Genomic DNA, 54,493 nt, shown 5'->3' on the forward strand with positions numbered 1-54,493 from the left:
ATTAAAAGTACGGAAATTAAGCGATTTTTTTTAGTCAGAGTTAACATATATTGCTCTCAAAGGATTTAATTTTGTAGCATCTTCAAGGTGGTTTGGTGAAAAATGGGCATAGCGCATTGTCATCTTTATGTCGGTATGTCCAAGAATGCGCTGGAGGACAAGAATGTTTCCACCGTTCATCATAAAATGTGATGCGAAAGTGTGACGTAATACATGGGAAAGTTGACCAATCGGCAAATCCAAATTAGCCCGCTCTACGGCCTTCCTGAATGCTGAGTAACATGGCTTAAAGAAACGTCCAGCTTTTTCAGGTTTGGGAAGAGATTCAAAGAATACTTTGCTGATGGGGACAGTTCTATTACGATTCCCCTTAGTTTTGAAAAAACTTATTTTCAAATTTCGAATTTGCTTCGTGGTTAGAGATTCTGCTTCATCCCATCGAGCACCTGTTGCTAGGCATGTGCAGGCCACCCAGTACACACTTTCATTTCTGCTTTTTTTGCACTCATCTAATAAACGAGAAATTTCGTCTTCTTCAAGATAAGCCAGCTCTGCTTCTTCAGATTTAAACGGTCTGAGTTCGGATAGTGGGTTATCAAGTTTCCAATGACCAAGTCGTTTCAATTCATTAAATACCGCCCTGAAATAAGCTAACTCTAGATTCATAGTTCGTGGTGAAACTTTTTTTACTCGCGCTGTACGTACTATCTCACCTGAAAGACGCTTTTTTCGATAAATGGAAAACATCGTTGCGTTAAATTCATGAGCGAGAGGTTCGCCCATGCTTTCACAGGCAAATTCCATTGCTGCTTTCCTTTTTTCGCCGTCATCTAAGGTTACACCATGTTCATCGAACCAATGGTTTACTAGGTCACGTAACTTACGGCGATCTTCTTTTCCATCCAGCCAAGGTTTTACATGGACGTTTTCCATAATATGGCTTTGGTAAGCTAAAGCCTCACCTTTAGTGGAGAATGTCTTACGAATACGTTTATTAGCTTTACCTTGGGGTTTTCCCTCCGGGTAAAAGTCCAGAAGCCATTTTCCATTCGTTTGTTTGCGAATTGACATAGTTATTAGGCTATAAAAATATTTTCCCAGCTTAAGTCAATATTAGGGTAAGTGAATTGTTTGTCACCGTTTTTGAATACCATATCGCCTGATTCATTTGTACCTAGATATCTGCCAATAACGCCATCCCAATTTCTATAAACATGATTGTGGATGTTTTTTGCATCATGTTTCATTACGTCTTGTAGTGTTATTTTGTTTTCCCCAAATGAGCTAAGAGCTCGATACATTGATGATACGCCATTCTTTTTGTTGAGATGATTAACTGAATTGGAGAGAATGTTTAGTTTATTATCTACAGATTTAAACATCTCAAAAAAGACGGATTCTTGCTGGCTTAGTTGCAGTTTTTCTACATGTGCTGGTTGGATTTTCAATAATTTAACAATTGAGTTTACATCATCTTCTGGCGCATTTTCTGTTTCCTCCAGCATCTCAATAATGGCGCTTGTGTCATTAATAACGGTATCAATTCTTAGAGACGCCGAGTATCTGACGTAACGGAATGCTGCAATATCAAATGGGGCATTTTCTCTACCATCAGTAATTAAAATGGTTTTCTTGTTGAAGGCTTGCCTTAAGCCAAGCTCGTAAAAGACATTTGCATTTTTTGAGCTGAGGTCACATATAGCCATATCGCATTCCATTATTTTCTTAAGAATGTCAAACATGATCATATTTGAGGCTTTGTTGTCATCAGCGCGGCGAGGCTCATAACCAGCTTTTATGCAAGCCGGTTTAATAAGATATTCATAAACCCTGTCAAAATGTCCTGTTTCATAATCAGGATGATCTGCAATGGGCATAATGACAAAACATGTTTTGGGTTTTGTAACTGAGGTATCATTATCATTTGAGACGGTTCTTTTTGTGGTGCTCATTGTTAGTTTCCTTCTGTGATAACTAGCACAACACGCGCGATAATTTGTATATCATCTAATCCGCAATCAAAAGCCATACCGATACCGCTTACACGTACTTTCTTTACAGGTATGCGTGTAAGCGTTCTGATACTGATTTTTCCTTCAATACTAACAAGCCACTCACCATCAAAAACCTCAGCGAATGTTTGGTCAAGAATGTACTGCGCTTTCTCATCCTGAACACAAACTGGATCTGCGGGCAGCGGTAATCCTGCGCGGAAAAATACCTTATCGAACATCACTTGCCCGGCACCATAAAGCTGACCATCGACTAGTTTTTGTCTAGGCATTTTCATAATATCTATTTCATCGTTTTCGAATTTCTTCCCTTGTCCAGTTGCTAGCCATTCTAGACTGACGCCTGTTTCAGCCATACATTTCACCATAATGTCAGCAGGAAGACCGCCGCGTTTGTAGCGGTTAGACATTGAACTTGAAGCTATCCCTAGGTGCTCTGCTAATTGGAGTTTTTGAGTAAACCCATAGGCCTCAAGAATCCTGTCTAGAACTGGAGCACTGTCTGAGTCTGGATTGATTCGGAATCTTGCCATCGTAAAAGGCTGCCTAGCAAAAAGCTAAGTGAGCATTGACACTTCACATAAAGCTAGATAGCATTCTCCTAAATTTAGTTTTGATGAAATTTGTTGAGCTTTGCCGAGCCAACATGAACTAAGGAGTTTGCCTTATGCGTCCTAATATTACAATCACCATACCTACCCCTTATCTCCCGATCGATGAGTATTGCCGCATCACTGGAACGCCTATGGGCACTGCCCGCGATATGGTGCGTGATGGCCGTCTGCCTATCCGTGGCAAAGGTGACAAGCCTCGTGCTCGTGTTGAAATCAACATGGCTGCGCTAACGGTGCAAGCATTAAGCGAATGCAATATCTCGCTTAACGCGTAATCCATCCTACGGATTAGGGAGAGGCAAACAATGTTTGATTACCAGACCTCTAAACATGCTCACTTTGATGCGGCTTGCCGAGCATTTGCAATCGAACACAATCTGGAAGATGTAGCCGCTGCCGTTGGTATGAGGCCGCAGATCCTGCGCAACAAGTTGAATCCAGCACAGCCGCACCGTTTAACCTGTGACGAGCTTTTAGCAATTACGGATTACACCGAAGATGCGCGTTTACTGGATGGGATGCTGGGGCAGATTAACTGCCTTCCATCTGTACCGGTGAACAATGCCACAGAAGGCAACATGCAGTTGTGCGCACTGAGTGCCACAGCCAGTGTGGGAGCAATTGCTGGGGAAGCCGTATCTTCTGGTCATATGACCGCGGCCCGCCGTACACAAATTCTGGATCGCGCTCGCGATGCAATCCGTAGTTTATCCGTGCTGGCTTATACCGTTGAAAGCCGTATCCAGTCTGCGCCTGTCCTGGCCGCAGCGGTGGATCTGGTGACGGCTAACGCCACCGGTCTGATGTGAACAAGGCGCTATAACAGCGCCGTGACCATAGAAGAAATTGTTATGCAATTACTTAGGAATACCACCCGCCAGCAAAGCCATGAGTTTTTCAAACTTCGTCAGCGGTTCAATGTCGCGGCGAAGTTCGATAGAAGCTCTGTTTCTTGCGGGGTTGTAGAGGGAGGTCGGAGCGTTACTGTCGAATTCTTCGAGTTCATCCAGACGTCTGGCGATTTCAGCCTCACTTGCTGCATGGATATCACTAAGCAATCGGGAGTATCGCTTTTTTTGGGCATCAGCACAGGCTGCTTTATCGGCAGGTTTATATGCCACCCGGTAGGCAGAAAAAATGACAGCGAGAATACCGCACAGCCAGCCGAACTGAACGCCGACGCTAGTAAGTCCTCCAGTAAGGATAAGCAAAAAATTCATGAGGTTATCAGTGCGCCGGTTGAATGTTTCGGTCATCACTTCAAGGTAATAGCAGTAGGTGGCCTGAAATTTCAGGTCAGAGGCTGGCTGGTCACTCATAGTCGTTTATTCCTGTTTTTTCTCACCTTTATCGCTTTGATCTTTCATTGGCGCAGGTGCGGGTTTGTGAAGTCGATGAAATTTGTTGTCGTCATCGTCGGCCATTTTTGTAGCTCCTATGTGCGGTTGAATATTGAACCGGGTTGTCTTGCCAGATCCTCCGGTAATCGATCGCATGCCCATGCGCCGGGCATGGCTAAATATCCCGGCAATCATACTGTTACGTTGAGGGGGAAACAATGAAAGCGTTTGTCTCTTATCTGAAAAATGAATCACCGGCCATGCAACGGCCAAGTGGTTCAACAGGATGGATAGAACTGCCTAATGGTCAGCGCTGGAATCCTGGCCACATGTACAAATTTAATGGTCAGCTACCGCGCCGTCCGTGGTGGCGTCGCCTGATGGGGCTATAGGGGGTTGTTATGGCAATTAATCAGGAACAGCAACAGCGCGGACTGGATCAGCTTAAAAAGATTCGCCGCAAATACTTCAATACCAGCAGCGAGGCCGCTGACTGGTGGGACAAATTAACACCGGAGTGGCGCGGGGTGGTTCTCCATGCTGCTGCTGTTAACTCTGGCATGACTGTATTCAAAGCCCATTTAAGCAAATGCTGCTGGCGGGAACTGTTTGAACGTCTGGATTACCGGGCAATGATTCAGCTGCGTTGCGGCATTTCCCGCGCGCGTTTGACGATGAACGGATTCGGGTCGTTACGTGACAGTGATTTTTCTAAAAGTACCGCTAACCGTCCGATAAAGCAGGTTTATCCAATCAATAACAATCAGGGGCCGCAGATGATTATCGCGCCTCACATCGTCCATAAGTTGCAGCAGCAGGGGAATCACTAATGACCATTATTTCCGTCGAGGGTAAATCGTTGGGGGCAGAGTTGGCTGCGTGGGGAGTCCCGCATAACTACGCTTTAGCATTTGCAGAGAAAAGCACCAGTAAAAATGGTCGCATTGCGTTGCATCCATTCTTCTTTAATGACACTGAGCACATGACTAATCCGCGTCACTGGCTGGCAGTCAATGCCGCTTTCTGGTGCTGCGTGTACCGCGAGGCTGAAAGCAAAGAAGCACAGATTGAAGCGCTGGCCGGAATCCGCGCAATTTTCTACACGGCCGGCGCGTTGGGTGTTGGCGAAATTAAAGCACTGATCCAGGAGTGGTGGCGGACAACTTACGAGCTGCACCTTATTCCAGCACCGAACCATTCCGCCGTCACTGTACAACCCGCTTTTCACTAATTAACAACCTGAATTTTTTGGCCACAACTTAGGTGGTCGGGGATTCTTTTGCCTTACGGAAACCAAAATGCACATGACACGTCAGGAACTACCCGCAACAAAATCAGGCACCGACCTGCTGGCCATGCTCACCAAAGCTACTCAGGAAGGTAAAGCCGCCGCTGCTGATCTGTGTTCCACCCGTCTGGATAAGCTGGCCACCCATGCAGCCAATGAAGGATTAAGCGCAACGGAAATCGTTGAGTTAATCCGCGAAGAAGCCGCAGCTATTTGCAGTAAAGGCGGTGCCGTATGGCAGTGATAACTCGGTTAAAGTGGGTTAACCGTGATTGATATGCTGGAACCTAGCCAACACCACGCCGTCAATGCCTGGCGGCGTGAAACCTTTGCGCCTGGTACCCCGTCAGATGCGACGATCACAGAACGTCGCCTGTGGGCTGTGAACCCACAGGATTATGAATGGCGTTCCCAGTACCTGCATGAGATACCCGACTGGTTAGCCGGGTATTTCGGCAACCGTTACGAAAAGCTGCTGGCTGGTCGTGACGGGCGTCGCCGAGCCAATACATTCCTGCGCAAAACTATCGGCGGGAATGTATTGCCACGTCTGCGCAAAGTGGCTGCACGTTACAAACTGGCCGCTGATGCACTTGATCTTCCTTTCGGTAAGTCGCTGGAGCGACTGCCGTCACTTGACCGCCCGGAACTCAAAAAACTGGCTGGCCAGATATCTGGCTGGATCTCCCAGTCACTGTATGACTTTACCGATCAGTTTGTGGGCAGCACTGACGATGCCGCAGAGCTGCGCCGCCGTACGCTGGAGTCTTACCGCCATTTATGCACGTGTTCCCTGATGCTGAACAATCAACCGCCGTACTGGGCTGAACATGAAGCTAATGGCGGGCAACTGGAAACGCGTAAGGCTGAATCCGGGATCCTCCGCATGATGGCACCAGAATGGTGGTATCTGCGTCTTAAGCGGGCGCGGGATATGCAGCGTGAGCATATGGCCATTGCAGTGGGGCAAGTACAGAAAGCGGCCAGCGCTTATGTGTCCCGTAAAACCCTGGGCGAATGGATGGACCAGAAAAAGCGGAACCTTGAGTTCTTCAAAAAGTTTGACCTGCTGAATGATGAAGGGCTGCGTATTGCACTGGACAGCATGGTGCACCGCAGCGTTGCAAATCCGGCGATCCGTCGCTGTGAGCTAATGGTAAGAATGAGAGGATTTGAAGATATGGCCAATGAAGAAGGGCTGGCCGGTGAGTTTTACACCATCACCGCGCCATCGCGATTCCATGCGGTACACAGCAAGGGGGGCTTTGTTTCACAGTGGGATGGCTGCACCCCGCAGGACACCCAGCGCTACTTATGTGGTGTATGGGCGAAAGCCCGCGCAGCCATTTCCCGTGCAGGAATCCATGTTTTTGGTTTTCGTGTGGTAGAGCCTCACCACGATGGGACACCGCACTGGCATATGCTGCTTTTTATGCGTCCTAGTGACGTGGATACCGTGCGCGATATTCTTTGCTATCACGCCAGAATTACCGACTCCGAAGAACTGCAAACGCCAAACGCGCTAAAAGCACGTTTCCATGTTGAAGCCATCGATCCCGCTAAAGGTTCGGCTACGGGTTATATCGCCAAATACATATCCAAAAACATTGATGGATTTGCGCTGGATGGTGAGCAGGACGATGAAACAGGGGAAAGTCTGCGGGATATGGCCAAATCCGTTTCTGCATGGGCTTCACGCTGGCGCATTCGCCAGTTTCAGCAGATTGGTGGTGCGCCGGTGACAGTCTGGCGCGAGCTGCGCCGTTTACGTGATAAGTTACTGACTGACTGCAGAATGGATGCGGTTCTGGCTGCTGCGGATGTTGGGGACTGGGCGGCATATACCCAGGCGCAGGGTGGCGCACTGGTTGCCCGCCGTGATCTGGTTGTTCGTCTGGCTTATGAAATCACTGAGCAGGGTAATGAATACGCAGAGGACGTGCAGCGCGTTCAGGGTGTCTATTCTCCATTGGTTCCAGATTCAGCGGTATGTACGCGCCTGGTGAAGTGGCAGAAGGTAGCAAAGTTGGCCGAAGCGCCAGCGGAGGCGGGTTTTTCTGGCGGCAACGCCGCCCCTTGGAGTTCTGTCAATAACTGTACGGAGGGTGGAACCCGCAGACGGTTAAAACTGGAATTGCGCAGCCGGGGTTTTGATGGTTCTGACGATGAAATAGCCATTCTCATGCGGGGTAGTGGTTTGAGATTTGGCCAGGTGGCATTGATTTACCGTAATGGCCGGTTGCAAGAGACACGAAGCGAGCCAATGCACGAGCTGTGGCCGGGGTGGTTGTAGCGGTATAAATCTGTGTAACACGTTCATTTGTCAGTAGATGGCAGGAAAATACATTTCACAATTTGTGCTTTACGGTGTACTGTATGTATATACAGTAATATATTGTTTGTGGGGGCTAAATGGATCTTTTGGAAGCGTCGGCACAGCTGGAGCGCATTGAGTTATTGGCCAAAATTGCCCATGTGTACGAAAGTAACCAGAGAGAAAAAACAATCGCTTTGGCCTGGATTGGTGAGATTGCTGGAGAAATGCGGGAGATGGTCAGAACAGAAGCTAAAAACCCCCTGGAAGGGGGCTTATCAGGCGGCGGGAGTCGCTTTCAGTAGGTCTAATGCCATTTGACGCTGATCGGGTGAAAGTGCATTCAGTATTTTCTGCACCATCGCATCACCCGTTTTCGCGCTGGGGCTGAGAGTGTGGGAGAACGTCAGATTCATCACAAACGTATGGCCACACTCAACATCTGAACAGGCGCAGTAAATATCCGCAATCTGCCGGTGCTTCCGGTTTGTTTTACGAATAACAGCCTTTGAGCCGCATTCCGGGCATTCGATTTTCAGAACTCGCATATTCCATGCTCCAGCTGTTAAATGATGCCTGGATTTTAGCCTTTTTCGCCTCATGCCGCATCCTTATCCGTTGATTCTGTGTAACTTAAATCAAAGTTAAGGTGCAGGCGTTCTGGTATTTCGGGATCGTTGTTCACGGCAGTCATAAACCGGCGCTGAATAGGCGCTATCTCGCTTTTCTTGTAAATCCTTTCCGCCTTTTCAACATCCCCCAGACCAGCGGTGTTCTGCGGGACAATTCCGGCCAGCCCTGCCGGAAAGCGGTGCGCGTTGAGAATGTCCTGCGCACTGATGTTTTTGATGTTGGCAAATTCATCTTTTGCAGAGATATCACCCATTTCAATGAACTTGATCGCGTCCCCATCTCCGCCAGGAATGTTCACCAGAATAGTGGAGAAGTTGCCAATACCTTTGCTGTCACGCAGCTGCTGTTCAATTTCTTCTTCCATTTCATCCGTCATGCTGGGATCGCGTGTATAGAGAATGCCGCCAGTATGAGCGCCGTTGTGGTAGTAGCGGCGGCGGAAAATCACGGCTTCACTGTTAAGCAATGCCGAGTGTACGCCACCGATATAGTCTGGCAGCCCGTAGATATGCTGCTGCGGGTCGTACATCTTGATAAAAATGATATCTTCCTGCGGCCATACCTGCGGTTCACCATCCTGCAACACCACATAATCGCCGGGCTGATCTGTTGCGTTATCCCTGACTTTACGGCGGCGAATATACAGGCCGGGTAAAGGTTCCAGGGCAATCACATCCCCCCATCCGTTGCGGATTTTGCCAATCGCAATATCCCCGAAGGTTGTATAGTCAAACGCTGCGGCTTCCAGCTGGTCGTAAGTCAGGCCACCGCCCAGATAATCAGACACAATCATATTTTTCCGGGCGTGGATGATGCCACCGTGCTGACCGTTCAGGTTGATGAGCTGTGCCAGTGCCAGCCGGTCAATCGGCTGGGTAAAGTGATCGGCGGCATTGTCGTACCAGATGTCGCGGTAATCCGTGCCGGTGGTCAGCACGGGTTCTGGTTTGCCGAATGTGATGATGCTCATTTTTTTGGACTTATCGCCGCGCAGGTTGCGCTTAACGAAGCGGTTTTTTTTACTCATGCAGCCTCTTTCCTTACACCCCAGCGGGATTTCGGTTTGTTTTCGTAGTTGAGTGGTTCGTTATGCAGGGCGTGGGTGATGGCCCAGAACGCCTCCGCGTGGCCAGTGTCCTGGCTGCGGTCAGCGACAAATGTCATAGCGTTACCGCTTTGCGTGGTGGTGCGGCGTACAGCCATAAAGCTGGCAGGGATCTCTTTCAGGTTCTTGTCCCATTCAATACGCTGACTTTCCACCACGTCCGCCGCTTTCAGTACCAGCTGATTTTTCGTGTTCATGTCGTAACGAATGGCGACGGCCACGCGCATGGCAAAATGCTGGATGTTGTCAAAAACACCCTGGCCAATACCGGTAACGTCCACTCCCAGATAGGTGAAATTGTATTTTTTAAACAGGAGTTCGATCTGCCTGGCCTGATAGCGGAAGTTCATGCCCTTCCAGTTAATGACCTTCAGAACGCGGAATTTCTCTGCGGCGTACATCGGCGGGGCAATAATCACAAAACACGACAAATCGCCGCTACGTGCCGGGTCAAAGCCTCCCCATACTGGCCTGTCACCAAATGGCCGCGCAGCGTCCGGGTTGTGATCCTGCCAGGTGTCCACCTCCACACCGCAGGCTTCCAGGTCAGAAAAGCTGAATACGGAATCCTTGCTGTCCACGAACACGCACATATAGAGCATGTTGAAGGTGGCGGTGTTATAGCGGTTGCGCAGCTTCTCGATGTTGGCCAGGTTGAAGCCGCCCGCAATGGCATCCTCCATCGTGATGACATAGCGCCACTGACCATCCGGGCAAAGCCGTCCGCCGTTGCGCATTTCATCAAAGGACGGGAACTGGGCGGCCGCGCGTTTTTTGCTGCCCTGTTTCCATTCCTCACCCGTCCAGAACGGGTAAGCCTGGTGTGTTTTGGCCGATGGCGTTGAAAAGTAGGTGGTGCGCCATTTGTCATGGGTGGCCATTGCGCTGGCCACTTCGTTAAGTCTGGCGAAGTTAGGCACCCAGAAATATTCGTCACAGTACAGGTGGCCACTGTAGGACTGTGCTGTGTTTTTGTTGGTTGAGAGAAAACGCAGTTCAGCGCCATTGCTGAGGCGGATCGGGTTGCCGGTCAGCGTGATGCCAAAATACTGCTCTGCAATGTTGACGATGTAAGACCGGAAGTATTCTGCCTGGACTTTGGAGGCTGACAGGAAGATTTGCGGATCGCCTGTCATGACCGCGTTTTCAAAGGCTTCAAATGCAAAGTACCAGGTGGCACCGATCTGGCGGCTTTTCAGGATATTCCTGACCTGCTGGCCAATATTCCTGCGCAAGTGTTTCTGGTATTCAAAAAGATGTTCTTCCGCCCAGGTGTCAAAATCCGCCTGGGTCAGAGATGAAATATCGTTTTTTCTGTTTTTGCGCTTGGGGCGCGGTTCATCGCTGTTGCTGTCCCGCGCAGCTGCCTGACCATTACTCTGGCCGCTGGCCATTTTTTCTTTATGCTTATTGCTTTGAGCACGCAGCTTTGTGGCATGGGCAATCAGCATGTCCATTTCTTTCAGGTCGAGATCGGTTTTATTATCGCGGCTGGCCAGCAGCTGGTAGCGGCGTTCGATTGCCTCCTCTGTACTTTCAAAGCTGAGTAAATCCGCCCAGCTGTATTTCTCAGCCCAGTAGTAAACGATCCGCGCATTCGGCAGATTTAATTCTGATGCAATTTCTTTTGGCGTATAGCGGCGCAAATAAAGTGCGCGGACAACGCCTTTTAGTTCTTCTGAGTATTTAGCCATGCGGATAATTATGCCGTGGCTGTTATGAAAAAACGGTGGTGTTAATTCGCGTCTGTTCGGTAATACGTGATAACCGAACTGTTCAGAATAAAGCGTGATGCGGTGGTGGTTTTATTTGGCAATAATTGATTTGCAGCGTCGGTGAATAAATCAGGGGGGATATGTCGCATTTAAAAACTGACTGGCTGTGTGTTGCTACCGAAGGGGATACCGTTGACGGCAGGGATATTAAACGCCAGTGGATTATCGATATGGGGGAAACCTATGACTATAACCACTATGTCGCTTTAATCTGGCCAGAACACGAGGATGATTGCGGTAATTTTGGGGAGGTACTGGAAGCCACCTGGCATGATGGTGAGGACGGACTGGCGCGGCTTTACGTCAGCCTTTGCCCGAATATGCGATTAATATTCGCCAACCATGAAGATCAGCTCCTGTTCTTCTCGATTGAACCGGAAGAAAACTGGCGCGGTAGTGGGCGTACATACCTCAAGGGGCTGGCGGTTACAGATACTCCCGCCAGTGTTGGCACCACACGGCTGCGCTTTAGTAGTCGGCGCAAAAAATTATCTAAGCAGGGATATTACAGTTGTGTGATTTCCCGTGATGGAAAAATTAAACAGGAAATACGAATGAAGAACTGGCAAAAATTGTTTGGTATTAAACCGAAGTTTGAAGATGAAACGCCGCCTGATGATACCGCGCAGGGTGATGATAAGTTACAGGCGCTGGCCAACGCGGTAAACGAACTGGAAGGCCGTGTAGCCAAAATTGAAAATCAGCTCAATGATGTTCAGGGTGATGTGGATACCATTGCGGAAGTGGTCGATACCGAAGAATTTGCGGCTATTCGTGATAATGCAAAGGATATCGTTAAACGTTTTAACGATCTGGGTAATAAATCCACCCGTACACCGGGGCGTAAGATTTCAGAAAAAGCGGGTAAATTTAATTTCCTGTAATACGTTCTGACGTTAATTAGTACAAAACATTTTTATTATCGCTTAATCGCGAGGGAGTTTTATGCACCTTAATAACCGTGCACGGGATTTACTGGATAAATATTCGAGTGGTATGGCGCAGCAGTTTGGCGCACGTGATACCAGTCGTTATTTTTCCCTGAATGACCCGCAGGAAAATGCGCTGCGTCTGGCGCTGCTGGAGTCCGTGGAGTTCCTGAACATGATTACCTGTCTGGACGTTGACCAACTGAGTGGCCAGGTGATTTCTGTCGGTTCCTCAGTGCTGCATACCGGCCGCAGTGAAAATGGCCGCTTTGTTCGTCAGGTTGGCGTGGACGGCAATGACTACTCACTGGTTGAAACGGACAGCTGCGCCGCACTGCGCTGGGATCTGCTTTCGGTCTGGGCAAATGCCGGTAAGGACGAAAACGAGTTTTACAACCTGGTTCAGGCGTTTACCACACAGGCTTTTGCGCTGGATATGCTGCGTATTGGTTTTAACGGTAAGAGTCGCGCAAAAACGACGAATCCAACGGATAACCCGAACGGCGAAGATGTCAACATCGGCTGGCATGAGCGTATGAAAACGCTGCTGGGTGGTAATCAGATTATGACCGATCCGGTCGTGCTGGATGAAGCCGGGGATTACAAATCACTGGATGCAATGGCTTCAGACCTGATTAACGCCAAGATCCCGGCACAGTTCCGCAATGACCCGCGTCTGGTGGTTCTGGTCGGTGCTGATCTGGTTGCTGCTGAACAATACCGACTGTATCAGGCCGCAGATCGCCCGACTGAAAAAATCGCGGCGCAGATGCTGGGCAGCACCATTGCTGGCCGTCCTGCTGTTATCCCGCCGTTTATGCCGGGTAAACGTATGGTCGTCACGCCGCTTTCTAATCTGCATATCTACACCCAGCGCAACACCCGCATGCGTAAGGCGGAATTTGTTGAAGACCGTAAGCAGTTCGAAAACAAATACCTGCGTAATGAAGGCTATGCGGTTGAAGTGCCGGAGCTGTATGCGGCCATTGATGAATCCGCCGTGACCATCGGCAAGGTTTCCGAACCAGCAGAGGGCTGATAAATGGCACTTTCTCCCGCGCAGCGTCACAGCCAGCGCATTGCGATGGAACAAAAGCTGAAACGCAGCCAGGCACTGGAAACCACGGAAAGCATGCATCTGCTGATTAAGGCGCTGGAAGCGGATGTGGAACATTGCCGTAACCTGCCGACAATCGCGGATCGTGTTGAGTTTAAGCGGGATGTGTTGCTGCCGCGCTGGACACCGACTGTGGAAGCGTATCTGGAAAGCGGGCAGGTGTACGCCAACCCGGTATTTGCCTGGTGTGTTATCTGGCTGTTTGACGTGGGCGATCTGGATAAGGCGCTGGACTGGGCTGACATTGCAATCAGCCAGCAGCAGGCAACCCCGGATCGGTTGCGCAGTAATTTTCCCACGTTCGTGGCCGATACGATGCTGGCCTGGGCGCAGGAAACATCAGGGCGCGGGGAAAGTGTTGAACCGTATTTCTCCCGCACATTTGAGCGTGTCGCCAGTACCTGGCGGCTGCATGAACAGGTCACGGCCAAGTGGTTCAAGTTTGCCGGGCTGGAGCTGCTGCGCGGCGAAGATGGCCAGACAACGGCAGCGAGTGTGGATGATATCGAAACGCTGGAGAAAGCCGATCGGTTGCTGGCCACCGCAGAAAAATACTATTTAAAAATCAGCGTCAAAACGGCACGGCAGACGATTGCCGCCCGTATCCGAAAACTGACGCAGGGGTAAAGACTACCGCAAGCCAGGCGGACGCGGTGGAGGGCAGAACACTCCGTGTGTCACTGTGCCGTGGAAACCGGTCAGTCCGCCTTTTTCGGGGGAATTATGTTTAGCGGAAAACCGCTGGATTATCAGGATGAACCGCTGACGAATAACGGGTTCTGGCCGGATCTGAATCTGAAGGACTTTCAGGCGCAGCGGTCACTGCCAGCCGATATCGACGCGGACACCATCAGTCAGGCGCTGCTGGCCGCAGTCGCGGAGGTGAATGCCGAGCTGGAAAACGTGGAGGCCAGCTGGAAAGCAAAAGGCCACACGCTGGCGGCAGATGTTCCGGGTGTCAGCATGGGAGGGATTAACAGCCTGTGTGCCCAGTACATGAAAGCGGTATTTGCCAGGGCGAAAGCGGATTTACTGGGGGAGTTCGCCACTGTCGGGCGACGTGAAACCCATCCGGGGCAGGAGAGTATGGAAACCCGCGCCGGGTTACTGGCTGAGGCTTCAGTAGTTATCCGTCGCATGAAGGGGCTTAAACGGGCAACGGTGAAAAAAGTATGAGCCAGACACAGCTTGAGAGCCTGACCGCATTTTTTCAGCAAAACGTGCCGCCGCGCGCCATGCAGTCATTTGACAGTGTGCTGGATGAAATGAAGTTCATCCCCGCCGCGAAGGATTACGGGCTGGGACAGTACCGCCAGGCGGTGATTCGCTATGACGCGGTAATCAGCTGGCAGCGTTTCCCGTACCGCCTGTGTCCGCCACAGTTGCTTATGTCGCTGCTGGCCGCGTGGCTGGATGAGGCTGACAGGGAATTACTGGATGAAGTCGGCCTGACTGAAGCTGAACCGGACTGGGATGTGTCAGTGGAGGATGAGGAAACCGCCACCATTGTGCTGACGGTACCAATGGCGGAAGAACTTGTGATCAGGGAGGACGAAAACGGGGCGATCCCGTGGCAGGGGAAACGTTGGTCGCTGGTTAACCCTGAAGTTTGGATAGCGATCACCGCCAATATTTATGGCGTGGATGAAACCGGTGCGCCGGTAGGTGGTAACGAATGATTGCCGGTGGCGAGCTGAATCAAAAACAGCTGGCAGAGTTGCGTAAATCACTGGCCAGCATGGAGCTGCCACCCAAAAAGCGCCAGCGTCTTATCTGGAGGCTGGCCAAATATGGCGTGATTGCCGCCGCAAAACGGCATGTCCGCAATCAGGAAGCACCGGATGGCCAGAAGTGGCCGGGGCGTAAAACGAAGCGCAAAGGGAAGATGCTGCGGAACCTGCCAAAACTGCTGCATATCCGCGAAATGCCAGAGATTCAGGCGGTGCGGATTTATTTGCAGGGGGGAGGCTACCGGAACGGGGAAACGCCGGTACCGGCCGGGACAGTCGGGTATGCGCAACAAAACGGGATGCGTGTCAGTGTCAGCCGTCGCAGCCAGCCACGGAAGGCGGAGACCGGAAAAATGGCCACGCCGGCCCAGGCCAAAAAACTGCGGGCGCTGGGGTACCGGGTGCGCACCGGTAAACGCTGGAAAAAGCCCACGCTGGGCGAGTTAACCCAAACGATGCCATACAGCCGGGCGGGGCTACTGATTCGAAAACTCAGCGGTAAGGCGGTCAAAACCAGCTGGACAGTGGATCTTCCTGCCCGTGTTTTTCTGGGCATGAGTGACGATGAATTTGATAACGCGCTGGCGCGTCAGCTTCAGGCCATCGGCTTTGGCTGGGATGTTAAGGCGCAGGATATTAAGGGGAAAGCATGACCTGGCCAAACGTGACCGTAAACCAGGTAAACCAGCTGCTGGGTGAAACCAATGAAGTGGAACGCACGCTGCTGTTTATCGGTACGGGTACCAAAAATGTGGGGAAAACGCTGGCGGTGAATGCCCAGAGTGATTTTGATGCACTGCTGGGCGAAGGGGAAAGCCCGCTGAAAAGCGATGTTCTGGCGGCACTGGCAAATGCCGGTCAGAACTGGTGGGCATTTATTCATGTGCTGCCCGCAGATGCTGAGGACGATGCCTGGGTGAAAGCGGTTCTGGCCGCGCAGGTGGTGTGTTCGGTGGAAGGGGTGGTGCTGTCCAGTGATGTGACGGCCAAAACCCAGGTAAATCAGGCGGCGACGTTACGATCCACGCTGATTTCCAAATATGGGCGCTGGGTGTGGTTCATCCTGGCTGTGCAGGGAATGCAGGACGAAGAAGCCCAGGCGGATTACCTGACCCGTGTGTCTGCCATTCAGGACGGTATTGCAGAGAAGGCGGTGCAGCTGGTCCCGCGTTTGTGGGGAGATGAGCCGGGTGTGCTGGCTGGCCGTCTGTGCAGTCGTGCCGTGACTATCGCAGACAGTCCTGCCCGAGTGAAAACCGGGGCACTGCTGAATCTGGGTAGTGATGAAATGCCGGTTGATGGTACCGGGGCGGTACTGGAGCTGGCCACGCTTAAGGCACTGGAAGCACAGCGCTTTAGTGTGCCGATGTGGTACCCGGATTATGACGGTTTTTACTGGGCTGACGGGCGAACGCTGGATGTGGAAGGCGGCGATTACCAGTCGATTGAAACCCTGCGTGTTGCCGATAAAGCAGCGCGTCGTGTACGTCTGCTGGCTATCAGTAAAATTGCGGATCGTTCACTGAACAGCACACCGGGCAGTATTGCTGCACACCAGACTCTGTTTGCACGTCCACTGCGTGAAATGTCCACGGCGGCCAGTATCAATGGCGTGTCATTTCCGGGGGAAGTGAAGCCGCCGCAGGAGGGTGATGTAACCATTGTCTGGAAGAACAAAAAGACGGTGGATATTTATCTGGTGGTACGCACCTGGGAAGTTCCGCTGCAAATCACCATCAGTCTGTTACTGGATGCCAGTCTGGAGGGCGCTGCATGAGTAAACGTATTTCGGGTATGTCGTTTGATACCTATCTTGACGGCGATCTGATCCACATCGAGAAAATCACACTCGATATCACGGATAACAGCGCCGCCGCCCAGACCCGTGGTGTGCCGGATGGCCATGTTGATGGCGATGTGGCCGCAGAGGGAGAAATTGAAGTCAGTTCCAAAGTGCTGGGTGTACTGACGGCCAAAGCCCGTGCCGCAGGTTCGTGGCGTGGTATTCCGCCGCTGGATTTTCTTTTTTATGCCAAAGCGGGCAACGAAGAAATGAAAGTGGAATCGTTCGGCAACAAACTCCAGTTAAGTAATCTGCTGGATATCGATCCAAAGGGTGGCGGTGTGGCAACGCACAAAATCAAATACTTCGTGACCAGTCCGAAGTTCGTCAACATCAACGGCGTACCGTATCTGGAATCGGAAGCCACGGAAAACCTGATCGGATAAGGAAGCCGGAATGCAGGAACATGAAAAGAGCCTTTATTCACTGCTGATTATGGGGGCGCTAATTGCTGTTGCGAAGGTGCTGGCCAGTGATGATCCCATTACACCGCGCCTGTTTATCAGCCGTGTGATTCTGGGCAGTTTTGTTTCAGTCATCGCTGGTGCGGCGCTGATTCAAATCCCGGAGGCCAGCCCGCTGGCTATTCAGGGGCTGGGGGCTGCGCTGGGTATTGCCGGTTATCAGGCTGTTGAAATGTGGCTGCGCAGACGTGCAGCGGGAAAGAAGAACGGGAGCGTGACAAATGACCCTGAGTGAAAAGCAGCAACTGTTTACCGTCATGGTGGCCAACCTGATCCACTGGGCGGAAGAACATGGCTACCGGCTGACGTTTGGTGAAGCGTACCGCACCCCGGAACAGGCGGCGCTGAACGCGAAGAAGGGCAGCGGTATTTCGAACAGTCTGCACACCCAGCGTCTGGCCGTGGATTTTAATCTGTTTGTGAATGGTCAGTACCAGACCCGTACAGAAGACTATCTGCCGCTGGGTGAATACTGGGAATCGTTGGGCGGAAGCTGGGGCGGGCGCTTCAAATCCAGACCGGATGGTAATCATTTCAGCCTGGAACATAACGGGGTGCGCTGATGAGTCACGCGCAGTGGCTGGTTGTGGTGGCGCTGGCGTTTGTCTGGGGCTGGCTGACTGCTGACTGGCGGCGCGACAGCCTGGAGCTGGCAATCAACACGGCGGCGCAGGTGGCTGGTAATGAATCGCGAAAGGTTATGCAGGGCATTGCCAGTGATTCTGCCAGGGCGCTGGAAGATAAACTGGAGGCGCTAAGAAATGCGCAACCGCGAGAGATCCGCACGGAAGTGCTTAAGCCGGTTTTTACTAACAGGTGCCTGTCTGATGAGTTTGTCAGCATGTACAACAGCGCCGTCGCCGGTACCGAACGTGCGTTATCAGGAAAACCTGAAAACACGATGCGCCACGCAGCTGCCGCGCCTGAACGGGGCAACAGGTAAAGATGCAGCGGAACTGCTGACTGTTTACCTTGAAATATATGGCCAGTGTGCGGCGCGTCATAATCAGTTAGTTGATGAAATTAATTTAAGAGAGCGTGTTATTTATGGAACAAATTAAAATGAGTGTTTGTGGTGCAGATATTGTTTTTGAACCTAATCAGACTGCTTACAATAAACTGATTAATGAAATGGCAATGGATAATAAAGTTGCACCTGCAAATAATTATCTGATGCGTATTGTTACCCCGGAAACGAAAGAAGCACTGATTGACGTATTAAAACGTCCGGGTGCAGCGTTGCAACTGGTCAGTAAAGTTAATGATATTTACGCGCCGGAACTGGAGATTGAAGTAAAAAACTGACAAAGCGAGTCCATGATATTGAACGAAATGGACTCGAACAGTATTTAATTCTCCGTCGTCATTATTTGCCACATGGTCAGGATTCCGTTGACGATATTGCCGCCGCTATATGGCTGGATAACCGTCACTGGGAATATACGGGAATAGCCGTGGCTAATGGCGTGGCTAAAGCATTTAAAGGCACTGAATGAAACAGTTAGATTTTACATTAAGCCTGATTGATAAATTGTCCCGCCCGTTAAAACAGGCGCAGGGCAATGTCACGGGCTTTGCTGAGAAATCAAAAGAAGCCTTTATGCAGATTGGTGGCGGCGTTCTGGGGCTGGCGGGTACAGGTATGGCCATTAAAGGTGCGCTGATGCCCGCCATTGAAATGTATGACGCGCTGAATGATGCGGCTGCAAAAGGGGTTGATGACTCTGCGCTTAAAGCCGTCCAGCGTGATGCGCTGCGCTTCAGTACCACCTATGGTGCCAGCGCGGTGGAGTTCGTCCAGTCCACGGAAAGTATAAATGCTTCCATTGCCGGGCTGACCGGGAATGAGTTGCCGAAAGTGACGAAAGTCGCCAATACCCTGGCGTTTGCGCTCAAATCCACCGCCGCGGAAACCGCTGAGTTTATGGGGCAGATGTTCGGTAACTTTTCCGCTGATGCCAACCGGCTGGGTAAGGTTGAGTTTGCTGAACAGCTGGCCGGAAAAATGGTGTACATGCGAAAAACCTTTGGCACGGAAATGGCCGTTATCAAGGATTTGATGGAAGGGGCGCGTGGCGTGGGTACCAACTACGGAGTGGGGCTGGATGAACAACTGGCCGTGCTGGGACAGCTTCAGCGGACACTGGGCACGGAAGCCAGCAGCGCTTATGAAGGCTTCATGACCGGAGCCATTGAGGGCGGTAAAAAGCTGGGGCTGTCCTTCACGGATTCCACTGGCAAAATGCTGTCCATGCCCGAAATGCTGATCAAGTTACAGGGCAAGTATGGCAAAAGCCTGGAAGGGAATCTGAAAGCCCAGGCTGAACTGGATGCGGCATTTGGTGACAGTTCGGCGGTGGTAAAACACCTGTACGGTAATGTGGCGTTGCTTCAGCGCAATATCACGGAACTGGGCGGTGCGGATGGCCTGAAGCGCACACAGGAAATGGCGCAGAAAATGGTGAAGCCGTGGGATCGTTTTGTCGCAATCCTGAAGGCTATCCAGACCGTAATCGGCCTGACGCTGATCCCGGTGTTGTATCCGGTGCTGAACCGCCTGGCCGATATGGGGCAGACCTTTGCCCGCTGGATGCAGCTGTTTCCCAACATTGCGCGTGTTGTCGGGTATGCGGCAATGGCCTTGCTCAGCTTTGCGGCTGTGGGTGCTGTCGCCAATATTGTGATGGGTGCCTCTAAATTCATCATGATGGGGTTGCGCGGGATCTGGGGGGCGCTGACGGCCGTCACGAAAATTTACACCGCCACTGTCTGGCTGGGAAACATTGCCGTTGTTGCCTGGAATGCCACGCTGAAATTTCTGCGCGGTACGTTGCTGGCGGTTCGTATGGCGGCAATGATGGCCGGGATAGGTATCAATCTGATGAGTTGGCCGATCCTGCTGGTGATTGGTGCCGTTGCCTTGCTTGCTGCCGGTTGCTGGCTGTTGATTAAACACTGGGACACAGTTAAGAACGCGGTCATGGATACCGCAGCATTTCAGGCATGCGCCAGGGTAGTGGAATGGCTGGCTGGAGTGTTTGCTTCAGCCTGGCAGTTTATCAGCGAAGGATGGAACAGTTTTATTTCCATGCTGACTGGGTTTTCTCCTTCACAGGCATTAAGCGGTCTGGCCACGGGTATTGTCTCGTTGTTTGATAATGTCTGGCTGTCCGTTAAAAACGGTTTTCTGAAGTCGTGGAACTGGATTGTTGAGAAACTGAATAAAATCCCAGGTGTGGATATATCAATGGCCAGTACAACTTCACCCCCATTAACTGGAAATACGTTATCAACGGGTGGGGAGCTAAAAGGAATTGATAAGGGCGGGATAAATAAAACAATCAGTAGCAATTCTAAATCAGTCACTGATAACAGTAAAAAAATAGGGGAGGTTCATTTTCATACCAAAGAAGCGATGTCCCCTGGTCAGTTAATGGAATGGCAGGAGCTAAATGCGTGAATGAACCACTTTATATAGATTTGCTGATCCTGAAGGGTGATTTTGTTCTGAATACCGGATATGAACCTGAACTGTGTAATAACCGTAAAAGTATCGGGCAGGACATTATTCACGCCATTATTGAGAGCGGACTGGCAACGGAACTGATTGCTGAACGCAGCCCAACAATGCGGGCGGATATTTTTACCCGTATGGAATTATTGATTGAAGATGATGAACGGATTATTCCGGGAACAGTAGAAATCAGTGAGGAAAGCCAGAAACGTTTATGGATAACTGCCAGCACCTATGACTTTGGCGGCATTTCTGCGCAGGTGGATTTATGACAGAAAAACCGCAGGTTGATTTTGAGGACGTCGTGAAGGCCAGCGGGATGCCGGTGACAGAATCTGAAGTGCGGGATCGCTTTAATGCGATTGCGGCTGAGGAAGGCATGATCACTAACACATCCCGCATGTCACCGTTCTGGCGGTTAATTACGGCCATTGTGACTGCACCGGTGATGTGGCTGAAAGAGGTTCTGGTGTCCACGGTACTGGCCAATATGTTTGTGGCCACGGCCAGTGGGAGCATGTTGCGTCTGCTGGCCTGGGCGGTAAACGTCACGGCAAAGCCCGCCAGTGCTGCACAGGGGGTGATCAGGTTCTTTAAAGAAGATGCCAGAGCGGTGGTGACGGTGAAGGCCGGAACGGTTATCCAGACTGAACGCATAAACGGCCGGGTGTATGAGCTGTCGACCACTGAAGATGTGGTGATCCCCTCAGGTACAACCAGCGCGTTGCTGCCGGTAAAAGCAACTGGCACAGGCGGCGCATACAACCTTGCGCCGGGTTATTACCGCATTCTGCCGGTGGCCGTTGATGGCATCAGCCATGTGGTCAGTGAGGAAAACTGGCTGACGGTACCAGGGGCTGATGAGGAAAGTGATGATGAACTGCGGGAACGCTGCCGGAATCAGTTCAATCTGGTAGGCAATTACCACACGGATGCGGTTTACCGTTCAATGATTGCCGGTGTTGTCGGGCTGAGTATTGACCGGATTTTCTTTGAGCACGACGCGCCGAGGGGACCCGGTACCGCAAACGCGTATTTGTTGCTGGACAGTGGGGTAGCCTCCGCGCCGTTTGTGAATGCGGTGAATGATTACATCAACACGCAGGGGCATCACGGCCACGGCGACGATATGCAGTGTTACGCCATGCCGGAAACCCTTCACGATCTGGCCGTGACGGTATACGTCAGAAATCTGGCCAACCTGACAGGCGATGAACAGCACAGCCTGAAAAACGGGATTGAAAACCTGATCCGTTGTGCTTTTCGTGAGAATGCGGATTTTGACGTCAGAAAGACGTGGCCATATTCGCGTTTCTCATTTTCCCAGCTGGGGCGCGAGATCCATAAAACCTTTTCACAGGCGGATTCGCTGGCTTTTTCACTGGGTGACATTACCAGTGAGCTGAATGTGCCGCGTCTGAAATCACTGGTGGTGAGTCTTGAAAATGAATGAGTTCATGAAAAAGCTGGCCGGAATGGTGCTTCCCTCCTGGATGAACCAGGGGGAGTCGAAGAAGCTGCGGAATACAGCGCGGCGATTCTGGGCGGAGGTTTACGGCTGGATAACCTGGCCGATGAATCAGTTTGATCCGCTGACCTGCACACCGGCATTACTGAACCTGCTGGCTTATGACCGCGATATTACCCGTTTTGACGGGGAGTCGTTGAGCCTGTTCCGCAGGCGCGTGGCATTCGCCTTTATCAATGCGCGTGATGCCGGTTCGGTAGAGGGGTTTATCAATATCTTTGAACGGCTGGGTATTGGGTATGTGGAACTGCGGGAACGTCAGCCAGACATTGACTGGGATGTGATTCTGGTTCGTGTCACGGACAGCCAGATCGCGGACAACACGCAGTTACTTATCCAGATTATCCGCCAGTACGGGCGAACATGCCGCCGTTATCAGTTTGAAGTGATTACATCTGAAAAGGTAACCATCCGGGCGGGATGGGATCAGGGGGAATACGTGGTTTATCCGGCAACGTTAAGCGGTATGGAAACCCACAGCGCGACATTTAGCGCGGGTTTGTAAGGAGTTTTATATGTCACAGACAGCTATCACGCTGGCATTTGAGCAGTGGAAAGCGCAGCAGGGTGCCACTGGCGAACCGGTGGTGCTGGATGAATTTGTGTTTGCGGATGTACCGGGGCTGAATCCGGATGTACCCATTGACCGGAATGAAGCACTGCCAGCTGTCGCGCAGATTGTGCACCGACAACCTGTTACCCGTACTGGTGTGGTGAATGAAAATGGCGTGGTGTATTCCGCCGTTCTGGGTGCTGACGTGGGCGACTTCAGCTTTAACTGGATCGGTCTGCTGAATAAGGCCAGCGGTACGCTGGCGATGATTGTTCATGCGCCGGTACAGCAGAAACTGAAAACAGCGGAAGGCCAGCAGGGGAACGTTCTGACCCGTTCGTTTCTGATGGAGTACAACGGCGCACAGGCTGAAACCGGGATTAATACACCGGCTGAAACCTGGCAGATTGATTTCACGGCGCGTATGGCCGGGATGGATGAACGCCAGCGCCTGGAGAATGTGGATATTTATGGTGCTGCCGCATTCTTTGGGGATGGTTATCTGGTCGGAAAAACCGGCAATCAGTATTTTGTCACCAAAGGCACCGGCTATGTGGCGGGACTGCGTACGTCACTGGCAGAAAATCAAAATATTACCGTGACAACAAAACCGGTAAAAGTCTGGCTGGATGTGTGCTGGGCGGGTGCGCTGACCAGTGTCTGGAATGTTCAGCGCAAAATTACCGTAGCGGAAAACCTGGCTGATTATGTGCAGAACGGTGAACAGCATTACGTGTTTGCAGTGGCCAGCATTGATGTGAATGGGAACATTACCGATTTACGGCCAAAGGGGAGTCTGAATGAACAACAGGCCAGCAGTGATTTCCTGCGAAAAGATACAAATTTAGCCGATGTTCAGGATAAAGCTGAAGCCCGTAAAAACCTGAATCTTGGGGAACTGGCGCTGTTAAGCCGAAGTGACGTTCTGCCGGTAGGTGTCCCCCTGCCGTGGCCGATGGATACGCCACCGGACGGTTGGGGGATTCTTCAGGGGCAGGCTTTTGATAAGGCCGCTTACCCGCTGCTGGCGAAGGCTTACCCTTCCGGCGTTCTGCCTGATATGCGCCGGATGACAATTAAAGGGAAAACAGACGACCGCGCCGTGCTTTCTTATGAAGAAGACGGCATCAAATCACATGCCCACGGTGCAACTGTTTCTGCGACCGATCTGGGGACAAAAACAGTGTCCACGTTTGATTACGGTTCAAAGCAAACAACAGGATTTGATTACGGTAACAAAACCACGGATGTGCAGGGGCATCACGACCATGGATATCCGGTGGGTGGTGTCGGGGGATCTAACTACCCTGTTTTGTCTAACGGTAATGGCAGCTGGAGCAGGACTACCGCAGAGGGAAACCATGCTCATAACGTTTATATCGGGGCGCATGATCACTGGGTGGGCATTGGTGCACACAATCACACCGTAACACTGGGCGCACACGGACATAACGTGACGATTAATGCGACGGGTAACGCAGAGAACACGGTAAAAAACATTGCTTATAACTACATTGTGAGGCTGGCCTGATGACTTTCAAAATGACCGATGAAAACCGGACGATTACTGTTTATAACCTGCGTGCGGATACGCATGAATATATTGGTAAAGGTGATGCGCTAATCCCGGCACATACGGGACTCCCTGCGAACTGCACCACGACAGAGCCGCCAGAAACAAAGGCGGGTTTTATTCCCGTTTTTAATATGGAAAAACAGCAATGGCTTGTCATGGAAGACCACCGGGGAGAGGTTGTTTTCGACACGCAGACAGGCAATGCGCGTTTTATTTCTGAGCTGGGAGCATACCCGGCAGGGACAACGACAATTCCAAAGGATTCTGCCTGGCAAAAATGGGATGGCAGTAAATGGGTATCTGATCCCGATGCTGAACGCGTGGCGCTGGTCAGTGAAGCTGAGACGACGAAAACCAGTCTGATGAAACAGGCCAGTGAGGTAATTTCAACCTTACAGGATGCGGTTGATTTTGATATGGCAACAGATAAGGAGCAAACGCTGCTGGTTGCCTGGAAAAAATACCGTGTGCTGTTAAGTCGGGTTAACCCTGATGATGCCGGGAATATAGTCTGGCCGGAGGTGCCTGATAATGTGGCGTGAAGCACGTCTGGCCTTCGCTGATTCGCTGGCCGCGCTGAATTGCTCAATTGTTCCGGCGCATCCGTGGATAAACGGGCTGGGACAGCAGACGGATAACGGTGCATATCTTAGCCCGGTGAATGCTGTCCGCTATCTTGCCGGGAGGCTGGCCGGAACGGGCGGAAATGCCGATGTGATGATCATGATGGTGACAGGCCAGACGCATGAAAATTTCATGAACAGCCTTAACAGCCTGGTGGATGTTTTCCCCGCGCCGGCATTCACCCAGGTAAAGCGTCTGGCGCAATCCGCTGCGGCGCTGGCCATCGAAAAAATGCAGATCCCCGCGAAAGCCGGGGCGGGGTTGCCGGTTGCTGTTCCGTTGTCTGTGCCAACCAGCAGGGCGGCATTGTCAGCGGCGGCGGTAAGCCAGGCACAAAAAGCGGCCAGTGCGGGCTTCAGTCTGGATGGCATGAAGCAGCAACTGGGGGAGTTTGCGCAGCTGCGTGACAAACTTATCAGTGATGTGGCCAGCGGACTGGGCGATTTACAGGGAAAAAGTGCCAGAGCCTGGGTTTTTACGGGCAACGGCGATACAGCCACCACGCTGCTGGAACTGGTAAAAGATATTCCGCAGCCATCAGCCGTTTATACGGCGGCGATGATGCTGGTTGGTGACAATCTGGATGGAATAAAGGGAATGATTCATGACTTCGATCCCAACACTGGCGCTTAACGGCGAGGCCATACCGCTGAAAAACATGCGTTTAACCGTATCGCAGCAGTTCCAGGATAAAGACCAGTCCGGCCAGACCAGCGCCACCACAAAATCAGAGCAGGGTGCAAAGGGCAAGGAACTGCGTATCAGCGGTGAAATTCCGTTTAAAAGCCCGGAGATCCTGAAACGTATTTTCGAGCTGGCCAGCGCCACGGATGCCGGAGGAAACCGCCAGAAATACCGTGTGGCGCATGAAGTGGCCAGAGCGGTGAATTTTCGCGAGGCGACATTCAGCGGGACGATCGATGCGCCGCAGCAGGACGGAAAAATGGCCTGGCTGGTCACGTTTACGCTGGCAGAACATATCAGCGTGCAGGAAAAGCGGGAGGCCAGAGCCACAGGGAAATCCAGCGCGAAAAAACAGACGGCCGGAGGAACCGGACAGGCCGGTGGCCAGAGTGCCGGGGAAGATGAAGAAAAACTGACGTGGTTTGAGAAACGTGTGCTTAAACCCGTCAATGATGCTTTGGGTTAACGATGAAACCAGTTAAACGCCTGTACCTTTCAACGGATGAAGTTCACCTGGCGGATGCCAGTCTGGTGCTGGAGCTGAACAGTTGCGGCCGGGGATTTATTACTGCACAGACAACCACGGACTATACCGGGAAACTGGTGCGGCTGGATGTGGGGTATTCTGACCTGCTTTTGCGCTGGTTTACCGGCTACGTGGAACGCTCGCAACCTGCTGAAAATGGCTTTCAGCGCCTGTTTGTACGTGAGCTGGTCGGTGTGTTTGAAAAAGCGTGGCCATGTTCATTTCAGCATCCCACGTTGCGTAAAATCGCCGGCTGGCTGACGGAAAACAGCGGGATAACGGTCAGTGTGCCGGATACATCATACAGCGATAAGCCGATCCCCCATTTTACCCATAACGGCACGGGTTATCAGTTGCTGAATAACCTGGGCAGGGCATTCAGTATCCCGGATTACATCTGGTATCAGTTGCCTGATGGTTCCCTGTATGTGGGCGGTGCAGAAAAGGCGCTGTTTGCCGGTCGTCCGGTAGATATCCCCGCAGAGTTCAGCCAGGGGGCGGCGGGCGGTAACTCCATGACGCTGCCGGTGATCCAGAGTCTGCGACCGGGAGTTGAGCTGAACGGGGAGCGCGTGACCAGAGTTCATCTGACCAATGACACAATGGCCGTCACCTGGACACCCAGAAACCGCGCTACAGGTCAGCCATTACAGAAAACACCGGCGCAGCGCCAGATTGAAAGCCATTACCCGGAACTGGCTTCCGGGCTGCACCTGCCGAAGCTGGCCAGAGTGGTGGCACCCAGCGAAGCGGTGAAAAGCGGTGATTTTTCCGATCCGTTCCGGCCACGTTATGCCGTTGATGTGCAGCTGCTTGACGCAGACGGCAATCCCGACAACCAGACGCCGGTTTATTCGGCAGTGCCGCTGCCGGTACCGATGGCTGGTAATGACTCCGGCATGTTCCAGTTCCCGCCAGAAGGGACGCTGGTTGAAGTTGCTTTTACCGGGGGGAGACCTGATAAACCGTTTATCAGGCAGACACTGCCGGATGGTACCAGTCTGCCGGATGTTAAGCCCGGGGAGCAGTTGCAACAGCAGCGGGCGGAGGTATCGCAACGCGTTACCCAGGCTGGCGACTGGGTGCGGCAGACCGATCAGACCATCAGCGAGACATCGATGGCGAGGACGGTCAAAGCCGACACGGAACAACGTGATCTGGTCAGTCGGGAAACCACGGTTAAAGCCACCGATAAGACAACGGTACTGGGTACCGCCACCCTGATGGCCGGAGCCATTCAGCAGGTCAGCGCCGGTGATTTTAGCCAGGCCGTGAAGGGCAACAGGCTGGCCAGCATTGAAGGGAATGACGAAGCCGATATAACCGGGAAGCAGTCCACGAAAGTGGCCGGTGCTGTGGATGTTGATGTGGGGGGAACCCTGACTGAAAAGATTGCCGCGCTGCGTAAATCGGTGGCGGCGGGCGGTCAGCAGATTATGGGACCAACCGTCCATATTGGCAGTGAGAGTGTTAACACGCTGACCATGATGCTGGATACCATTGATTTACTGGCAGAGCTGGCGCAGCAGTGTGCGAACCATTCACACCCCAGCGTGGGTACGCCAACCAATGCCAGCGCATTTACCCAGACGGCAGAGAAGGCCGGGCAGACCCGCAATAAGTACCAGAGCATAATCGCCTGACCATCCCATCAGCCCGCATCTAAGCGGGCTTTTTTGTACCCATTCCCAGGCCTCACCAGACGCATTCTAAGCGTTTATTTTCCCTGACCACTACCACGCAACACCATAAAAGGATCTGTGCTGCCACGTTATGCTGGCGGCGCTAAATGCTGACAAAATAAATCTTTCGCAGACAAAAACGGCACTACACCGCACCCGCCTGCGGTTTCTGGATCGATAAAATTTTTCAGTTTTCTTTTTCTACAAACCAGACCGCCAGACAGCGCCAGTACTGGCAGTTTCGCGGAAAACCAGAACTGAAAAGAATGAAAGGAATTTCAGTAATTTTCAGTTTGAAGGATCTGCGAAGGATCTAAGAAAAATATCAAGTTAATGAAATTTAAGAGAAAAATGTATTTTACGTGCGTTTGAGAAGATCAAAAGGCGGTAGGTGGCTGGAGAAAGAAAAACCCGCGAACTCAGTGAGGGCGCGGGTTGTGGAGGTGCTTGGCAAAAAATGAAAACTGAAATTCTTACTGTGTAGTTTCTGTGTAGTTCAGGTAACACCAACTACACACGAGTTACACGTTAAGATAGAACCTGTAGATTCGTTGTTGTCATTGATTTGGCGTTGAGGTATAACTTGATGCGTATCTTTAATCAACTGGAGAATTTTTAGATGAATAGCGGTTTCTTTATTTCCCGCTCTGACTTTCAAAAAATGTCGGAACGAACTCAGGCTGAGATTTTAAGTGCGGTGACTGGGGAGGATAACTCACAACACTCAGAACCAGACTATAGCGGCTTGGCAGCGGATTTATCCTCTTTGCAGGCAACACAATTTGTTAAAGGGTTAAGTGGTAAGTCTCGGAACGTTTTGAAAGCGATTCTTGAAATTAAAGATGTGGAGTCGGGCTTCTGGATGAAAACTCTTGCTGTAACTTTATCGGTGGAGGCTGATTCGTTGACAGGGGTATGGTCGGGGCTAACACGCCGCAGCAGAACGGTTACTGGTGATGCGAATGCCTACTTGATCGATTGGGTATGGCGTGAGCAGGAAGAGGATTATTTCGGAACGTTGAATGCAATCACAATTAAAAATCTAAAGAAGGCAATGAATATTCGATGAATGTAAATAGTGAAGCCCCAGCTGCGCTAACAGCCAGGGCTTCGGTTTTGTCCAATCCCAGCAAGGAATTTAGACATGAAGACTGTAGCAAAAACGGAACTCGTATTCCACGAAACAAAATTCACTACTGCTAAAAGAAACGGCCAGATTTGGTTCACCGCTGCTGATTTGGCTCATGCGCTTCAGTACGCGAACATGAAATCGATTACTAATCTTTTTCACCAAAATTCTGATGAATTTTCGCCAGGAATGTCTCAGGTCATTGAATCAGTGACCTCAGGGAATTATCGGAAGCGGGTGCGCATTTTTTCACTTCGTGGTGCTCACCTTCTGGCTATGTTTGCCAGAACCCCCATTGCTAAAGAGTTTCGCCAGTGGGTGCTAGATATCCTTGAACGTGAAAGTTCTCCACGAGGGTTGCCAACTGAAGCAAAGCTGAATTCTATTTGCCCATGTTGCGGTAAACCATCAGTCATTATTGAAAGCAGGTATATCACACGGTATCGAACAGAAATTATCTCTAAGTGTGAGCGGCGAGAGTGTCCTGATCAGCTTTTCAGCTCAGAGATTTCGTTCTCCTATTACATAGATAAAGCGGATAGCTTGGGTATGGATGGGGTCATTTGGTCTTTATCATCTGGCCAAAGGGAAAGGCTGATCCGGCTGCTATCGACCTCTATGTGATCTTTGAGGGGACGAAAAGGGGACAGTAACTATTGTGTCAATAAAAAAGCCACTCGTTAGAGTGGCTTAATTATATGATTTTAAAGATAAAATTTGGTGGCCCCTGCTGGACTTGAACCAGCGACCAAGCGATTATGAGTCGCCTGCTCTAACCACTGAGCTAAGGGGCCGTGGCGGTGGATTATAAAGTAACTCCGCGTTGCAATCCAGACATAAGCGTACGGATGCTGTTTTTATAAACAATGTATTTTCAGTCCGTTATACTTGTTCCCTGATGTATTGTGTGGAGTGAATATGGTTAAGGACATACTGGCGCCGGGGCTGCGGGTGGTTTTTTGCGGCATCAATCCGGGGCTGTCTTCTGCGGGGACCGGCTTCCCATTCGCGCATCCGGCTAACCGCTTCTGGAAGGTTATCCATCAGGCGGGATTTACCGAACGCCAGCTAAAGCCGGAAGAGGCGCAACACCTACTGGATTTCCGCTGTGGCGTCACCAAATTCGTCGACAGGCCAACGGTGCAAGCCAATGAGGTAAAGCTACAGGAGATGCGTAGCGGTGGCCGTAAGCTCATCGAGAAGATGGAAGAGTTCCAACCCGCAGCGCTCGCAATCCTCGGGAAACAGGCATTTGAGCAGGGGTTCAGTCAACGTGGCGCGCAGTGGGGGAAACAGACACTGACGATTGGTACGACGCAGATTTGGGTATTGCCGAACCCCAGTGGGTTAAGCCGTATTACGCTGGATAAGTTAGTGGAGGCGTATCGGGAAGTGGATGTGGCGTTGAAGGCGCGCGGCTTGTAAGGTGGATAAGTGAATCTGCCATCCGGAAGAACCCGCGCAAATTGCCGGATGGCGGCGTAAACGCCTTATCCGGCCTACGGGTAGCCCGGCCAAGCGTAGCGCCGCCGGGAATGCTTCGATTGACAGGCGAAAAAAAAGCTCCCATGAGGGAGCTTTTTCACGTTTTAAACCTTGAGATTAATCGTCGAGGAAGCTGCGCAGTACTTCAGAACGGCTCGGGTGACGCAGTTTACGCAACGCCTTCGCTTCGATCTGACGGATACGTTCGCGGGTAACGTCGAACTGTTTACCGACTTCTTCCAGCGTGTGGTCGGTGTTCATATCGATACCGAAACGCATACGCAGAACTTTCGCTTCACGCGCTGTAAGTCCAGCCAGAACGTCGTGCGTTGCAGCACGCAGGCTCTCGGTGGTGGCAGAGTCCAGCGGCAGCTCGAGGGTGGTATCCTCGATGAAATCACCCAGATGCGAATCTTCATCGTCGCCGATCGGCGTTTCCATGGAGATAGGCTCTTTCGCGATCTTCAGCACTTTACGGATCTTGTCTTCCGGCATCAGCATACGTTCAGCCAGTTCTTCCGGCGTTGGTTCGCGACCCATCTCTTGCAGCATCTGGCGGGAGATACGGTTGAGCTTGTTGATGGTCTCAATCATATGTACCGGGATACGGATGGTACGCGCCTGATCCGCGATCGAACGGGTGATCGCCTGACGGATCCACCAGGTTGCATAGGTGGAGAACTTGTAACCACGACGGTATTCAAACTTATCAACCGCTTTCATCAGACCGATGTTGCCTTCCTGAATCAGATCCAGGAACTGCAGACCACGGTTGGTGTATTTCTTCGCGATGGAGATAACCAGACGTAAGTTTGCTTCAACCATCTCTTTTTTCGCACGGCGGGCTTTCGCTTCACCGATGGACATACGACGGTTGATGTCTTTAACCTGCTCGATGGTCAGGCCGGTTTCTTCTTCAATTTGCTGCAGTTTCTGCAGGCCGCGGTGAACATCATCTGCCACATCGTGCAGTTTTTCAGACCACGGTTTGTTCATCGCGATTGCCGCGTTGAACCAGGTTTCGCTGGTTTCGTTGCCGGTGAACAGAGTGATGAAGTTCTTCTTCGGCATTTTGCACTGCTCAACGCAGAGCTTCATGATCAGACGTTCCTGAGTACGCACGCGGTCCATCATGACGCGCATGCTGTTGACCAGGTAGTCGAACTGTTTTGGCACCAGGCGGAACTGCTTGAATACTTCAGACAGCTTCTGAATTTCTTCCTGCGCGGCTGCATGGCTGCGGCCTTTCGCTTTGATAGTGTCGCGGGTGATTTCGTACTGAGTACGCAGTTCACCGAATTTCTCGCGCGCTAATTCAGGGTCGATGCTGTTGTCGTCGTCGCTGCTGTCGTCGTCGCCGTCTTCTTCATCTTCGTCTTCGTCATCATCCATCTCTTCCTGAGAAAGTTCAGAGCCGACGTGGGTCGCGGTTGGCGCCATGTCTTCTTCTGCGTTCGGATCGACAAAGCCGGTTATCAGATCGGAAAGACGTGCTTCTTCAGCTTCTACGCGATCGTATTGCTCAAGCAGATAGGTGATGGCTTCCGGGTATTCGGCAACGGAGCATTGAACCTGGTTAATCCCGTCTTCGATGCGCTTAGCGATGTCAATTTCGCCTTCACGGGTTAACAGTTCAACGGTACCCATTTCACGCATGTACATGCGGACCGGGTCAGTTGTACGACCGATTTCGGACTCAACGCTGGACAGAACCTGGGCAGCCGCTTCTTCCGCGTCTTCATCGGTGCTGTTGGAGGTTTCAGCAAGCAGCAGATCATCGGCATCCGGTGCTTCTTCCATCACCTGAATACCCATGTCATTGATCATTTGGATGATGTCTTCGATTTGATCTGAATCGACGATATCTTCCGGCAGATGGTCATTGACCTCGGCATAGGTCAGATAGCCTTGCTCCTTACCACGTTGGACAAGAAGCTTCAGCTGTGACTGCGGGTTTTGCTCCATAAGACGGTATCCACACTTAATTCGTTTGATTGGTGTTGGGCGGTAAAACCGCCAACGGCAAAACGAGGGCATACTTATATTTTGCCGCTGCCTCTCCGTGCGGCTGTCGGGGGCTTCCCGAACGATATTCGGCAGTTAAGCCGTTAAATACTTCATCCTTCACGTTGTCTCTGCGTTAGCTGCGTTCGTTACTCGGCTCATCCTGAGCCTCGCCCCTTACGGGGCCGCCGCAAGCAGCGTTCAAATCCGCTCCCGGCGGATTTGTCATCCTGGTCATGTACTTATGTACACTCCCAGGCGTTCGTTCACTTGCTGCCTTGATACAACGCGAATGATTTTGTCTTTGTTTTGTCTTTCTCTTATTTCTTGGCCAGTTCCTGGTTCAGCGTCCAGAGTTCCCGGCGTTCTTCGCTGCTTAAACCGTGTGTGCGCTCACGAGCTATCAACTCTTCCTGGCGCAGTTCAAGCATCGAATCAAACATATGGTTGAGTGAGTCGGTGAAGGTTTTTTCTGCGATATCTTTATCTGCTATATCGTCCCACATCGACAGTTTTTCAAGGGTCGCAGCATCATTTGTACCGCGATAGTGCTCTAAAAGTTGTCCGGTGGTCAGACCTGGCTGAGACAGACAAGTGTTGACCAGTTCTCTGAATAAGCCAAGTCCAGGTAGCTTATTTTGATCCAGAGCGCCTAACGACGGAACCAGCGGGGCCAAATCCGGGTTTTGCACCAGTAACCCTATAAGTATACGCATGGTCGTACGTTTTAGCTGTGGAACAGGGCGGGAAGCCCCATTTTCTGCCAGTTTTGGCATTAAACGTTCAAGCTGGCTGTCATCCAGGATGCCGAGCTTGTTCCCTAACTCCTGTCGCAGATAAATGCGCAACGTTTCGCCCGGTACCTGAGTAATCAGTGGCAACGCCAGCGTGCTGAGCTGTGCGCGTCCGTCCGGGGTACTCAAATCGACCTGCGGTAACAGGCTGTTAAATAAAAACGCGGAGAGCGGCAGCGCCTGCTCCATCCGGGCTTCAAAGGCCTCTTTCCCTTCTTTACGCACCAGCGTATCGGGGTCTTCACCGTCAGGTAAAAACATAAAACGTAGCTGGCGGCCGTCTGTCATATAAGGCAGTGCGGTTTCCAGCGCGCGCCATGCTGCATCGCGCCCGGCGCGGTCGCCGTCGTAGCAGCAGATGACGTTGTTCGTTGCACGGAACAACAGCTGAATGTGATCGGCGGTGGTTGACGTCCCAAGGGATGCCACGGCGTAGTTAATGCCGTACTGTGCCAGGGCGACCACATCCATATAGCCTTCGACCACTAACAGACGCTGCGGATCGGCGTTATCCTGTTGGGCTTCATAAAGGCCATACAACTGACGGCCTTTATGGAAAATATCGGTTTCCGGGGAGTTCAGGTACTTCGGCAGGGCATCGCCCAGCACACGTCCACCAAAACCGATGACCCGACCACGTTTATCACGAATGGGGAACATCACCCGTTCGCGGAAGCGATCGTAACTGCGTCCTTGATCGTTGGTGACCAACATTCCCGCGTCGATCAGCGATTTGCGATTCTCGGGATTGCCGCCAAACCGTTTCAGGACGTTGTCCCAACCAGGGGGCGCAAAACCAATGGCAAAACGGGTGATAACGTCGCTACTTAATCCTCGCTTTTCCAGGTACTGGCGCGCAGGGGTAGCGGCGGGTTGCATCAAAGACTGTTGATAAAAAGTGTTCAGGCCGTCCATCAATTGATAAAGACTTTGCCGTTGATGGCGCTCTATCTGACTGGGGCCACTGCCTGCTTCATAGGGCACTTCTAAGTTGTGCATTGCGGCCAGTTCTTCGACGGTTTCCACGAACTCGAGCTTGTCGTAGTTCATGAGAAAGTCGACGGCGTTGCCGTGTGCACCACACCCAAAGCAGTGATAAAACTGTTTTTCACCGTTTACGGTGAAAGAGGGGGTTTTTTCGTTATGGAACGGACAGCACGCGTGATAATTTTTGCCCTGCTTTTTCAGCTTTACCCGCGCGTCGATGAGATCGACAATGTCGGTTCTTGCCAGCAGGTCATTGATGAATACACGTGGGATTCGTCCAGCCATATGCCCCGTTATTACACTTCATCCTTCAAACTGTCTCTGCGTTGGCTGTGCTCGCTCACCCCTGTCACTTACTTAAGTAAGCTCCGGGGATTCACTCACTTGCCGTCTTGATACAGTGTGAATGATTTTGTGTAGTTGCTGATGTATAAACGAAAATAAGCCGCGCATTCCTTCCGGAAGCACGGCCTTACAACTACAACTCAGTCTGAATTGAGAGCGTTGGCTCTCAATGGATTAGTACAGACGAGTACGGCGTGCGTTTTCGCGAGCCAGTTTCTTCGCGTGACGTTTCACAGCAGAAGCTTTAGCGCGCTTACGTTCGGTAGTCGGTTTTTCATAGAACTCACGACGACGAACTTCCGCCAGAACACCTGCTTTTTCGCATGAACGCTTGAAGCGACGCAGTGCTACGTCGAACGGCTCGTTTTCACGTACTTTAATTACCGGCATGTAACTCTCACCTTTAATAAATTCGGTTTGCCGCTGGCATCAACGCCAGCTTATTTCAAAATGGTGCGGAATTTTACTGCAATTGCTGCTGCTTTGTAAAGCACCGACGCGATTTTGAAAGGGACTTTTATAAGGACAAGGAGTATACACGAGCGGAACTCCTGGGGCGAACAAAGTTTTACATCAACCCGCATTGGTCCTACACTGCGCGGTAATAGAGCGAGGTAAAACAAGTCATGCGTGTATTGGGCATTGAAACATCCTGCGATGAAACCGGCATCGCCATTTACGACGATGAAAAAGGTCTTTTAGCCAACCAATTGTATAGTCAGGTGAAATTACATGCTGACTACGGCGGCGTGGTGCCAGAACTGGCTTCGCGCGATCATGTGCGTAAGACCGTACCGCTGATCCAGGCCGCGCTGAAAGAGGCGGGACTGACGGCCAAAGAGATTGACGCGGTAGCCTATACCGCAGGTCCTGGTCTGGTTGGTGCGCTGTTGGTCGGCGCAACTGTGGGGCGTTCGCTGGCATTTGCCTGGGGCGTTCCAGCAATTCCAGTACACCACATGGAAGGCCATCTGTTAGCCCCAATGCTGGAAGAAAATCCGCCTGCATTCCCGTTTGTCGCGCTGCTGGTCTCCGGCGGTCATACACAGCTGATTAGCGTCACCGGAATTGGCCAGTATGAACTGCTGGGCGAATCGATTGATGATGCGGCAGGTGAAGCATTCGATAAAACAGCCAAGCTGCTGGGGCTGGATTATCCTGGCGGTCCAATGCTGTCAAAATTGGCATCACAGGGCGTCGAAAAGCGTTTTGTCTTCCCGCGTCCAATGACTGACCGCCCGGGGCTGGATTTCAGCTTCTCTGGTCTGAAAACGTTTGCTGCAAATACCATTCGTAATAACGAAAATGACGATCAGACCCGCGCAGATATCGCCCGAGCCTTTGAAGATGCGGTGGTCGATACGCTGATGATCAAGTGCAAGCGCGCACTGGATCAAACCGGTTTTAAACGTCTGGTGATGGCGGGGGGCGTCAGTGCGAACCGTACGCTGCGTGCAAAACTGGCCGAGATGATGCAAAAACGCCGTGGCGAAGTGTTCTACGCGCGTCCGGAATTTTGCACCGACAACGGGGCAATGATCGCCTATGCCGGCATGGTGCGTTTTAAAGCGGGCGCGACAGCCGATCTTGGCGTAACGGTGCGTCCACGCTGGCCGCTGGCGGAATTACCGGCGGCATAAGCACACAATATCGTAGGCCCGGTAAGCGTAGCGCCACCGGGCAATACGCTACATCCGCAGCATTCCCTTCTCTTCCAGAAACGCGATAATTGTTTCCAGACCCTCTCCGGATTTTAAATTACTAAACGTCCATGGCCGCTCGCCACGCATGCGCAGGGTATCGTGTTCCATAACCTCCAGCGAGGCACCGACGTAGGGCGCCAGATCGGTTTTGTTGATCACCAGAAAATCAGACTTTGTGATCCCCGGCCCACCTTTGCGTGGGATCTTTTCGCCCTCGGCAACGTCGATCACGTAGATCGTCAGGTCGGCCAGTTCCGGACTAAAGGTGGCGCTCAGGTTATCGCCGCCGCTTTCCACGAAGATCAGATCCAGATTACCGAATTTGTCGCTCAGTGCTTCTACTGCCGCCAGGTTCATTGACGCATCTTCACGGATTGCGGTATGTGGACAGCCGCCGGTTTCCACGCCGACAATCCGTTCAGGCTCCAGTGCGCCAGTCTCGGTGAGAATGCGCTGATCTTCTTTGGTGTAGATATCGTTGGTCACGACGGCGAGTTGCCAGGTGTTGCGCATGGCTTTGCATAATGCCTCCAGTAGCGCGGTTTTTCCGGAACCCACCGGGCCGCCTACGCCCACGCGCAGGGGATGTTTGTGTGTATTCATGTTTTCTCCTCAGGAACGGAATAGTCGGGAATATTGCGTTTCGTGCCGGGCAGAGGCGATGGCGGCCAGTGGCGTAGAGGAGCCGAGACCAATGTCAGGGCAAGCCAGTGCCTGTGCCAGACCCTGCGCATAGCGATCGCAAAGCGAGATAATCAAGCGCTGCGCCGCCTTCTGACCAAAGGGAATCAGTTTGACGCCGGCCATCACCGCACTTTCAATCCAGCTGTAGCCGAAGCTTAACGCCAGCTCTGTCAGCGGGATTTTCCAGCGTACGCCCAGCCAGGCCATGCCGCAGAGCTGGCTTTCACTAAAGAGCGCGCGCCATTGCGGGGAACAATCTGGCTCCCAGTCGGTGACCAGGCGCGTAAAAGCTGCCCCCCGGCTGCGTTCTTCATCCCGCAGTTCGCGGGTTTCCCGGCAGGCCAATAACCATGCCGTCCAGCGATGTGCCGCCGTAAGATCGTCCTGCTCGCAGGCACGATAAAGTCTCGCCAGTAGCGGCAGGTCGACGGTAAAAAAGTTCTGTTCCATCTGCTGGATTTGCCAGTCAGAGAAGTCATCGACGCATGTCACCCAGCCGATCTCGACCGCCCACTCCAGGCCCTGGGACCAGGTAAACGCTCCCACCGGTAAACTGCTGCTGGCAAGCTGCATCAGGCGCAGCTGTTGGGTGTTATGCATCAGTGCGCATGACCGTGATGATGCCCGTGTGACTCGCTGGCATAAGCGCCTGCTTCCGGTTCAAACGGCAACTGGGCGAACGTGACCTCAAGGTTGAACTGGCGCAGCATATCGTCCAGCACATGATCGTGGTGGTAGCGCAATTCAGTGGGCTGGATTTGCAGAGGAACGTGGCGGTTGCCGAGGTGATAACAGGCTTTAGCGAGCAGGAAAGGATCGGCGCAGCGCACGACAGAAACCGACTCCGGCGCGGCGATGACTTCGATGACTTCGCTGCCTTCGTCGTTGGTCAGCAGATCGCCGCCGCGCAACAGTAAGCCTCGCGGCAGCATCAGCCCGGCTTCGCGGCCGTCGTTCAACGCGACTCTGGCGCGACTTTTTACCCGAACATCAATGGGTAGCGTGACGCTTGCAGTGACAGGATGGGCGTGGTTAAGGCGTTGGGTCAGATAGATCATCGTCACTCCTTAAAACAGGAAATAGCGTTGCGCCATCGGCAACACATCTGCCGGTTCGCTGGTGATAAGTTCGCCATCAATACGCACCTCGTAGGTTTGGGCATCGACGGTGATATTGGGCTGTAGGCTGTTGTGGATCATGTCGGCTTTTTTCACCGTTCGGCACCCCTTAACGACAGCGATGGCACTTTGCAGATTGAGCTGTATCGGGAGGTTTAGCGCATCAGCAGCCTGAGAGATAAATGTCAGACGACTGTGATGCCGCGCCGCGCCAAGCGCGCCAAACATCATGCGGTAATGCACCGGCTGCGGAGTCGGGATCGAGGCGTTGATATCGCCCATCGGTGCGCAGGCAATCATCCCGCCCTTAACGATTGTTGCCGGTTTTACGCCAAAGAATGCCGGTGACCACAGCACCAGGTCAGCCAGTTTGCCAGGCTCAATGGAACCGACTTCGTGGGCGATACCGTGGGTCAGCGCCGGGTTGATGGTGTATTTGGCGATATAGCGTTTAACGCGTTGGTTATCGTTATCGCCGGTTTCTTCCGCCAACGGACCGCGCTGGACCTTCATGCGATGCGCCACTTGCCAGGTACGCAGGATCACTTCACCCACACGCCCCATGGCCTGAGAATCAGATGAGGTCAGGGAAAATGCGCCAATATCGTGCAGCACATCTTCGGCGGCGATTGTTTCCCGACGAATACGCGATTCGGCAAAAGCCACGTCCTCGGCGATATCCGGGTCGAGGTGGTGGCAGACCATTAACATATCGAGGTGCTCGTCGATGGTGTTGACGGTGTAAGGCAGCGTTGGGTTGGTAGAAGAGGGCAGGATATTCGCGTGTGCGCAGGCGGTGATGATGTCTGGCGCATGGCCACCACCCGCCCCTTCGGTGTGGAAGGTATGAATAGTGCGATCGCCAATTGCCGCCAGCGTATCTTCGACGAAGCCAGACTCATTCAACGTGTCGCTGTGCAACGCGACCTGAATGTCCATTTCATCAGCGACGGTCAGTGCGCAGTCGATAGCTGCCGGGGTGGCACCCCAGTCTTCGTGGATCTTCAGGCCAATTGCACCCGCAGCGACTTGTTCGCGTAACGTGTCGGGATTCGAACCATTGCCCTTGCCCAACAGACCGATATTAACCGGCAGCGCATCAGCCGCCTGGAGCATACGGGCGATATACCATGGACCTGGCGTACAGGTGGTGGCATGGGTTCCTGCTGCCGGTCCCGTGCCGCCGCCGATCATTGTCGTCACGCCGGATACCAGTGCTTCTTGCGCCTGCTGCGGGCAGATCCAGTGAATATGGGTGTCCACACCGCCGGCGGTGACGATCTTACCTTCTCCGGCGATCGCTTCCGTGCCAACGCCGACAGGGATCGTGACGTCAGGTTGAATGTCCGGGTTACCTGCTTTACCAATGGCGAAGATCCTGCCGTTCTTGATGCCAATATCCGCTTTAACGATCCCCCAGTGATCGACGATCAGCGCGTTGGTTATCACCAGATCCACACACGCTTGCGCGCGCATTTGACCCTGACCCATACCGTCGCGGATCACTTTTCCTCCGCCGAATTTGATCTCTTCGCCGTAGGTGGTGAAGTCTTTTTCTACTTCGATCCACAGTTCCGTATCTGCCAGCCGTACTTTATCGCCGGTTGTCGGGCCAAACATGTCAACGTAAGCCTGCCGGGACAGTTCACTCATTGTCTGCCTCCAGTGCACCCATGACTTCACCGCGAAAGCCCACGATCCGCTGTGCACCGGCCACACGCACCAGTTCGACTTCCCGCTTTTGTCCGGGTTCGAAACGTACTGCGGTACCCGCAGCAATATTCAGGCGAAAACCACGTGCGGACTGACGGTTAAAATGTAGCGCCGGATTGACTTCGTAAAAGTGATAGTGCGATCCCACCTGGATGGGGCGGTCGCCATGATTTTCCACTACGATCGTGCGGGTTGTCCGGCCCGGATTGATCGCGATAGTTCCCGTTGAGATCTGATATTCACCAGGGATCATTGCTGCTCCTTAAACGATCGGGGTATGGACGGTGACCAGTTTAGAACCGTCCGGAAACGTGGCTTCTACCTGAATATCCGGGATCATCTCCGGAACGCCTTCCATCACTTGATCGCGGGTGAGAACGTGGCGACCGTCTTCCATCAGCGAGGCAACAGTTTTGCCATCGCGCGCCCCTTCCATGATGAAAGCGCTAATCAGCGCCACCGATTCCGGGTAGTTCAGCTTTAGCCCGCGGGCCAGGCGACGCTCTGCCACCAACGCAGCGGTAAACAGCAACAGCTTGTCTTTTTCTCGGGGGGTCAGTTCCATAAGGGTTCTCTTAGGTTTGCCAGATTCGCGGTAGTACGGGAGATTTCTGCGTAAGCAGTGGGCGTAGGAATTGCCAGATATCGCGCATCACGCGCTGAACGACCAGGTTGTCATCTGCCAGAAAACGTAGCGTAAGCAACGCGTCGTTAAGCGTGGCACCGGCGTAATTTCCCAGTGGTGTAAGCCGTTCGCGTACACCTTTCAGCATATTTTCGTTCGCCGGGTAGCACAGCAGCGTGCCGACCCAGGGAAGCTGAGCAATGCTGCTCAAGTCTCCACCCTGCAACTTCAGGCGTTCTATCAGGAGCGGTTGTCCGTCCCGCCATACTTCCAGACGGTTCTGTAGCGTGCCGTGACTGAACGTTTCCTGCAGTACCGGTCGTCCGAGACACAAGAGATCCCAGGCAAACAGATGACTTTCATGTGTCAGGTGAAAGACTGACTGGAGAGTGGCATTGGCGCCGGGAAAAAGGATTGTGTCCTGCGGTAGCCACTCCAGCGTGGCGTGTGGGGCAAGGGTAAAATGCTGGCGTAGCTGGGCCTGCGGTCCACGGCTACGATAGAACTTGCCCGCACCGGGCATGGTTATTAAGGCATGGCTGTGTTCGCTGAGTGAAACGGAAATATGCAACTCGTCACCGCCGACAATGCCGCCGGGAGGATGAAGTAAATAGAGATGACAGACGTCGTTTTCCGGGTAAAACGGGCGCTGGACCGTTAACGGGCCGTGATGACGCGACGAGGCAAGCACCGTTTTGTGTGTGGTGCGGGTGAACTGCAGATCCAGTTCGGCCTGCCAGCCTCGTGTATGTGTCTCGTGCGCAACCGTATCCAGAGTGTTTCCCTTATCGGCATGAGGGTATTTGCATACAAAAAAGTATGCCTCAGCGCAGTGGGAAAAGGGTCATATGAGAAGCTTATGGAAAAAAGGGGCGACAATACGCCGCCCCAATGGGGTTTACAGTAAAACGAGGGGCATCCAGACCAGACCGGTTATCACCAGCAGCACGAGGAAGATCAGGCCGAAAATGGCACCTAATCGCCAGTAATCTACCGTCGGTAAATAGCCGCTACCGTAGTAGATAGGGCTTGGGCCGGTTGCATAGGGGGTCAGAATGCTGCCCAGGCCAATCGCCGCTCCCACCATCAGGCAAAAGACTGGTAGTGGGATAGCGGGCATCGCCAGCGCGGCGGCAATCATCATCGGTGCCAGTGCCGAGGTGTATGCCGTGGCGCTGGCAAAGAAGTAGCGCAGCAGATAAAACACCACGATCAGTGCCACCATCACCATCATTGGCGAGTAACCGCTTAGCCCGTTTGCCAGCAGTTTGCCAAACCAGGTGATAAAGCCTGTGTTATTGAGTCCAGTGGCGAGCGTTATCAGCGAGGCCAGCCAGAAAAAGACGTTCCACGCGGCTTTATTACTGACGATGTCATCCCAACTGATGATGCGCAGCACCAGCATGAGTGCCACCACGCTGTAACCGACCATTGCAGCATCGATATAGTCACCGCCGAAGATCCACAGCACCAGCGCGCCAACCATCAGCACCAGCATCTTTTTCTCACGTGCGCACAGCGGTCCCATTGTTTTTAGCTCGGTGTCTGCCCAGCGCGGTACCTGGTCGCCGGATTTCAGCACCGGTGGGTACAACACGTACGCCAGCCAGGGCACGATCAATACCAGCAAAATGCTTAGCGGCAGCATCCCTAAGAACCAGTCGCCCCAGCTTAGCGCCGTGTGAGATGCGCCTTTCATCAGACCGATTAGCAGCAGGTTTGGTGCCATCGCCGTTAAGAAAATAGCGCTGGTAACGCAATCAGCGACAATCCCCATCCACATAATGTAAGAGCCGATAGAGCGGGCGCTGGGATCATTGGGCTGTGAGTTATATAGCGGCGGCAGGTTGCGGATGATCGGATAGATAATCCCGGCACCACGCGCAGAGTTAGAGGGCGTGACAGGAGCAAGGATCAGCTCAGAGAACATCACCGCGTAGCCGAGAAACAACGTACGGTGCCCCATCTTTTTCACTAACATCAGCGCGATACGTCGACCCAGTCCGGTTTTCTCATAGCCGGTGCCAAACATAAAGGCCGCGAAAATCAGCCAGATAACCGAGTTAGAAAAACCCGATACCGCCCATGACAGCGATTTGGCGGTAAATTTAAAACCGTCCTGCGCGAGTTGCTCCGGGCTGAACAGGATCCACGGCGACAGTACCGCGATAATTGAAATACCAATCATCGCGACTACCGCACCCGGTACAGGTTCCAGAATGAGCCCGACAATCACACCGGTAAAGACGGCAAAATAGAGCCAGGTGTGGCTCTCAAGACCGGTGGGAACGGGCAGAACAGCAATAATGGCGATGACCACCAGCGGAGCCAGGTATCGCCACCAACCAGCTAAAGGTGCCATTGTTGTATCCCTGCGAAAGGGGGAGGGGCGCAGCGCCCCTCCGGAAGGGTTATTTGATGTAGTGCACGTGTTCGCAGATTTCTTCCACGATCGGGTCGCGGCGTTCAGCGAACAACTTTTTGTTTTCAGCGATCAGGTTATTGCCGTGGGTGTCGATGGAAACAATCAGCGGGCCGAACTCTTTTACCCGGCATACCCACAGGGATTCCGGCATGCCTAACTCCGTCCAGTGCACTTCTTCGATCTCTTCAACCTGGGTTGCCGCGACGACTGCGCAGCCAGCCGGGAAGATCACGTGCAGCGCTTTGAACTGCTTGCAGCCTTCTTCCGTCAACGGCCCCATACCGCCCTTACCGACCACCAGTTTCACACCTGTTTGCTCAATGAACTCTTTCTCAAAGGCTTCCATACGCATGCTGGTGGTTGGGCCAACGGAAACCATCTCCCATTTTTCACCGTTCTTACGTACGATTGGACCTGCGTGGAAAATGGCTTTGCCGCTCAGGTCATACGGTATCGGGCGCTTAAGTTCGATCAGGCGGCGGTGGCACACGTCGCGACAAGTCACCAGCGTACCGGTCAGGTAAATCACATCGCCAACGCGGATGTCTTCCAGATCTTCGGCTTTGATCGGGGTTGTCAGGATCTTTTTCATAACGCGCTCCGGGTGTGAGACAGATTTTCGAAGGAGAGGTCAGCATGAACCAGCAGCGTGCCGCGACGGTGCGCCCAGCAGCCAGTGGAGACGGCAACGCCGATAGTGGAGGGATGGCGCGCGGCAGATTCGATATGTACGCCCATGACGGAGCTATTCCCGGTCAACCCTTGTGGGCCAATGCCCAGGCGGTTAAGTCCCTCTTCCAGGCGCAGTTCCAGTTCTGCCGCTTTCGGGTTCGGGTGACGTGACCCGATAGGACGCAGTACCGCTTTTCGTGACAGCACGGCTGCGGTTTCTACAGAGGTAGCAATACCGACACCGACCAGAACCGGCGGGCAGGCGTTGACTGCCAGCGTTGAGATATTTTCGAAGACAAATTTCACTACGCCTTCGTAGCCTTCAGAAGGCATTAACACTTTGGAGCGTCCCGGTAGCGTGCAGCCGCCGCCCGCCATGTAGACTTCGATTTCTGCATCGTCGCCGTCAGGGATGATATCCCAGGTGACCCACGGCACACCGGTACCGGTATTTTTACCGGTATTCACTTCGTCAAAAATCTCGACCGCGTTATGACGCAGCGGCGCTTTGACGGTCGCGTCTTCAACGGCTTGTTTCAAAATGCTTTGCAGTTCGCCCAGCAGCGGAAAGCGGGAGCCGACCTTTACAAAGAACATGATTTCGCCGGTGTCCTGACAGGCCGGGCGATTCAGGTCGATAGCCTTCTGCATGTTGTCAAACATGGTGTGGTAAATGATTTTACCCATTGGTGAAGTTTCACCTTCGCGTAGCTGTTTTAATTTATCTACGACGTCGTCGGGCATGCGGGTAGAAATCATGGCGGTAAAATTCGCGACAATGTTAGTCAGCGTGTTTATCGCATTTTGGTTATTTTGCTTGCTCATTATGCTAACTCCAGTTCTTTTATTTATCTGGAAATAAATTCTCCGGCACAAACTACCACTAAAAATGTGGTTTTATATTATTTGCCACTGTGAATATCCAATTAACAGTTCGTGAATGATGTCCCGATAAGGCAATAAAAATTGCGCAAAGGCAGGGTTTAATTCGCATCAGAGAATTACACTGCGGTTAACAACATCACGGATATACTGAACATGCTGAACACTTATCCCCTGGCGAAAGACCTGCAGGTGCTGGTTGAGATTGTTCATAGTGGCAGCTTTAGCGCAGCAGCCGCGACGCTTGGACAAACGCCTGCGTTTGTGACAAAACGCATTCAGATCCTCGAATCTACGCTGAACACGACACTGCTTAGCCGCTCTGCGCGCGGCGTGGCACTCACGGAAAGCGGGCAACGCTGTTATGAACATGCGCTGGAGATCCTTGCCCGTTATCAGCATCTGGTGGATGACGTCACACAAATCAAAACGCGTCCGGAAGGGATGATTCGTATCGGCTGTAGCTTTGGATTTGGGCGTAGTTATATTGCTCCTGCAATTACCGAATTGATGCACAGCTATCCTGAATTACAGGTGCATTTTGAGCTTTACGATCGGCAAATTGATTTAGCTCAGGATAATATCGACCTGGATATTCGGATTAATGATGATATTCCTGATTATTATATTGCGCATTTGTTAACGAAAAATAAAAGAATATTGTGTGCCGCGCCGATATATTTACAAAAATATGGCCAGCCGATGACGTTACAGGAATTAAGTCATCACGATTGCCTGGTAACGAAAGAGCGCGATATGACCCACGGGGTATGGGAGCTCGACAACGGTCAGGAGAAAAAAACGGTTAAGGTGGCAGGGCACCTTTCGTCCAACAGCGGTGAGATCGTGCTGCAGTGGGCGCTGCAAGGAAAGGGGATTATGTTACGCTCCGAATGGGATGTGCAGCCGTTCCTGCGCAGCGGCGAGCTGGTTCGCGTACTGCCAGGCTACGCGCAGAGCGCCAACATTTGGGCGGTTTATAAGGAGCCGCTGTATCGCAGCGTGAAGTTGCGTGTGTGCGTGGAGTTTCTGGCAACGTGGTGTCAGCACAGATTGGGTAAGCCTGTTGAGGGGTATCAGATTCCACAAGCCGGATAAGACGCGTTCGCGTCGCCATCCGGCAAGAAAATCACTCAGGGTCTTTTTCGCGCTTTTTCTTTAGTTTGGTCCAGATTTTTGTCTCCTGACGACGCCACAGACGCTGGATATTGTCATGGTGACGCAGCAGAATTAAGCATGACAGCATGGAGACCGGAAAGGTGAACTGAGGGTTGAACCACCAGACGTAGAACGGCGCAATCAGTGCGCTGACGATAGCGCCTAATGATGAGTAGCCGCTCAGTAGGACGGTTAGCAGCCAGGTACCAGCCATTACGCCAGTAAGATCCCAACCAATCGGCGCAATCGCGCCAAAGGCGGTGGCTACGCCTTTTCCACCTTTAAAACCGAAAAATATCGGCCAAATATGCCCCAGGCAGGCCGCGATGGCGATCAATCCTAACCAGAAGGGGCTGACGCCTAGCGCGTATGCCCCCCAGACGGGTAACATACCTTTCAGGACGTCGAAAATCAGCACGGCGACGGCGGCTCCTTTGCCTCCAATTCGCAGCACGTTTGTCGCGCCCGGATTCCCAGAGCCGCTTGTACGCGGGTCCGGCAATCCAGCGAGGCGGCATACCAGAATGGCACTGGAAATTGAGCCGCAGAGGTACGCGAAGATGATCATTCCAGGCGCGATTGCACTCATAAGCTGTTCCGTTTTGAAAATGTCGTGTAAAACGCTACTTCTGTGGATAATACGCATATTTCGCCGGAAGTGGTATCCGGGTTAGCCAAAAAGCAGGCAGGTCGTGATGGATATTGTATTTATAGAGCAACTTTCAGTAATCACCACTATCGGTGTTTATGACTGGGAACAAACTATCGAACAAAAACTGGTGTTCGATATCGAAATGGCATGGGATAACCGTAAATCTGCCAAAAGTGATGATGTCGCTGATTGCCTGAGCTATGCTGATATTGCTCAAACAGTTGTTAATCATGTGGAAGGTGGGCGTTTTGCGCTGGTAGAACGTGTGGCGGAAGAGGTGGCGGATCTCCTGCTCAGCCGCTTTAATTCTCCATGGGTGCGCATCAAGCTGAGCAAACCTGGTGCGGTGGCCCGTGCGGCAAACGTCGGGGTTATCATCGAACGTAGCAATAATCTGAAAGAAAATAATTAACTTAATAATATCTAAACCAAACAGGTATAAAAGAGTCCTGACGTCGGCTCTTTTTTGCCGTGCTTTTTCTCTTTCGTTAGGGGTTTATTGATGAGTGATATGCACTCGCTGCTGGTAGCGGCAATTTTGGGTGTGGTCGAAGGGCTGACGGAGTTCCTACCCGTTTCCAGTACCGGCCATATGATAATTGTCGGCCACCTGTTAGGTTTTGAGGGCGATACCGCAAAAACGTTTGAAGTCGTGATCCAACTGGGTTCCATTCTGGCTGTAGTGGTGATGTTCTGGCGACGTCTGTTTGGTTTAATTGGCATTCACTTTGGTAAGACTCCGCATGAAGGCTCTGGTAAGGGGCGACTGACCCTCGGACATATCTTGTTGGGGATGGTTCCTGCTGTTGTTCTGGGTCTGGTCTTCCACGACACCATCAAGTCACTGTTTAACCCGATCAACGTGATGTATGCGCTGGTGGTGGGGGGCGTGCTGCTGATTGTCGCAGAGTGTCTCAAACCAAAAGAACCGCGTGCGCCGGGTCTGGATGATATGACTTACCGCCAGGCGTTTATGATTGGCTGTTTCCAGTGTTTGGCGTTGTGGCCCGGCTTTTCCCGTTCCGGAGCGACTATCTCTGGCGGTATGCTGATGGGGGTGAGCCGTTATGCAGCATCTGAATTTTCATTCCTGCTGGCGGTACCGATGATGATGGGCGCGACGGCGCTGGATCTCTACAAAAGTTGGTCGTTCCTGACCGCATCAGATATTCCGATGTTTGCTGTCGGCTTCGTGACGGCATTTGTTGTGGCGTTGGTGGCGATCAAAACCTTCCTGCAACTGATTAAACGGATCTCGTTTATTCCGTTTGCGATTTATCGTTTTGTGGTCGCCGCCGCCGTTTACGTGGTGTTCTTCTGATGACTTTCCGTGGTGCCGGATGGCGGCGTTCCGCCTTATCCGGCCTACGGGTTATATCCGTTTCGAACCTGTAGGCCGGATAAGCGCAGCGCATCCGGCAATGCATTTCCTACGCTTTTGGGCAACGCTGTTCCTTCCAACTGGCCACTGCTGCAATGCGACGTCGGGTCAGTTCCTCGCGAATTGCCGGACCTTTAAAACCTGCCTCGACAACCTCTTTTGTGGGTACCGCTTGTGCAACCTGCCAGGCCTCGCGCAGCAATCTGCCCTGCGGATAATCTGTTGCTTCAAAACCAGTTCGACCACGAACGTCGGCCTCGCTGGTCAGGGCGATTTGTTCCACACGTTGTGGTTTACGCCAGGCGTCAATGGAATCAAACAGCTTCACGATGGTTTTGGGCTGCAGGATCGGGAAGGTATGAATCAGATCGTGAAATTCGGCTACCAGTTTGGCTAAGTCGCGGATGTCATTGGGCACGCGCATGCGTTGGCACAGTTGTTCTACCAACTTAACGCCTGCCGGGCCGTGACCATGGTGGCGCGGCCAGAGTGCTTTGGGTGTCAATCCTTTACCGAGATCGTGACACAGCGTGGCGAAACGCACGTCGACCTCCGGGCTTAACATGGCCGCCATCGACAGCGTCATTAGCGTGTGAATGCCGGTGTCGATTTCCGGATGCCATTGTGCGGGGGCTGGAACGCCAAACAGGGCATCTACTTCCGGGAACAGCACGCGCAGGGCATCGCAATCGCGCAGGACCTGGAAAAATACCTGCGGATTACGGGTGGTTAAGGCGCTTTCTGTCTCTTTCCACACACGTTCTGGCGTCAGGTGTTCCAGCTCTCCAGCGGCGGCCATGTTGCGCATCAGCATCATGGTTTCATCAGCAACACGAAAGCCAAGGTGTGCATAGCGGGCAGCAAAACGCGCCACGCGCAGGACGCGCAGCGGATCTTCACTAAAAGCAGGGGATACATGGCGCAACAAACGATTTTCCAGATCGCCACGGCCGTTATACGGATCGATAATCTCTCCGTCGTCGTCACGGGCTAACGCGTTGATCGTCAGGTCGCGGCGCTGAAGATCGGCTTCCAGCGAAACGTCCGGCGCGGCATAACAGGTGAACCCGGTGTAGCCTGAGCCCGATTTTCGTTCGGTGCGTGCCAGCGCATACTCTTCCCGGGTGCGTGGGTGGAGAAACACGGGGAAATCGCGACCTACCTGCTGATAGCCCGCGTCAAGCATCTCCTGCGGCGTGGCGCCGACAACGACCCAATCTTTATCTTTAATCGGTAGCCCTAATAACGCATCCCGAACAGCACCACCGACCAGATAAATCTTCACACCACGTTCCTTTTGAAAAACAGTATTCCTTAATCATATGTCAGTGTGAGGGAGAAGGCGATTCAGTTCATCCAGCGATCTTTGCGCTTCCGGCTCGGGATCATGTGTGGCAGAACCAGACCGAGAAGCAGGCCGAGTCCGAGCACGCCGCCACCATACATGAACCATTGCATGATGATAGTACGTTGCTTGTCATCAAGCTGAAGGTTAGCGGCGCTGACTTTCTTTTGCGCCACAATAAGCTCGTTCTTCAGCTTCTGGTTTTCTTCCTTCAACCCGTCGATCACGCTGTCGCTTTGCGCTACTTTTTGCTGCATATCGGCGGTGCGTTGATTCCAGGTGGTATCGATATTATTGAGCTTATCGGTCAGTGTCTTAACCTGGTTTTCAAGATCGGGTACGCGGGTACGCAGGCTTGGCGTACTGTTCAGCTCTTTAAGTGGGATCCACGCGGTACGTCCAGTGCTGTCTTTCACCTGGGCGTAGTTGGTGTTGGCGTCAGTCTGTAAAAGCGTGACTTCCTCGCCGGCGTTAACCGTGCCCACGAGGCGATAATTATCTCCCGGACCGCTGCGGACCCAGGTGTTCAGTTCATCAGAGACATAGCGCTTCTCTTCGGCATGAGAGACTGCAGTGGCGCTAAGTGCGAGTAAAGTTAATCCAATCAGGCGTAATTTTGGCATCAGGCTGTCGTTATTGTCATAGAAAGTGGAACGATAGTAGTGGCATCAGTGTCTCTACGCAAAGCATTCGACATCAATCGGAATCATCTGTGTCCTTTTTGCCACCACTCGAAACTTTTACGCCCGTCAAATTGCACGTTGCATGGCAATTTGGCGCAAAATACTATCTACTGACAATAAAGAATGCACTTAGTTCGCAGTCTGTTTTCTCAACTGTGACATAACCCATAAGTACAAGACCATGGCCCAGGAAATCGAATTAAAGTTTATCGTCAATAGTGATGCTGTAGATGCGCTACGTGAACGTCTGAATACATTGGGGGGAGAGCATCACGCCCCCAGCCAGTTGCTGAATATTTACTACGAGACCCCGGATGCCTGGTTGCGAGGCCATGATATGGGGCTGCGTATTCGCGGGGAGAATGGTCGTTATGAAATGACCATGAAAATTGCCGGACGGGTAACGGGCGGTCTGCATCAGCGACCAGAATATAATGTCGCCTTGAGCGCGCCGGAACTGGATCTCACCCAGTTTCCTGCTGAGGTTTGGCCCAATGGTGAACTGCCAGCCGATCTTGCCTCTCAGGTGCAACCGTTGTTCAGCACCGACTTTTACCGCGAGAAATGGTTGGTTGATGTCGACGGCAGCCGGATTGAAATCGCTCTCGATCTGGGGGAGGTGAAGGCCGGCGAGTTTGCAGAACCCCTCTGCGAGCTTGAACTTGAGTTGTTGAGCGGCGATACCCGTGCGGTACTGAAGCTGGCAAGTCAGTTGGTGTCGCAAACCGGTTTACGCCAGGGCAGTCTGAGCAAGGCGGCTCGTGGTTATCATCTGGCGCAGGGGAACGCACCACGTGAAATCAAACAGACGGGTATTCTGAAAGTCCCTGCGAAAGCGAACATTGAACAAGGGCTGGAAGCGGCGCTGGAACAGGCATTGTCACAATGGCAGTATCACGAAGAGTTGTGGGTGCGCGGCGTCAAAGGCGCGAAAGCCGGCGTGTTGGCTGCAATAGGGTTGGTTCGCCACGTCCTGATGCTCTTTGGTGGTAATGTTCCGCGTAAAGCGAGCGCTCACTTACGTGATTTGCTCACTCAGTCGGAAGCGACTATTGCTGCGGATGTTTCTGCCGTTTCGGCGGTTTATAGTACGCAAACGGCAATGGCTAAACTGGCACTTACCGAATGGCTGGTAACCAAAGGGTGGCAAACGTTCCTTGATGCAAAAGCACAGGCTAAAATTACCGACTCCTTTAAGCGTTTTTCTGACACCCATCTTTCACGCCATGCCGCTGAACTGAAAACGGCTTTTGCGCAGCCGCTGGGCGATCAGTACGCCGATCAGCTTCCACGTTTGACGCGCAACATTGATAGCATGCTGATGCTGGCGGGTTACTACGATGAGAATGTCGCATCAGAATGGATTGCCAACTGGCAGGGGCTGCGTCATGCCATCGAAACCCGCCAACATATTGAAATTGAACACTTCCGCAACGAAGCGATCTCTCAGGAACCGTTCTGGCTACACAGCGGTAAACGATAACCAGGATCGAGGCCGGGATGCCTGATGGCGCTGCGCTTATCAGGCCTACGCGATGGGTGTAAGTGTCATGTAGGCCGGATAAAGCGAAACGCCGCCATCCGGCACCATTCAAAGGATAACCCGTAGATGAAGCAGCTCTCTTCACCGTTACAGCAGTACTGGCCGACCGTTGTTGAGCGGCTGCCAGCAGCAATATCTGAGTCCTCACTTAGTGTGCAGGCGAAGTCAGTGCTTACATTCAGTGATTTTGTTCGCGACAGTGTGATTGCCCATCCTGAGTGGCTGGTGGAGCTGGAAAGCGCCGCGCCACAGGCTGATGAATGGCAACACTATGTCACCTGGTTACAGCAAGCGTTGAACGACGTCAGTGATGAAGCGACGTTGATGCGTGAACTTCGCCTGTTCCGCCGTCGCATCATGGTGCGCATTGCCTGGGCGCAGACGCTGTCGCTGGTGGCTGAAGAGAGTATTTTGCAACAGCTAAGTCACCTGGCGGAGACACTGATCATTGCCGCACGTGATTGGCTGTATGACGCCTGTTGCCGTGAGTGGGGAACGCCCTGTAATCAGGATGGCACCCCACAACCGCTGCTGATTTTAGGGATGGGAAAACTCGGTGGCGGCGAGCTGAATTTTTCTTCCGATATTGATCTGATTTTCGCCTGGCCGGAACATGGTTCTACGCAGGGTGGGCGGCGTGAACTGGATAACGCGCAGTTCTTTACCCGTATGGGGCAGCGACTCATCAAGGTGTTGGATCAGCCAACCATGGACGGGTTTGTTTATCGGGTAGACATGCGCTTACGTCCGTTTGGCGACAGCGGTCCGTTGGTGCTGAGCTTCTCCGCGCTGGAGGATTATTATCAGGAGCAAGGGCGCGACTGGGAACGCTATGCAATGGTGAAAGCACGTATTATGGGCGATGCCGACGGTACTTATGTCAGCGAGCTTCGCGCCATGCTACGACCGTTTGTCTTCCGTCGCTACATCGATTTCAGTGTGATCCAGTCCCTGCGTAATATGAAAGGAATGATTGCCCGTGAAGTTCGCCGTCGTGGTCTGAAGGACAACATTAAGCTCGGCGCGGGCGGTATTCGTGAAATTGAATTTATCGTTCAGGTATTCCAGCTGATCCGCGGCGGGCGTGAGCCTTCTCTGCAATCCCGTTCGCTTTTACCCACACTAAGCGCCATCAATGTGCTGCATTTGCTGTCTGATACCGATGCGGAACAACTACGGACGGCCTATCTCTATTTACGCCGCCTGGAAAATCTGCTGCAGAGTATCAATGACGAACAGACCCAAACGCTGCCGGGCGATGAGCTGAACCGGGCAAGACTGGCGTGGGGGATGCGTGTCGATGACTGGCAGCAACTGACTGATGTGCTGGCGGCGCACATGAGTAATGTGCGCCGGGTGTTTAATGAGTTAATTGGTGATGACGACAGTGAAACTCAGGAAGAGTCGCTGTCGGAACAGTGGCGCGAGCTGTGGCAGGATGCGTTGCAGGAAGATGATACTACGCCAGTGCTGATGCATCTGGCGGATGATGATCGCCGCCGTGTGCTGACACTGATCGCTGATTTCCGTAAAGAGCTGGATAAGCGCACGATAGGCCCGCGGGGGCGTCAGGTGCTGGATCATTTGATGCCGCATCTGCTGAGCGATGTCTGTTCCCGCGATGATGCCTCCGTGCCGTTGTCGCGTATTACTCCGCTGCTGGTGGGCATTGTCACCCGCACGACTTATCTGGAACTGCTGAGCGAATTCCCAGGGGCGCTTAAACACCTGATTTCGCTGTGCGCTGCCTCACCCATGGTGGCCAGCCAACTGGCACGCTATCCGCTGTTGCTCGATGAACTGCTGGACCCCAACACGTTGTACCAACCCACGGCGACTGACGCCTATCGCGATGAGCTGCGTCAGTATTTGCTGCGGGTACCGGAAGATGACGAAGAGCAGCAGCTGGAAGCCCTGCGTCAGTTTAAGCAAACGCAGTTGCTGCGTATTGCGGCGGCTGATATCGCCGGGACGCTGCCAGTCATGAAGGTAAGCGATCACCTGACCTGGCTGGCGGAAGCCATTATTGATGCCGTAGTTCAGCAGGCGTGGACGCAAATGGTCGCCCGCTACGGGCAACCAACGCATCTTGGCGATCGTGAAGGCCGCGGTTTTGCCGTTGTTGGCTACGGCAAACTGGGCGGTTGGGAGCTGGGCTATAGCTCCGATCTCGACTTGATCTTCCTGCATGATTGCCCGATGGATGTGATGACTGACGGCGAACGTGAGATTGACGGGCGGCAGTTCTATCTGCGCCTGTCGCAGCGCATTATGCATCTTTTCAGTACCCGCACCTCATCTGGCATTTTGTATGAAGTGGATGCACGGCTGCGTCCGTCCGGTGCGGCGGGAATGCTGGTGACCTCAACAGACGCTTTTGCTGACTACCAACGTAATGAAGCCTGGACGTGGGAGCATCAGGCGCTGGTGCGGGCTCGTGTGGTGTACGGCGACCCGCAACTAACCTCTCAGTTTGATGTGGTGCGGCGCGATATCATGACCCTCGCCCGTGATGGAAAAACATTACAGACAGACGTGCGCGAAATGCGTGAGAAAATGCGTGCCCATCTGGGCAATAAACATCGCGATCGTTTTGATATCAAAGCAGATGAAGGCGGTATCACCGACATTGAGTTTATTACGCAATATCTGGTGCTGCGCTATGCCCACGAAAAACCCAAGCTGACGCGCTGGTCGGATAACGTGCGCATTCTGGAATTACTGGCACAAAACGACATTATGGACGAACAGGAAGCGCTGGCGCTTACCCGCGCTTACACGACGCTGCGCGATGAACTTCACCATCTTGCCCTGCAGGAACTTCCGGGCCATGTCGCGCCGGAGAGCTTCAGTGCTGAACGTACGCTGGTGCGTGACAGCTGGCAGAAGTGGCTGGTTGCCGAGTGAAGTGTGCTATTATCGCGCGCAAATTTTAAGACCCTCAGAGAATCTCTCAGGAGACAGGAATGAAAGTAACGCTGCCAGAGTTTGAACGTGCAGGAGTCATGGTTGTCGGTGATGTGATGCTGGATCGCTACTGGTACGGCCCTACCAGCCGTATCTCCCCAGAAGCGCCGGTCCCGGTGGTAAAAGTGGATACCATTGAAGAACGTCCCGGTGGCGCAGCAAACGTGGCGATGAACATTGCCTCTCTGGGAGCGAATTCGCGTCTGGTGGGCCTGACCGGCATTGACGATGCGGCGCGTGCACTCAGTAAAACGCTGGCGGACGTAAACGTAAAATGTGACTTCGTTTCCGTGCCGACGCATCCGACGATAACCAAGCTGCGCGTGCTTTCCCGCAACCAGCAGTTG

At 52.5% G+C, this 54,493-nt stretch carries 64 protein-coding genes and 1 tRNA gene (1 of these 65 cut by a window edge); 41 read left to right on the plus strand and 24 right to left on the minus strand.

All coding sequences use genetic code 11. The annotated features are described in order from the left end of the window. Positions 1–30 precede the first annotated feature (30 nt). The 3 genes from NNN64_RS11970 to NNN64_RS11980 are packed head-to-tail and all read right to left on the minus strand — an operon-like array spanning position 31 to position 2,545. The gene (locus NNN64_RS11970; protein WP_233644185.1) at positions 31–1,071 is read right to left on the minus strand and encodes a phage integrase; all 1,041 of its coding nucleotides are present in this window, start codon (positions 1,069–1,071) and stop codon (positions 31–33) included. A gap of 5 nt (positions 1,072–1,076) precedes the next feature. Continuing rightward, a complete protein-coding gene (locus tag NNN64_RS11975; protein WP_271441530.1) occupies positions 1,077–1,952 on the minus strand; it encodes a hypothetical protein in 876 nt (291 codons plus the stop codon). A gap of 2 nt (positions 1,953–1,954) precedes the next feature. Further along, positions 1,955–2,545: a phage repressor protein CI gene (locus NNN64_RS11980; RefSeq protein ID WP_233644183.1), complete on the minus strand. Its 591-nt coding sequence runs from the start codon at positions 2,543–2,545 to the stop codon at positions 1,955–1,957. Positions 2,546–2,679: 134 nt separating this feature from the next. On the opposite strand from NNN64_RS11980, the gene NNN64_RS11985 reads away from it, so the two are divergent. Further along, complete coding sequence (locus tag NNN64_RS11985) at positions 2,680–2,901, plus strand: hypothetical protein (RefSeq protein WP_001247710.1); 222 nt, start codon at positions 2,680–2,682, stop codon at positions 2,899–2,901. Positions 2,902–2,931: 30 nt separating this feature from the next. After that, positions 2,932–3,435, plus strand: coding sequence for a phage regulatory CII family protein (locus NNN64_RS11990; RefSeq protein WP_094543288.1), 504 nt, complete (start codon positions 2,932–2,934; stop codon positions 3,433–3,435). A 48-nt stretch (positions 3,436–3,483) separates the two neighbouring features. Here the strand turns inward: NNN64_RS11990 and NNN64_RS11995 are convergent, their stop codons facing one another. Then, positions 3,484–3,945: a hypothetical protein gene (locus NNN64_RS11995; protein WP_044267947.1), complete on the minus strand. Its 462-nt coding sequence runs from the start codon at positions 3,943–3,945 to the stop codon at positions 3,484–3,486. A 239-nt stretch (positions 3,946–4,184) separates the two neighbouring features. Between NNN64_RS11995 and NNN64_RS12000 the strand changes: the two genes are divergently transcribed. The 6 genes from NNN64_RS12000 (at position 4,185) to NNN64_RS12025 (ending at position 7,873) form a co-directional block, all read left to right on the plus strand. After that, on the plus strand, positions 4,185–4,358 hold the full coding sequence (locus NNN64_RS12000) for a phage filamentation protein Fil family protein (protein WP_271441531.1): 174 nt from the start codon (positions 4,185–4,187) through the stop codon (positions 4,356–4,358). A 9-nt stretch (positions 4,359–4,367) separates the two neighbouring features. Then, positions 4,368–4,796 (plus strand): hypothetical protein, encoded by a 429-nt coding sequence (locus tag NNN64_RS12005; RefSeq protein WP_271441532.1) that lies wholly within the window; start codon positions 4,368–4,370, stop codon positions 4,794–4,796. Further along, entirely contained in the window at positions 4,796–5,197 is a 402-nt protein-coding gene (locus tag NNN64_RS12010; protein ID WP_271441533.1) for a hypothetical protein, read from the plus strand. Before NNN64_RS12005 ends, NNN64_RS12010 begins: the two co-directional genes overlap by 1 nt. A 67-nt stretch (positions 5,198–5,264) precedes the next feature. Further along, entirely contained in the window at positions 5,265–5,498 is a 234-nt protein-coding gene (locus tag NNN64_RS12015) for a DUF2732 family protein (RefSeq protein ID WP_160519146.1), read from the plus strand. A gap of 33 nt (positions 5,499–5,531) precedes the next feature. Further along, entirely contained in the window at positions 5,532–7,547 is a 2,016-nt protein-coding gene (locus NNN64_RS12020; protein WP_271441565.1) for a replication endonuclease, read from the plus strand. Positions 7,548–7,666: 119 nt separating this feature from the next. Next, positions 7,667–7,873 (plus strand): hypothetical protein, encoded by a 207-nt coding sequence (locus tag NNN64_RS12025; protein WP_271441534.1) that lies wholly within the window; start codon positions 7,667–7,669, stop codon positions 7,871–7,873. On the opposite strand, the gene NNN64_RS12030 is transcribed toward NNN64_RS12025, so the two are convergent. From NNN64_RS12030 to NNN64_RS12040, 3 genes are read right to left on the minus strand one after another with little or no spacing between them, the layout of a single operon-like run. Further along, a complete protein-coding gene (locus NNN64_RS12030; RefSeq protein WP_012602735.1) occupies positions 7,847–8,170 on the minus strand; it encodes an ogr/Delta-like zinc finger family protein in 324 nt (107 codons plus the stop codon). The two genes, NNN64_RS12025 and NNN64_RS12030, sit on opposite strands and share 27 nt — an antisense overlap. Further along, positions 8,167–9,228: a phage portal protein gene (locus NNN64_RS12035; protein WP_204528897.1), complete on the minus strand. Its 1,062-nt coding sequence runs from the start codon at positions 9,226–9,228 to the stop codon at positions 8,167–8,169. The genes NNN64_RS12030 and NNN64_RS12035 overlap by 4 nt, the downstream gene beginning before the upstream one ends. Then, positions 9,225–11,000: a terminase large subunit domain-containing protein gene (locus NNN64_RS12040; RefSeq protein WP_003838038.1), complete on the minus strand. Its 1,776-nt coding sequence runs from the start codon at positions 10,998–11,000 to the stop codon at positions 9,225–9,227. Before NNN64_RS12040 ends, NNN64_RS12035 begins: the two co-directional genes overlap by 4 nt. A 161-nt stretch (positions 11,001–11,161) precedes the next feature. Here NNN64_RS12040 and NNN64_RS12045 point away from each other — a divergent pair, with 161 nt between their 5' ends. From NNN64_RS12045 to NNN64_RS12160, 25 genes are all read left to right on the plus strand, one after another. Further along, positions 11,162–11,965 (plus strand): GPO family capsid scaffolding protein, encoded by an 804-nt coding sequence (locus NNN64_RS12045; RefSeq protein WP_001738719.1) that lies wholly within the window; start codon positions 11,162–11,164, stop codon positions 11,963–11,965. 61 nt (positions 11,966–12,026) lie between these two features. Next, entirely contained in the window at positions 12,027–13,049 is a 1,023-nt protein-coding gene (locus NNN64_RS12050) for a phage major capsid protein, P2 family (protein WP_003838043.1), read from the plus strand. A gap of 3 nt (positions 13,050–13,052) precedes the next feature. Beyond that, positions 13,053–13,754 (plus strand): phage terminase small subunit, encoded by a 702-nt coding sequence (gpM, locus tag NNN64_RS12055; RefSeq protein ID WP_271441535.1) that lies wholly within the window; start codon positions 13,053–13,055, stop codon positions 13,752–13,754. A gap of 96 nt (positions 13,755–13,850) precedes the next feature. Further along, on the plus strand, positions 13,851–14,303 hold the full coding sequence (locus NNN64_RS12060; protein ID WP_271441536.1) for a head completion/stabilization protein: 453 nt from the start codon (positions 13,851–13,853) through the stop codon (positions 14,301–14,303). Next, complete coding sequence (locus tag NNN64_RS12065; protein WP_021293728.1) at positions 14,300–14,806, plus strand: phage tail protein; 507 nt, start codon at positions 14,300–14,302, stop codon at positions 14,804–14,806. Before NNN64_RS12060 ends, NNN64_RS12065 begins: the two co-directional genes overlap by 4 nt. Further along, entirely contained in the window at positions 14,803–15,510 is a 708-nt protein-coding gene (locus NNN64_RS12070; RefSeq protein WP_271441537.1) for a hypothetical protein, read from the plus strand. The genes NNN64_RS12065 and NNN64_RS12070 overlap by 4 nt, the downstream gene beginning before the upstream one ends. Further along, positions 15,507–16,634, plus strand: coding sequence for a DUF2586 domain-containing protein (locus tag NNN64_RS12075; RefSeq protein WP_271441538.1), 1,128 nt, complete (start codon positions 15,507–15,509; stop codon positions 16,632–16,634). The genes NNN64_RS12070 and NNN64_RS12075 overlap by 4 nt, the downstream gene beginning before the upstream one ends. Then, positions 16,631–17,086 carry a phage protein gene (locus tag NNN64_RS12080; RefSeq protein WP_271441539.1) on the plus strand — a complete coding sequence of 152 codons (456 nt, stop codon included), beginning with the start codon at positions 16,631–16,633 and terminating at the stop codon, positions 17,084–17,086. Before NNN64_RS12075 ends, NNN64_RS12080 begins: the two co-directional genes overlap by 4 nt. Before the next feature lie 10 nt (positions 17,087–17,096). Beyond that, positions 17,097–17,399, plus strand: coding sequence for a phage holin family protein (locus NNN64_RS12085; RefSeq protein ID WP_001155240.1), 303 nt, complete (start codon positions 17,097–17,099; stop codon positions 17,397–17,399). Next, positions 17,386–17,727: a M15 family metallopeptidase gene (locus tag NNN64_RS12090; protein WP_200103719.1), complete on the plus strand. Its 342-nt coding sequence runs from the start codon at positions 17,386–17,388 to the stop codon at positions 17,725–17,727. Before NNN64_RS12085 ends, NNN64_RS12090 begins: the two co-directional genes overlap by 14 nt. After that, entirely contained in the window at positions 17,727–18,107 is a 381-nt protein-coding gene (locus NNN64_RS12095) for a hypothetical protein (protein WP_048225929.1), read from the plus strand. The genes NNN64_RS12090 and NNN64_RS12095 overlap by 1 nt, the downstream gene beginning before the upstream one ends. Continuing rightward, positions 18,037–18,225 (plus strand): hypothetical protein, encoded by a 189-nt coding sequence (locus NNN64_RS12100; RefSeq protein WP_024137079.1) that lies wholly within the window; start codon positions 18,037–18,039, stop codon positions 18,223–18,225. Before NNN64_RS12095 ends, NNN64_RS12100 begins: the two co-directional genes overlap by 71 nt. Beyond that, positions 18,212–18,469 (plus strand): putative phage tail assembly chaperone, encoded by a 258-nt coding sequence (locus NNN64_RS12105; protein WP_271441540.1) that lies wholly within the window; start codon positions 18,212–18,214, stop codon positions 18,467–18,469. The genes NNN64_RS12100 and NNN64_RS12105 overlap by 14 nt, the downstream gene beginning before the upstream one ends. Positions 18,470–18,516: 47 nt before the next feature. Beyond that, a complete protein-coding gene (locus NNN64_RS23355) occupies positions 18,517–18,660 on the plus strand; it encodes a DUF6890 family protein (protein ID WP_370922079.1) in 144 nt (47 codons plus the stop codon). Continuing rightward, the gene (locus NNN64_RS12110; RefSeq protein ID WP_271441541.1) at positions 18,657–20,624 is read left to right on the plus strand and encodes a phage tail tape measure protein; all 1,968 of its coding nucleotides are present in this window, start codon (positions 18,657–18,659) and stop codon (positions 20,622–20,624) included. Before NNN64_RS23355 ends, NNN64_RS12110 begins: the two co-directional genes overlap by 4 nt. Beyond that, a complete protein-coding gene (locus NNN64_RS12115) occupies positions 20,621–20,950 on the plus strand; it encodes a DUF2590 family protein (protein WP_024232403.1) in 330 nt (109 codons plus the stop codon). The genes NNN64_RS12110 and NNN64_RS12115 overlap by 4 nt, the downstream gene beginning before the upstream one ends. Continuing rightward, entirely contained in the window at positions 20,947–22,131 is a 1,185-nt protein-coding gene (locus NNN64_RS12120) for a baseplate J/gp47 family protein (protein WP_271441542.1), read from the plus strand. The genes NNN64_RS12115 and NNN64_RS12120 overlap by 4 nt, the downstream gene beginning before the upstream one ends. Further along, the gene (locus tag NNN64_RS12125) at positions 22,124–22,711 is read left to right on the plus strand and encodes a phage tail protein (protein WP_271441543.1); all 588 of its coding nucleotides are present in this window, start codon (positions 22,124–22,126) and stop codon (positions 22,709–22,711) included. Before NNN64_RS12120 ends, NNN64_RS12125 begins: the two co-directional genes overlap by 8 nt. Positions 22,712–22,721: 10 nt before the next feature. Beyond that, positions 22,722–24,290: a phage tail-collar fiber domain-containing protein gene (locus NNN64_RS12130; RefSeq protein WP_271441544.1), complete on the plus strand. Its 1,569-nt coding sequence runs from the start codon at positions 22,722–22,724 to the stop codon at positions 24,288–24,290. Beyond that, the gene (locus tag NNN64_RS12135) at positions 24,290–24,877 is read left to right on the plus strand and encodes a tail fiber assembly protein (protein WP_271441545.1); all 588 of its coding nucleotides are present in this window, start codon (positions 24,290–24,292) and stop codon (positions 24,875–24,877) included. The genes NNN64_RS12130 and NNN64_RS12135 overlap by 1 nt, the downstream gene beginning before the upstream one ends. Further along, the gene (locus tag NNN64_RS12140) at positions 24,867–25,592 is read left to right on the plus strand and encodes a hypothetical protein (protein ID WP_271441546.1); all 726 of its coding nucleotides are present in this window, start codon (positions 24,867–24,869) and stop codon (positions 25,590–25,592) included. Before NNN64_RS12135 ends, NNN64_RS12140 begins: the two co-directional genes overlap by 11 nt. Continuing rightward, positions 25,564–26,109 (plus strand): baseplate complex protein, encoded by a 546-nt coding sequence (locus tag NNN64_RS12145; protein WP_271441547.1) that lies wholly within the window; start codon positions 25,564–25,566, stop codon positions 26,107–26,109. The genes NNN64_RS12140 and NNN64_RS12145 overlap by 29 nt, the downstream gene beginning before the upstream one ends. A 2-nt stretch (positions 26,110–26,111) precedes the next feature. Then, entirely contained in the window at positions 26,112–27,812 is a 1,701-nt protein-coding gene (locus NNN64_RS12150) for a hypothetical protein (protein WP_271441548.1), read from the plus strand. 658 nt (positions 27,813–28,470) lie between these two features. After that, on the plus strand, positions 28,471–28,920 hold the full coding sequence (locus NNN64_RS12155; RefSeq protein ID WP_271441549.1) for a hypothetical protein: 450 nt from the start codon (positions 28,471–28,473) through the stop codon (positions 28,918–28,920). A 75-nt stretch (positions 28,921–28,995) separates the two neighbouring features. Next, complete coding sequence (locus NNN64_RS12160) at positions 28,996–29,604, plus strand: BRO-N domain-containing protein (protein WP_271441550.1); 609 nt, start codon at positions 28,996–28,998, stop codon at positions 29,602–29,604. Positions 29,605–29,698: 94 nt separating this feature from the next. Here NNN64_RS12160 and NNN64_RS12165 read toward each other — a convergent pair. After that, positions 29,699–29,774, minus strand: a tRNA-Ile gene (locus NNN64_RS12165). A gap of 124 nt (positions 29,775–29,898) precedes the next feature. On the opposite strand from NNN64_RS12165, the gene mug reads away from it, so the two are divergent. Next, positions 29,899–30,405 (plus strand): G/U mismatch-specific DNA glycosylase, encoded by a 507-nt coding sequence (mug, locus tag NNN64_RS12170; RefSeq protein WP_271441551.1) that lies wholly within the window; start codon positions 29,899–29,901, stop codon positions 30,403–30,405. A gap of 177 nt (positions 30,406–30,582) precedes the next feature. Here the strand turns inward: mug and rpoD are convergent, their stop codons facing one another. The 3 genes from rpoD to rpsU form a co-directional block, all read right to left on the minus strand. Further along, positions 30,583–32,430: an RNA polymerase sigma factor RpoD gene (gene rpoD / locus NNN64_RS12175; protein ID WP_003024699.1), complete on the minus strand. Its 1,848-nt coding sequence runs from the start codon at positions 32,428–32,430 to the stop codon at positions 30,583–30,585. Between the two features lie 359 nt (positions 32,431–32,789). Next, positions 32,790–34,535: a DNA primase gene (gene dnaG / locus NNN64_RS12180; protein ID WP_271441552.1), complete on the minus strand. Its 1,746-nt coding sequence runs from the start codon at positions 34,533–34,535 to the stop codon at positions 32,790–32,792. Between the two features lie 234 nt (positions 34,536–34,769). Then, the gene (gene rpsU, locus NNN64_RS12185; RefSeq protein WP_001144069.1) at positions 34,770–34,985 is read right to left on the minus strand and encodes a 30S ribosomal protein S21; all 216 of its coding nucleotides are present in this window, start codon (positions 34,983–34,985) and stop codon (positions 34,770–34,772) included. A gap of 236 nt (positions 34,986–35,221) precedes the next feature. Between rpsU and tsaD the strand changes: the two genes are divergently transcribed. Then, positions 35,222–36,235 carry a tRNA (adenosine(37)-N6)-threonylcarbamoyltransferase complex transferase subunit TsaD gene (gene tsaD, locus NNN64_RS12190; protein WP_038633989.1) on the plus strand — a complete coding sequence of 338 codons (1,014 nt, stop codon included), beginning with the start codon at positions 35,222–35,224 and terminating at the stop codon, positions 36,233–36,235. Between the two features lie 48 nt (positions 36,236–36,283). Here the strand turns inward: tsaD and ureG are convergent, their stop codons facing one another. From ureG to ttdA, 10 genes are all read right to left on the minus strand, one after another. After that, the gene (gene ureG, locus NNN64_RS12195; protein ID WP_271441553.1) at positions 36,284–36,901 is read right to left on the minus strand and encodes an urease accessory protein UreG; all 618 of its coding nucleotides are present in this window, start codon (positions 36,899–36,901) and stop codon (positions 36,284–36,286) included. 9 nt (positions 36,902–36,910) lie between these two features. Further along, complete coding sequence (locus tag NNN64_RS12200; RefSeq protein ID WP_271441554.1) at positions 36,911–37,582, minus strand: urease accessory protein UreF; 672 nt, start codon at positions 37,580–37,582, stop codon at positions 36,911–36,913. Continuing rightward, positions 37,582–38,040: an urease accessory protein UreE gene (ureE, locus tag NNN64_RS12205; RefSeq protein WP_271441555.1), complete on the minus strand. Its 459-nt coding sequence runs from the start codon at positions 38,038–38,040 to the stop codon at positions 37,582–37,584. Before ureE ends, NNN64_RS12200 begins: the two co-directional genes overlap by 1 nt. A 9-nt stretch (positions 38,041–38,049) precedes the next feature. Beyond that, positions 38,050–39,753 (minus strand): urease subunit alpha, encoded by a 1,704-nt coding sequence (gene ureC / locus NNN64_RS12210; RefSeq protein ID WP_271441556.1) that lies wholly within the window; start codon positions 39,751–39,753, stop codon positions 38,050–38,052. Further along, on the minus strand, positions 39,746–40,066 hold the full coding sequence (locus NNN64_RS12215; RefSeq protein ID WP_271441557.1) for an urease subunit beta: 321 nt from the start codon (positions 40,064–40,066) through the stop codon (positions 39,746–39,748). Before NNN64_RS12215 ends, ureC begins: the two co-directional genes overlap by 8 nt. A 9-nt stretch (positions 40,067–40,075) precedes the next feature. Then, positions 40,076–40,378 carry an urease subunit gamma gene (locus NNN64_RS12220; RefSeq protein ID WP_137382538.1) on the minus strand — a complete coding sequence of 101 codons (303 nt, stop codon included), beginning with the start codon at positions 40,376–40,378 and terminating at the stop codon, positions 40,076–40,078. A gap of 10 nt (positions 40,379–40,388) precedes the next feature. Beyond that, on the minus strand, positions 40,389–41,213 hold the full coding sequence (locus NNN64_RS12225) for an urease accessory protein UreD (protein ID WP_271441566.1): 825 nt from the start codon (positions 41,211–41,213) through the stop codon (positions 40,389–40,391). Positions 41,214–41,336: 123 nt separating this feature from the next. After that, entirely contained in the window at positions 41,337–42,800 is a 1,464-nt protein-coding gene (locus NNN64_RS12230; protein WP_271441558.1) for an anion permease, read from the minus strand. A gap of 49 nt (positions 42,801–42,849) precedes the next feature. Next, positions 42,850–43,455, minus strand: coding sequence for a L(+)-tartrate dehydratase subunit beta (gene ttdB, locus NNN64_RS12235; RefSeq protein WP_137382541.1), 606 nt, complete (start codon positions 43,453–43,455; stop codon positions 42,850–42,852). Continuing rightward, the gene (gene ttdA, locus NNN64_RS12240) at positions 43,452–44,363 is read right to left on the minus strand and encodes a L(+)-tartrate dehydratase subunit alpha (protein ID WP_271441567.1); all 912 of its coding nucleotides are present in this window, start codon (positions 44,361–44,363) and stop codon (positions 43,452–43,454) included. Before ttdA ends, ttdB begins: the two co-directional genes overlap by 4 nt. 210 nt (positions 44,364–44,573) lie before the next feature. Between ttdA and ttdR the strand changes: the two genes are divergently transcribed. After that, positions 44,574–45,515 (plus strand): L-tartrate utilization transcriptional activator TtdR, encoded by a 942-nt coding sequence (ttdR, locus tag NNN64_RS12245; RefSeq protein ID WP_271441559.1) that lies wholly within the window; start codon positions 44,574–44,576, stop codon positions 45,513–45,515. Positions 45,516–45,546: 31 nt separating this feature from the next. Here ttdR and plsY read toward each other — a convergent pair whose 3' ends face one another. Beyond that, positions 45,547–46,164 carry a glycerol-3-phosphate 1-O-acyltransferase PlsY gene (plsY, locus tag NNN64_RS12250; protein WP_202037729.1) on the minus strand — a complete coding sequence of 206 codons (618 nt, stop codon included), beginning with the start codon at positions 46,162–46,164 and terminating at the stop codon, positions 45,547–45,549. Between the two features lie 106 nt (positions 46,165–46,270). Here plsY and folB point away from each other — a divergent pair, with 106 nt between their 5' ends. Further along, the gene (gene folB, locus NNN64_RS12255; protein ID WP_137382544.1) at positions 46,271–46,639 is read left to right on the plus strand and encodes a bifunctional dihydroneopterin aldolase/7,8-dihydroneopterin epimerase; all 369 of its coding nucleotides are present in this window, start codon (positions 46,271–46,273) and stop codon (positions 46,637–46,639) included. Between the two features lie 90 nt (positions 46,640–46,729). Further along, positions 46,730–47,548: an undecaprenyl-diphosphate phosphatase gene (gene bacA, locus NNN64_RS12260; RefSeq protein ID WP_271441560.1), complete on the plus strand. Its 819-nt coding sequence runs from the start codon at positions 46,730–46,732 to the stop codon at positions 47,546–47,548. A 109-nt stretch (positions 47,549–47,657) separates the two neighbouring features. Here bacA and NNN64_RS12265 read toward each other — a convergent pair whose 3' ends face one another. Beyond that, a complete protein-coding gene (locus tag NNN64_RS12265; protein ID WP_271441561.1) occupies positions 47,658–48,893 on the minus strand; it encodes a multifunctional CCA addition/repair protein in 1,236 nt (411 codons plus the stop codon). Positions 48,894–48,955: 62 nt separating this feature from the next. After that, on the minus strand, positions 48,956–49,576 hold the full coding sequence (locus NNN64_RS12270) for a TIGR04211 family SH3 domain-containing protein (RefSeq protein WP_137382547.1): 621 nt from the start codon (positions 49,574–49,576) through the stop codon (positions 48,956–48,958). Positions 49,577–49,817: 241 nt separating this feature from the next. Between NNN64_RS12270 and NNN64_RS12275 the strand changes: the two genes are divergently transcribed. The 3 genes from NNN64_RS12275 to hldE all read left to right on the plus strand — a co-directional run. Then, positions 49,818–51,119 (plus strand): CYTH domain-containing protein, encoded by a 1,302-nt coding sequence (locus NNN64_RS12275; protein WP_271441562.1) that lies wholly within the window; start codon positions 49,818–49,820, stop codon positions 51,117–51,119. Between the two features lie 126 nt (positions 51,120–51,245). Then, positions 51,246–54,086 carry a bifunctional [glutamate--ammonia ligase]-adenylyl-L-tyrosine phosphorylase/[glutamate--ammonia-ligase] adenylyltransferase gene (gene glnE / locus NNN64_RS12280; RefSeq protein ID WP_271441563.1) on the plus strand — a complete coding sequence of 947 codons (2,841 nt, stop codon included), beginning with the start codon at positions 51,246–51,248 and terminating at the stop codon, positions 54,084–54,086. A gap of 59 nt (positions 54,087–54,145) precedes the next feature. Then, on the plus strand, positions 54,146–54,493 hold the beginning of the coding sequence (gene hldE / locus NNN64_RS12285) for a bifunctional D-glycero-beta-D-manno-heptose-7-phosphate kinase/D-glycero-beta-D-manno-heptose 1-phosphate adenylyltransferase HldE (protein ID WP_137382550.1). The gene runs 1,086 nt beyond the window's last position; 348 of the gene's 1,434 nt are visible here — the first part of the coding sequence; it begins with the start codon at positions 54,146–54,148; its stop codon lies beyond the right edge, outside the window.

Source organism: Citrobacter sp. Igbk 14 (assembly GCF_028069825.1).
Lineage (GTDB): Bacteria > Pseudomonadota > Gammaproteobacteria > Enterobacterales > Enterobacteriaceae > Citrobacter.

What these genes read in the sequence shown, in the direction of transcription:
- NNN64_RS12110 (WP_271441541.1), top strand. Translation starts at nt 18,657, where the DNA reads ATGAAACAGTTAGATTTTACATTAAGCCTGATTGATAAATTGTCCCGC.
- NNN64_RS12010 (WP_271441533.1), top strand. Translation starts at nt 4,796, where the DNA reads ATGACCATTATTTCCGTCGAGGGTAAATCGTTGGGGGCAGAGTTGGCT.
- NNN64_RS12045 (WP_001738719.1), top strand. Translation starts at nt 11,162, where the DNA reads ATGTCGCATTTAAAAACTGACTGGCTGTGTGTTGCTACCGAAGGGGAT.
- bacA (WP_271441560.1), top strand. Translation starts at nt 46,730, where the DNA reads ATGAGTGATATGCACTCGCTGCTGGTAGCGGCAATTTTGGGTGTGGTC.
- NNN64_RS12155 (WP_271441549.1), top strand. Translation starts at nt 28,471, where the DNA reads ATGAATAGCGGTTTCTTTATTTCCCGCTCTGACTTTCAAAAAATGTCG.
- dnaG (WP_271441552.1), bottom strand. Translation starts at nt 34,535, where the DNA reads ATGGCTGGACGAATCCCACGTGTATTCATCAATGACCTGCTGGCAAGA.
- NNN64_RS12035 (WP_204528897.1), bottom strand. Translation starts at nt 9,228, where the DNA reads ATGAGTAAAAAAAACCGCTTCGTTAAGCGCAACCTGCGCGGCGATAAG.
- NNN64_RS12275 (WP_271441562.1), top strand. Translation starts at nt 49,818, where the DNA reads ATGGCCCAGGAAATCGAATTAAAGTTTATCGTCAATAGTGATGCTGTA.
- NNN64_RS12050 (WP_003838043.1), top strand. Translation starts at nt 12,027, where the DNA reads ATGCACCTTAATAACCGTGCACGGGATTTACTGGATAAATATTCGAGT.
- NNN64_RS12060 (WP_271441536.1), top strand. Translation starts at nt 13,851, where the DNA reads ATGTTTAGCGGAAAACCGCTGGATTATCAGGATGAACCGCTGACGAAT.
- NNN64_RS12030 (WP_012602735.1), bottom strand. Translation starts at nt 8,170, where the DNA reads ATGAGGCGAAAAAGGCTAAAATCCAGGCATCATTTAACAGCTGGAGCA.
- ureE (WP_271441555.1), bottom strand. Translation starts at nt 38,040, where the DNA reads ATGATCTATCTGACCCAACGCCTTAACCACGCCCATCCTGTCACTGCA.
- NNN64_RS12160 (WP_271441550.1), top strand. Translation starts at nt 28,996, where the DNA reads ATGAAGACTGTAGCAAAAACGGAACTCGTATTCCACGAAACAAAATTC.
- NNN64_RS11970 (WP_233644185.1), bottom strand. Translation starts at nt 1,071, where the DNA reads ATGTCAATTCGCAAACAAACGAATGGAAAATGGCTTCTGGACTTTTAC.
- NNN64_RS12140 (WP_271441546.1), top strand. Translation starts at nt 24,867, where the DNA reads ATGTGGCGTGAAGCACGTCTGGCCTTCGCTGATTCGCTGGCCGCGCTG.
- ureC (WP_271441556.1), bottom strand. Translation starts at nt 39,753, where the DNA reads ATGAGTGAACTGTCCCGGCAGGCTTACGTTGACATGTTTGGCCCGACA.
- NNN64_RS12270 (WP_137382547.1), bottom strand. Translation starts at nt 49,576, where the DNA reads ATGCCAAAATTACGCCTGATTGGATTAACTTTACTCGCACTTAGCGCC.
- NNN64_RS11975 (WP_271441530.1), bottom strand. Translation starts at nt 1,952, where the DNA reads ATGAGCACCACAAAAAGAACCGTCTCAAATGATAATGATACCTCAGTT.
- plsY (WP_202037729.1), bottom strand. Translation starts at nt 46,164, where the DNA reads ATGAGTGCAATCGCGCCTGGAATGATCATCTTCGCGTACCTCTGCGGC.
- NNN64_RS12070 (WP_271441537.1), top strand. Translation starts at nt 14,803, where the DNA reads ATGATTGCCGGTGGCGAGCTGAATCAAAAACAGCTGGCAGAGTTGCGT.
- NNN64_RS12065 (WP_021293728.1), top strand. Translation starts at nt 14,300, where the DNA reads ATGAGCCAGACACAGCTTGAGAGCCTGACCGCATTTTTTCAGCAAAAC.
- NNN64_RS12090 (WP_200103719.1), top strand. Translation starts at nt 17,386, where the DNA reads ATGACCCTGAGTGAAAAGCAGCAACTGTTTACCGTCATGGTGGCCAAC.
- NNN64_RS12125 (WP_271441543.1), top strand. Translation starts at nt 22,124, where the DNA reads ATGAATGAGTTCATGAAAAAGCTGGCCGGAATGGTGCTTCCCTCCTGG.
- NNN64_RS12020 (WP_271441565.1), top strand. Translation starts at nt 5,532, where the DNA reads ATGCTGGAACCTAGCCAACACCACGCCGTCAATGCCTGGCGGCGTGAA.
- NNN64_RS12005 (WP_271441532.1), top strand. Translation starts at nt 4,368, where the DNA reads ATGGCAATTAATCAGGAACAGCAACAGCGCGGACTGGATCAGCTTAAA.
- NNN64_RS12215 (WP_271441557.1), bottom strand. Translation starts at nt 40,066, where the DNA reads ATGATCCCTGGTGAATATCAGATCTCAACGGGAACTATCGCGATCAAT.
- glnE (WP_271441563.1), top strand. Translation starts at nt 51,246, where the DNA reads ATGAAGCAGCTCTCTTCACCGTTACAGCAGTACTGGCCGACCGTTGTT.
- NNN64_RS12220 (WP_137382538.1), bottom strand. Translation starts at nt 40,378, where the DNA reads ATGGAACTGACCCCCCGAGAAAAAGACAAGCTGTTGCTGTTTACCGCT.
- NNN64_RS11980 (WP_233644183.1), bottom strand. Translation starts at nt 2,545, where the DNA reads ATGGCAAGATTCCGAATCAATCCAGACTCAGACAGTGCTCCAGTTCTA.
- NNN64_RS12075 (WP_271441538.1), top strand. Translation starts at nt 15,507, where the DNA reads ATGACCTGGCCAAACGTGACCGTAAACCAGGTAAACCAGCTGCTGGGT.
- NNN64_RS12145 (WP_271441547.1), top strand. Translation starts at nt 25,564, where the DNA reads ATGACTTCGATCCCAACACTGGCGCTTAACGGCGAGGCCATACCGCTG.
- NNN64_RS11995 (WP_044267947.1), bottom strand. Translation starts at nt 3,945, where the DNA reads ATGAGTGACCAGCCAGCCTCTGACCTGAAATTTCAGGCCACCTACTGC.
- mug (WP_271441551.1), top strand. Translation starts at nt 29,899, where the DNA reads ATGGTTAAGGACATACTGGCGCCGGGGCTGCGGGTGGTTTTTTGCGGC.
- NNN64_RS12000 (WP_271441531.1), top strand. Translation starts at nt 4,185, where the DNA reads ATGAAAGCGTTTGTCTCTTATCTGAAAAATGAATCACCGGCCATGCAA.
- NNN64_RS11990 (WP_094543288.1), top strand. Translation starts at nt 2,932, where the DNA reads ATGTTTGATTACCAGACCTCTAAACATGCTCACTTTGATGCGGCTTGC.
- NNN64_RS12200 (WP_271441554.1), bottom strand. Translation starts at nt 37,582, where the DNA reads ATGCATAACACCCAACAGCTGCGCCTGATGCAGCTTGCCAGCAGCAGT.
- NNN64_RS12080 (WP_271441539.1), top strand. Translation starts at nt 16,631, where the DNA reads ATGAGTAAACGTATTTCGGGTATGTCGTTTGATACCTATCTTGACGGC.
- rpsU (WP_001144069.1), bottom strand. Translation starts at nt 34,985, where the DNA reads ATGCCGGTAATTAAAGTACGTGAAAACGAGCCGTTCGACGTAGCACTG.
- gpM (WP_271441535.1), top strand. Translation starts at nt 13,053, where the DNA reads ATGGCACTTTCTCCCGCGCAGCGTCACAGCCAGCGCATTGCGATGGAA.
- ttdR (WP_271441559.1), top strand. Translation starts at nt 44,574, where the DNA reads ATGCTGAACACTTATCCCCTGGCGAAAGACCTGCAGGTGCTGGTTGAG.
- NNN64_RS12230 (WP_271441558.1), bottom strand. Translation starts at nt 42,800, where the DNA reads ATGGCACCTTTAGCTGGTTGGTGGCGATACCTGGCTCCGCTGGTGGTC.
- NNN64_RS12025 (WP_271441534.1), top strand. Translation starts at nt 7,667, where the DNA reads ATGGATCTTTTGGAAGCGTCGGCACAGCTGGAGCGCATTGAGTTATTG.
- folB (WP_137382544.1), top strand. Translation starts at nt 46,271, where the DNA reads ATGGATATTGTATTTATAGAGCAACTTTCAGTAATCACCACTATCGGT.
- ttdB (WP_137382541.1), bottom strand. Translation starts at nt 43,455, where the DNA reads ATGAAAAAGATCCTGACAACCCCGATCAAAGCCGAAGATCTGGAAGAC.
- NNN64_RS11985 (WP_001247710.1), top strand. Translation starts at nt 2,680, where the DNA reads ATGCGTCCTAATATTACAATCACCATACCTACCCCTTATCTCCCGATC.
- NNN64_RS12135 (WP_271441545.1), top strand. Translation starts at nt 24,290, where the DNA reads ATGACTTTCAAAATGACCGATGAAAACCGGACGATTACTGTTTATAAC.
- NNN64_RS12095 (WP_048225929.1), top strand. Translation starts at nt 17,727, where the DNA reads ATGAGTCACGCGCAGTGGCTGGTTGTGGTGGCGCTGGCGTTTGTCTGG.
- NNN64_RS12015 (WP_160519146.1), top strand. Translation starts at nt 5,265, where the DNA reads ATGCACATGACACGTCAGGAACTACCCGCAACAAAATCAGGCACCGAC.
- NNN64_RS12040 (WP_003838038.1), bottom strand. Translation starts at nt 11,000, where the DNA reads ATGGCTAAATACTCAGAAGAACTAAAAGGCGTTGTCCGCGCACTTTAT.
- NNN64_RS12105 (WP_271441540.1), top strand. Translation starts at nt 18,212, where the DNA reads ATGGAACAAATTAAAATGAGTGTTTGTGGTGCAGATATTGTTTTTGAA.
- ureG (WP_271441553.1), bottom strand. Translation starts at nt 36,901, where the DNA reads ATGAATACACACAAACATCCCCTGCGCGTGGGCGTAGGCGGCCCGGTG.
- NNN64_RS12085 (WP_001155240.1), top strand. Translation starts at nt 17,097, where the DNA reads ATGCAGGAACATGAAAAGAGCCTTTATTCACTGCTGATTATGGGGGCG.
- NNN64_RS12150 (WP_271441548.1), top strand. Translation starts at nt 26,112, where the DNA reads ATGAAACCAGTTAAACGCCTGTACCTTTCAACGGATGAAGTTCACCTG.
- rpoD (WP_003024699.1), bottom strand. Translation starts at nt 32,430, where the DNA reads ATGGAGCAAAACCCGCAGTCACAGCTGAAGCTTCTTGTCCAACGTGGT.
- NNN64_RS12120 (WP_271441542.1), top strand. Translation starts at nt 20,947, where the DNA reads ATGACAGAAAAACCGCAGGTTGATTTTGAGGACGTCGTGAAGGCCAGC.
- tsaD (WP_038633989.1), top strand. Translation starts at nt 35,222, where the DNA reads ATGCGTGTATTGGGCATTGAAACATCCTGCGATGAAACCGGCATCGCC.
- NNN64_RS12130 (WP_271441544.1), top strand. Translation starts at nt 22,722, where the DNA reads ATGTCACAGACAGCTATCACGCTGGCATTTGAGCAGTGGAAAGCGCAG.